The organism is Brevibacillus choshinensis (assembly GCF_001420695.1).
GTDB classification, from domain to species: domain Bacteria; phylum Bacillota; class Bacilli; order Brevibacillales; family Brevibacillaceae; genus Brevibacillus; species Brevibacillus choshinensis.
Genome location: NZ_LJJB01000013.1, coordinates 920500 through 978170 on the forward strand (window position 1 = coordinate 920500; position 57671 = coordinate 978170).

Annotated in this window: 49 protein-coding genes, 3 tRNA genes and 5 pseudogenes (2 of these 57 only partly in view); 43 read left to right on the forward strand and 14 right to left on the reverse strand. The window is 43.7% G+C overall.

Annotated elements, in window-relative coordinates; genetic code table 11:
- From AN963_RS24620 to AN963_RS24655, 9 genes are all read left to right on the forward strand, one after another.
- Positions 1–172, forward strand: partial view of a cytochrome c biogenesis CcdA family protein gene (locus tag AN963_RS24620; RefSeq protein ID WP_055747170.1) — the final stretch only. 539 nt of this gene lie to the left of the window's left edge; the window shows 172 of its 711 coding nt (coding positions 540–711); its start codon lies off the left edge, out of view; its stop codon occupies positions 170–172.
- Positions 173–195: 23 nt separating this feature from the next.
- Positions 196–723, forward strand: a complete 528-nt coding sequence (locus AN963_RS24625) for a TlpA family protein disulfide reductase (protein ID WP_055747171.1) — start codon at positions 196–198, stop codon at positions 721–723.
- 267 nt (positions 724–990) lie between these two features.
- The gene (locus AN963_RS24630; RefSeq protein WP_055747172.1) at positions 991–1188 is read left to right on the forward strand and encodes a hypothetical protein; all 198 of its coding nucleotides are present in this window, start codon (positions 991–993) and stop codon (positions 1186–1188) included.
- 163 nt (positions 1189–1351) lie between these two features.
- Entirely contained in the window at positions 1352–1507 is a 156-nt protein-coding gene (locus AN963_RS30575) for a YycC family protein (RefSeq protein WP_083497047.1), read from the forward strand.
- 145 nt (positions 1508–1652) lie between these two features.
- The gene (locus AN963_RS24635) at positions 1653–2219 is read left to right on the forward strand and encodes a thioredoxin family protein (RefSeq protein ID WP_055747173.1); all 567 of its coding nucleotides are present in this window, start codon (positions 1653–1655) and stop codon (positions 2217–2219) included.
- 109 nt (positions 2220–2328) lie between these two features.
- Positions 2329–2640: a hypothetical protein gene (locus AN963_RS24640; RefSeq protein ID WP_055747863.1), complete on the forward strand. Its 312-nt coding sequence runs from the start codon at positions 2329–2331 to the stop codon at positions 2638–2640.
- Between the two features lie 94 nt (positions 2641–2734).
- Positions 2735–2819 (forward strand) — tRNA-Tyr (locus AN963_RS24645).
- A gap of 48 nt (positions 2820–2867) precedes the next feature.
- Positions 2868–2949 (forward strand) — tRNA-Leu (locus AN963_RS24650).
- 34 nt (positions 2950–2983) lie between these two features.
- Positions 2984–3057: transfer RNA gene (locus AN963_RS24655), tRNA-Gly, on the forward strand.
- A 116-nt stretch (positions 3058–3173) separates the two neighbouring features.
- Here the strand turns inward: AN963_RS24655 and AN963_RS24660 are convergent.
- The gene (locus AN963_RS24660; RefSeq protein ID WP_055747174.1) at positions 3174–4367 is read right to left on the reverse strand and encodes a tyrosine-type recombinase/integrase; all 1194 of its coding nucleotides are present in this window, start codon (positions 4365–4367) and stop codon (positions 3174–3176) included.
- A gap of 1155 nt (positions 4368–5522) precedes the next feature.
- On the opposite strand from AN963_RS24660, the gene AN963_RS24670 reads away from it, so the two are divergent.
- The 7 genes from AN963_RS24670 (at position 5523) to AN963_RS24700 (ending at position 14079) form a co-directional block, all read left to right on the forward strand.
- Complete coding sequence (locus AN963_RS24670; protein WP_055747176.1) at positions 5523–6518, forward strand: spore germination protein; 996 nt, start codon at positions 5523–5525, stop codon at positions 6516–6518.
- An 811-nt stretch (positions 6519–7329) separates the two neighbouring features.
- Positions 7330–8022, forward strand: a complete 693-nt coding sequence (locus AN963_RS24675) for an ABC transporter ATP-binding protein (RefSeq protein ID WP_055747177.1) — start codon at positions 7330–7332, stop codon at positions 8020–8022.
- Positions 8000–9163, forward strand: a complete 1164-nt coding sequence (locus AN963_RS24680; RefSeq protein ID WP_236708079.1) for an efflux RND transporter periplasmic adaptor subunit — start codon at positions 8000–8002, stop codon at positions 9161–9163. Before AN963_RS24675 ends, AN963_RS24680 begins: the two co-directional genes overlap by 23 nt.
- A gap of 18 nt (positions 9164–9181) precedes the next feature.
- Positions 9182–12067 (forward strand): ABC transporter permease, encoded by a 2886-nt coding sequence (locus AN963_RS24685; RefSeq protein ID WP_236708129.1) that lies wholly within the window; start codon positions 9182–9184, stop codon positions 12065–12067.
- A 4-nt stretch (positions 12068–12071) separates the two neighbouring features.
- Positions 12072–12965, forward strand: coding sequence for an ABC transporter ATP-binding protein (locus AN963_RS24690; RefSeq protein WP_055747180.1), 894 nt, complete (start codon positions 12072–12074; stop codon positions 12963–12965).
- 614 nt (positions 12966–13579) lie between these two features.
- Positions 13580–13894, forward strand: a complete 315-nt coding sequence (locus tag AN963_RS24695; RefSeq protein WP_055747864.1) for a YolD-like family protein — start codon at positions 13580–13582, stop codon at positions 13892–13894.
- 38 nt (positions 13895–13932) lie between these two features.
- The gene (locus AN963_RS24700) at positions 13933–14079 is read left to right on the forward strand and encodes a hypothetical protein (protein ID WP_407922564.1); all 147 of its coding nucleotides are present in this window, start codon (positions 13933–13935) and stop codon (positions 14077–14079) included.
- A gap of 289 nt (positions 14080–14368) precedes the next feature.
- On the opposite strand, the gene AN963_RS24705 is transcribed toward AN963_RS24700, so the two are convergent.
- The 3 genes from AN963_RS24705 to AN963_RS24715 all read right to left on the reverse strand — a co-directional run bounded on the left by AN963_RS24705 (position 14369) and on the right by AN963_RS24715 (position 16085).
- The gene (locus AN963_RS24705; RefSeq protein ID WP_055747865.1) at positions 14369–15088 is read right to left on the reverse strand and encodes an oxygen-binding di-iron domain-containing protein; all 720 of its coding nucleotides are present in this window, start codon (positions 15086–15088) and stop codon (positions 14369–14371) included.
- Positions 15089–15285: 197 nt separating this feature from the next.
- Positions 15286–15729 (reverse strand): DUF2269 family protein, encoded by a 444-nt coding sequence (locus tag AN963_RS24710; RefSeq protein WP_152985725.1) that lies wholly within the window; start codon positions 15727–15729, stop codon positions 15286–15288.
- 2 nt (positions 15730–15731) lie between these two features.
- The gene (locus AN963_RS24715) at positions 15732–16085 is read right to left on the reverse strand and encodes an ASCH domain-containing protein (RefSeq protein ID WP_055747181.1); all 354 of its coding nucleotides are present in this window, start codon (positions 16083–16085) and stop codon (positions 15732–15734) included.
- 589 nt (positions 16086–16674) lie between these two features.
- Here AN963_RS24715 and AN963_RS24720 point away from each other — a divergent pair.
- Together AN963_RS24720 and AN963_RS32600 are read left to right on the forward strand one after the other, a co-directional pair.
- Positions 16675–17241: a hypothetical protein gene (locus AN963_RS24720; protein ID WP_055747182.1), complete on the forward strand. Its 567-nt coding sequence runs from the start codon at positions 16675–16677 to the stop codon at positions 17239–17241.
- Between the two features lie 612 nt (positions 17242–17853).
- A pseudogene (locus AN963_RS32600) lies at positions 17854–18030 on the forward strand (DUF6710 family protein); the annotation flags it as partial.
- 477 nt (positions 18031–18507) lie between these two features.
- Here the strand turns inward: AN963_RS32600 and AN963_RS24730 are convergent.
- Positions 18508–18942 (reverse strand): annotated as a pseudogene (locus AN963_RS24730) (IS110 family transposase); the annotation flags it as partial.
- A gap of 391 nt (positions 18943–19333) precedes the next feature.
- Complete coding sequence (locus tag AN963_RS24735; protein WP_055747185.1) at positions 19334–20728, reverse strand: D-serine ammonia-lyase; 1395 nt, start codon at positions 20726–20728, stop codon at positions 19334–19336.
- A 156-nt stretch (positions 20729–20884) separates the two neighbouring features.
- Here AN963_RS24735 and AN963_RS24740 point away from each other — a divergent pair, with 156 nt between their 5' ends.
- The 15 genes from AN963_RS24740 to AN963_RS24815 all read left to right on the forward strand — a co-directional run bounded on the left by AN963_RS24740 (position 20885) and on the right by AN963_RS24815 (position 36978).
- Positions 20885–21439: a cupin domain-containing protein gene (locus AN963_RS24740; RefSeq protein WP_055747186.1), complete on the forward strand. Its 555-nt coding sequence runs from the start codon at positions 20885–20887 to the stop codon at positions 21437–21439.
- 337 nt (positions 21440–21776) lie between these two features.
- Positions 21777–22634, forward strand: a complete 858-nt coding sequence (locus AN963_RS24745; protein ID WP_055747187.1) for a MurR/RpiR family transcriptional regulator — start codon at positions 21777–21779, stop codon at positions 22632–22634.
- A gap of 27 nt (positions 22635–22661) precedes the next feature.
- Positions 22662–23771, forward strand: coding sequence for an o-succinylbenzoate synthase (menC, locus tag AN963_RS24750; RefSeq protein WP_055747188.1), 1110 nt, complete (start codon positions 22662–22664; stop codon positions 23769–23771).
- A 51-nt stretch (positions 23772–23822) separates the two neighbouring features.
- The gene (locus AN963_RS24755; RefSeq protein WP_055747867.1) at positions 23823–25415 is read left to right on the forward strand and encodes an ABC transporter substrate-binding protein; all 1593 of its coding nucleotides are present in this window, start codon (positions 23823–23825) and stop codon (positions 25413–25415) included.
- Positions 25416–25498: 83 nt separating this feature from the next.
- Complete coding sequence (locus AN963_RS24760; RefSeq protein ID WP_055747189.1) at positions 25499–26419, forward strand: ABC transporter permease; 921 nt, start codon at positions 25499–25501, stop codon at positions 26417–26419.
- A gap of 17 nt (positions 26420–26436) precedes the next feature.
- Complete coding sequence (locus AN963_RS24765; RefSeq protein WP_152985726.1) at positions 26437–27330, forward strand: ABC transporter permease; 894 nt, start codon at positions 26437–26439, stop codon at positions 27328–27330.
- 24 nt (positions 27331–27354) lie between these two features.
- Positions 27355–28242 (forward strand): serine hydrolase, encoded by an 888-nt coding sequence (locus AN963_RS24770; protein WP_055747190.1) that lies wholly within the window; start codon positions 27355–27357, stop codon positions 28240–28242.
- 32 nt (positions 28243–28274) lie between these two features.
- The gene (locus AN963_RS24775; protein ID WP_055747191.1) at positions 28275–29255 is read left to right on the forward strand and encodes an ABC transporter ATP-binding protein; all 981 of its coding nucleotides are present in this window, start codon (positions 28275–28277) and stop codon (positions 29253–29255) included.
- Positions 29252–30223 (forward strand): ABC transporter ATP-binding protein, encoded by a 972-nt coding sequence (locus tag AN963_RS24780; protein ID WP_055747192.1) that lies wholly within the window; start codon positions 29252–29254, stop codon positions 30221–30223. Before AN963_RS24775 ends, AN963_RS24780 begins: the two co-directional genes overlap by 4 nt.
- A gap of 15 nt (positions 30224–30238) precedes the next feature.
- Positions 30239–31408 (forward strand): M20 family metallopeptidase, encoded by a 1170-nt coding sequence (locus tag AN963_RS24785; protein ID WP_236708080.1) that lies wholly within the window; start codon positions 30239–30241, stop codon positions 31406–31408.
- A gap of 18 nt (positions 31409–31426) precedes the next feature.
- Positions 31427–33190: a M3 family oligoendopeptidase gene (locus AN963_RS24790; protein ID WP_236708081.1), complete on the forward strand. Its 1764-nt coding sequence runs from the start codon at positions 31427–31429 to the stop codon at positions 33188–33190.
- Between the two features lie 462 nt (positions 33191–33652).
- Positions 33653–34228, forward strand: a complete 576-nt coding sequence (locus tag AN963_RS24795) for a hypothetical protein (RefSeq protein WP_055747194.1) — start codon at positions 33653–33655, stop codon at positions 34226–34228.
- Between the two features lie 89 nt (positions 34229–34317).
- Positions 34318–34524, forward strand: coding sequence for a hypothetical protein (locus tag AN963_RS24800; protein ID WP_055747195.1), 207 nt, complete (start codon positions 34318–34320; stop codon positions 34522–34524).
- Between the two features lie 169 nt (positions 34525–34693).
- Positions 34694–35850, forward strand: a protein-coding gene (locus AN963_RS24810; RefSeq protein WP_201783780.1) for an IS3 family transposase whose coding sequence is annotated in 2 segments (ribosomal slippage) — positions 34694–34949 and positions 34949–35850 — 1158 coding nt in all. Because the reading frame shifts where the segments join, the coding sequence is not laid out codon by codon here.
- Positions 35851–35910: 60 nt separating this feature from the next.
- Positions 35911–36978 (forward strand): NAD(P)/FAD-dependent oxidoreductase, encoded by a 1068-nt coding sequence (locus AN963_RS24815; RefSeq protein WP_236708082.1) that lies wholly within the window; start codon positions 35911–35913, stop codon positions 36976–36978.
- A 415-nt stretch (positions 36979–37393) separates the two neighbouring features.
- Here AN963_RS24815 and rplD read toward each other — a convergent pair whose 3' ends face one another.
- Positions 37394–37594: a 50S ribosomal protein L4 gene (gene rplD / locus AN963_RS32605; RefSeq protein ID WP_152985743.1), complete on the reverse strand. Its 201-nt coding sequence runs from the start codon at positions 37592–37594 to the stop codon at positions 37394–37396.
- Positions 37595–39092: 1498 nt separating this feature from the next.
- On the opposite strand from rplD, the gene AN963_RS24820 reads away from it, so the two are divergent.
- Entirely contained in the window at positions 39093–40571 is a 1479-nt protein-coding gene (locus AN963_RS24820) for an Lsa family ABC-F type ribosomal protection protein (protein WP_055747198.1), read from the forward strand.
- 635 nt (positions 40572–41206) lie between these two features.
- Positions 41207–43462, forward strand: a complete 2256-nt coding sequence (locus AN963_RS24825) for an ATP-binding cassette domain-containing protein (RefSeq protein ID WP_055747199.1) — start codon at positions 41207–41209, stop codon at positions 43460–43462.
- Positions 43463–43785: 323 nt separating this feature from the next.
- On the opposite strand, the pseudogene AN963_RS32150 reads toward AN963_RS24825, so the two are convergent.
- Positions 43786–44191 (reverse strand): annotated as a pseudogene (locus tag AN963_RS32150) (IS110 family transposase); the annotation flags it as partial.
- 656 nt (positions 44192–44847) lie between these two features.
- Here AN963_RS32150 and AN963_RS24835 point away from each other — a divergent pair.
- Both AN963_RS24835 and AN963_RS24840 read left to right on the forward strand, forming a co-directional pair.
- Complete coding sequence (locus tag AN963_RS24835; protein WP_055747201.1) at positions 44848–45495, forward strand: DUF998 domain-containing protein; 648 nt, start codon at positions 44848–44850, stop codon at positions 45493–45495.
- Positions 45496–45990: 495 nt separating this feature from the next.
- Positions 45991–46236 carry a YolD-like family protein gene (locus AN963_RS24840; protein WP_055747202.1) on the forward strand — a complete coding sequence of 82 codons (246 nt, stop codon included), beginning with the start codon at positions 45991–45993 and terminating at the stop codon, positions 46234–46236.
- Positions 46237–46574: 338 nt separating this feature from the next.
- On the opposite strand, the gene AN963_RS24845 is transcribed toward AN963_RS24840, so the two are convergent.
- Complete coding sequence (locus tag AN963_RS24845) at positions 46575–47231, reverse strand: TetR/AcrR family transcriptional regulator (protein ID WP_055747203.1); 657 nt, start codon at positions 47229–47231, stop codon at positions 46575–46577.
- A 293-nt stretch (positions 47232–47524) separates the two neighbouring features.
- On the opposite strand from AN963_RS24845, the pseudogene AN963_RS24850 reads away from it, so the two are divergent.
- The 4 genes and pseudogenes from AN963_RS24850 (at position 47525) to AN963_RS24865 (ending at position 51389) form a co-directional block, all read left to right on the forward strand.
- Positions 47525–48371 (forward strand): annotated as a pseudogene (locus tag AN963_RS24850) (SDR family NAD(P)-dependent oxidoreductase).
- Positions 48368–49381 carry a zinc-dependent alcohol dehydrogenase family protein gene (locus tag AN963_RS24855; RefSeq protein WP_055747204.1) on the forward strand — a complete coding sequence of 338 codons (1014 nt, stop codon included), beginning with the start codon at positions 48368–48370 and terminating at the stop codon, positions 49379–49381. Before AN963_RS24850 ends, AN963_RS24855 begins: the two are co-directional and overlap by 4 nt.
- Positions 49382–49413: 32 nt before the next feature.
- Entirely contained in the window at positions 49414–50577 is a 1164-nt protein-coding gene (locus tag AN963_RS24860) for an SMP-30/gluconolactonase/LRE family protein (RefSeq protein WP_055747205.1), read from the forward strand.
- A gap of 80 nt (positions 50578–50657) precedes the next feature.
- Positions 50658–51389: an SDR family oxidoreductase gene (locus tag AN963_RS24865; RefSeq protein ID WP_236708083.1), complete on the forward strand. Its 732-nt coding sequence runs from the start codon at positions 50658–50660 to the stop codon at positions 51387–51389.
- A 218-nt stretch (positions 51390–51607) separates the two neighbouring features.
- Here AN963_RS24865 and AN963_RS32155 read toward each other — a convergent pair.
- Positions 51608–51767 (reverse strand): annotated as a pseudogene (locus AN963_RS32155) (IS110 family transposase); the annotation flags it as partial.
- Positions 51768–51981: 214 nt separating this feature from the next.
- Between AN963_RS32155 and AN963_RS24870 the strand changes: the two are divergent.
- Together AN963_RS24870 and AN963_RS24875 are read left to right on the forward strand one after the other, a co-directional pair.
- Positions 51982–52299 carry a hypothetical protein gene (locus tag AN963_RS24870; protein ID WP_055747206.1) on the forward strand — a complete coding sequence of 106 codons (318 nt, stop codon included), beginning with the start codon at positions 51982–51984 and terminating at the stop codon, positions 52297–52299.
- A 434-nt stretch (positions 52300–52733) separates the two neighbouring features.
- Complete coding sequence (locus tag AN963_RS24875; RefSeq protein WP_236708084.1) at positions 52734–53102, forward strand: hypothetical protein; 369 nt, start codon at positions 52734–52736, stop codon at positions 53100–53102.
- 374 nt (positions 53103–53476) lie between these two features.
- Here the strand turns inward: AN963_RS24875 and AN963_RS24880 are convergent, their stop codons facing one another.
- The 4 genes from AN963_RS24880 to AN963_RS24895 form a co-directional block, all read right to left on the reverse strand.
- Complete coding sequence (locus tag AN963_RS24880) at positions 53477–54673, reverse strand: MFS transporter (RefSeq protein ID WP_055747208.1); 1197 nt, start codon at positions 54671–54673, stop codon at positions 53477–53479.
- Between the two features lie 11 nt (positions 54674–54684).
- Positions 54685–55575, reverse strand: coding sequence for a GNAT family N-acetyltransferase (locus AN963_RS24885; RefSeq protein WP_055747209.1), 891 nt, complete (start codon positions 55573–55575; stop codon positions 54685–54687).
- Between the two features lie 513 nt (positions 55576–56088).
- Positions 56089–56466 carry an Asd/ArgC dimerization domain-containing protein gene (locus AN963_RS24890; RefSeq protein ID WP_083497051.1) on the reverse strand — a complete coding sequence of 126 codons (378 nt, stop codon included), beginning with the start codon at positions 56464–56466 and terminating at the stop codon, positions 56089–56091.
- Between the two features lie 28 nt (positions 56467–56494).
- On the reverse strand, positions 56495–57671 hold the 3' portion of the coding sequence (locus AN963_RS24895) for a multicopper oxidase family protein (RefSeq protein WP_055747211.1). The gene runs 302 nt beyond the window's last position; only the last 1177 of its 1479 coding nucleotides appear in the window; the start codon falls outside the window, past its right edge; its stop codon occupies positions 56495–56497.

The following is a 57671-nucleotide window of genomic DNA, read 5'->3' on the forward strand; positions in this document are numbered from 1 at the left end:
TGTGATGACGTTCTTTATCAGCAAAGTAAGTGCGATCGTCAAATACTCCGACCAATTTATGAAAGTAGGCGGGGGCATCATGATTTTGTTCGGGGTGCTCTTGTATACAGATAAATTGACGGATATTACTCGTGTCCTGATTCAACTGTTCGGTGGCTTTACGGGCTTCTGATTGAGTGAAACAGAGGTGAAGACATGAACAAACTGGTGTTGGCGATGCTAGTGACTGTAGGTGTCGGCTATGCCGTTTGGCAGCAACCGCAGGAATCGGCCGCAGTCGTAGCAGAGATACAAAAGCCGGAGGTAGGTTATCTGGCTCCCCATTTCACCTTGACTGGCTTAGATAACCAGGTATATAAGGTCGAAGGAAAGCGAACCAAGCCCGTCATTCTCAACTTCTGGGCTTCCTGGTGTGGACCATGCCGTATGGAAGCGCCAGATCTGCAAAAGCTCCATGAGAAGTACAAGAGTCAAGTCGATTTTTACGGTGTCAACGTGACGAATAACGACAGCCCAGAAGCCGCGGCAGCTTTTGTCCAAGCTTACAAGCTATCCTTTCCGATCCCCATGGATGTCGCAGGTACGGTGTCCAATCGCTATTTGATCCAAGCCTTTCCGACGACCTATTTGGTGGATAAGGAAGGGGTCGTACGTAAGAAAATTATTGGAATGATCGACGCCGCTACACTTGAACTGGAATTGCGCAAGCTTATCAATGAATAATCGTCAGAATGGTACCTGAACGCTGTGTGAATGCACAGCGTTTTTTTGTATCGCTTGTCCGGAGAACCATCACGGAGGTGGGGCAATGACAGACAGATCCTGTTTTAAGAGCCCTGTTTTTCTCCTCGATAGAGCGATGAAGTAGCAGCAACGGTTGAGGGAGTTGCCTATTTTCATGTCAAAAGTCTAGTTTTGTGCACTTGCCTAAAGAAAAGGGTTGTTCTCCCTCATAGACTGGAGTGATCTAGGGCTAAGGGAGGAAAACAGATGGCCAAGGCAAAGAAAGTAAAGAAGAAAAATTCACGGCAGCATCCCAATCAGGTAAATTTGAAAATTGTGACTTCTGCCACCTGTCAGGCGTGCAAGCAACAGTGTGCCCGGGGGTTGGCATATCTCGAAGAAATGTCCCAGCCCGGTGCGATCGGATATGGAGTTCCATGTATTTTAACCAAACGTCAGTCTTGACGTTCGGACAGGTCTGGATTGGTAGTTGCGTAATCCCTCTTTCAAGTCAAAAGAGGGATTATTTTTTATGGGTTCCATGCATCGGCGCATTCTATGGCAAGATCGTCTGGCATGTACTATACTGAAGAGACTTCCATTTTGCCGACGAAAGGAGGGTGATTTTGTGCGTCCGTTGCAAATATCGCCCGAAACAGCCATTAAGCTGGCTGAAAAACTCAATGTTCCACTCGAGCAGCTCATGCATATGCCGCAACACATTTTAATTCAAAAAATGATGGAGCTGGCCAAACAGGAAGAAGACGAAGGAACAAAAGAGTAGGACCAGAAAGTCTAAGAGTGTCCTGCTTAGAATCAGTTGGGCAACTCCCGCAAGTTACGTCCCAAACTAAAGTCGAAGACAGGATTTATGACAAATGATGTGGAAAAGGTAAGCAACATACATAGAGATCAAGGGAGGAAACAGAATGTCGACCAATGTGTCCCATAAGTTTCGGACGGGGATTAAACCACAGGCGTTTGTGGATGGCATGACCAAAAATCAAGAGGCGTTCCAAGGCTGGAAGGAATCGTTTTCTTGGCCGAGTGAAGAAGATCGTGCGTTTTTTGCATCCCTCGCAAATCGGGATGACCTGCGTTGCTTGATACTGGCTGCAGATTGGTGCGGTGACGTAGTTCGCAACGTACCCGTGGTTCTGGAAGCACTAAAAGACACGGAGATCCCGACCGAAATCTTGATCATGGAAGACCATCTGGAATTCATGGATGAGAATCTCACGATGGGCGGTCGCTCCATCCCAGTCGTCATTTTTGCGGATACAGGTGGGCATGTACTGGCGAAGTGGGGCCCGCGTCCGAAGCATGTGCAAGATGTCATGATCGCATTCAAACAAAAGAATCCAGACCGCACTGCTCCTGACTATGATGAAAACATTAAAGCGGCTCGTGCGGAAATGCTTCAGCAATACGGAGATGGACCTGGTTACCAGGCGGTAATCGTAAAAGAGCTGAGAGAGCTGCTTTCTTCTATTTAATGGCGGAACAGATCACAACGATTGACGGCGGGCGGAGGGATCTCTCCGCCTGTTGTTGTGTGAATTAGCGAGTGTATAACAAGATGGAGTCATAGAAAGGTTGAACGAAATGCATTACTACGGAAACGAAACGATCATGTCATTGGAGCAAGTGCTGCGTTTGAAACCATCTGAGGTCCGCATCCTGGAGTGGGTCCGCACCTATGAATTTTTGGAGAACAGCTATGGGATCGATGAGTCAGTCCCTTATTTCCTGGATATTTTGTGCGAGACAGAAGGGGTGCGTATTCGGAAAAACCGGATCGTTGATTTTCCTGAGTATGTCTGTGAGGAAGAGCAGCGCTTTGCGGATGTAGAACAAGCATTGGCAGTTTTCCATCAGTGGGCAGAGGAAATCCTGAAGAAAATAGCGAAGGACTAGTCCGAAATCTGTTGACTCATTAGGCTGTTCATGATAGATTAAATCTTGTCGCTTCTGAATGAAAGATTTTCTTTCAGGCGAATAGAGCACATACGGGGAGATAGCGAAGTGGCTAAACGCGGCAGACTGTAAATCTGCTCCCTCTGGGTTCGGCGGTTCGAATCCGTCTCTCCCCACCATTGATTTTCTATCAGTGATGTGCTATCATAGATTTACAGATTGAACATGCCGGTGTGGCGGAATGGCAGACGCGCGCGACTCAAAATCGTGAGGGAAACCGTGGGGGTTCAAGTCCCTTCACCGGCACCACTACTTACATAACGAAAAGCAGAGTTCCCGTTTTGCGGGTGTAGTTCAATGGTAGAACTCTAGCTTCCCAAGCTAGCGGCGTGGGTTCGATTCCCATCACCCGCTCCATACAGAATGTCAAAAAACCTTGAGAAATCAAGGTTTTTTTGTTTTTAAACGATTATATTCAATTAGTTTCTAAGTGGATCTTAAGGCACTTGTTGACGTATTGTTGACGGGTACTATTATTCTGCCCCTGGTCCCCGCGGATCAAATTTGTCTAATTTCTCAGCTGCTTCCCGACTAACCTTTTTGGTTACATGAGCGTATAAGTCAGCAGTAGTTTGATGCTTTGTATGACCCAATCTTTCCTGGATAGCTTTTAGTCCCACTCCAGCATCAATAAGTAAGGTAGCAGCAGTGTGGCGCAAATCATGTAACCTAATATGTTTCAACCCGTGACGCTTTATAAATGTATGCCATGTTGCGGTAGGAGTAGTGTGATAGTAAGGTTTTCCTATTCCATTGTGAAAGACGTATTGTCGATTCCCGGCCGTCCATTGATCCCCACATTGCTGTTGCACCTTTTTCCATTCGTTGTAATAATCTTTTAATTCCCGTATGTACCAATCTGGCATGACAACGATGCGCTCAGATTCTTCGGTCTTCGGTTTTTTTACGACTGCTTTGCCATCTTCAGTAAGAGAAATACTTTTCTGAAGTGAGAAAGTGTTTTCAATGAAATTAACATCATCCCACTCGAGTGCCAGAAGCTCACCTCGTCTATACCCACCGAGCATGGCTCCAAGAAAATACAGCCTCCAGTGGGTTGGTTCTTCGTATAGAGCAGCAATAACATCTCGTACCTCGTTTTCTTCATAAAACTTCATCTTGCGCCTTTCAATCTTAGGCTGCTTTGTATCATCCATTGGGTTCCTATTTATAAGGCGCCAATCAGTAGCTCTATCTAAGACGGATTTTAATACCTTATAAATATACAAGACAGTAGAAGCGGATAAAGTATCTCCTTTGCCATCCTTGCGGGACTTTTCTAATTCATTGATAAAGCTTACAACATGAATGGTTTTTATCTGGCTCAACTGTAGATGGCCAAACACAGGATTGATATGAGTTTTTAAATGGACCAAGTAAGTTATTAAAGTAAGAGGACTGAGTTCTTTTTCGGCAAACTTTTTAGTCCATTCTTTCTCTACGAATTCGGAGAACAGCATTTTTTCAGGCGAGATATATTCACCGGATTCAACATCAATCTTAAATTTTGTTAATTCGAGTTCGAGATGTTCTTTCAGTTTCTTGGGTGTAAGTTTTTCAGTAATACGAATTGTTTTTGTACGCTTAAGGCGCTTTCCATTAGCAGAATAGCCAGATTCAACAACGAGTAAATAAGAGTTGTCACCACGTTTTTGAATACTTGCCACACACTGTCACCTCCAAAAAATAAAAAATATATTCTAATTATGTCCAAATTGATATTGTCGGATACTTCTGACGTTTATTGGAGATCCATATTTCTACTAGGACACGTGGTTTGGAATACAATAAAAAACCTCCTCTCAATTTATCCTAGAGGGGAGATTTTGGTTTGCAGGTCAAATCGCAGCGAGTCAATCGCTTGTTTCTTTTGTTCCAGGTCGGCAGGGGTGTAAATGAATGTAGTCACTAAGCTTTTATGGCTAAGAAGTTCCTGTAACGTACGGATATCCTCATAGTAAGGATTATCACGTGAATGTTACAGCCTCGTCGGAAAGGTGTGTCGAAAATAATGGAGCGTCCACGATGCGTTTTCGAATGGGACCGAAACTTTTCCGGATGTACCTGATGATTATCAGGAACTTTTGCAAAACAGCTTCCTGATAATGTAGATCATCGGAACCAAGACCCATCAGTTATTGGTACGTATGTTTTTTTGTTGTTTACATAATACATATTCTGGAATGGGAAAACGAGAGTTATAGAGTCGGTCCGATAATTATTGGTGCGTCCGGGGGAGTTATGGGTTCCGTCCTTGGTAGTTATGTTTGACATCTAATGCTATATATAAACCGCTCATATTGAGTGCCATACAATTTAATTTATTCAATTCACTACTTCTCTACAATGGAAAGCCCCTCCGAATTAGCATTGTCGTCTTCCACATCACCAGTGATAAAAAAAGTAAAACGAAGCAGATTAAACTAATCATGAAGTACATAGTGATCCGGTCAAACATTAGCCAAGTGACATTCACAGTACCAATCGTGATGAAAAACGGGGATTGAAACTGGGAAGCTGTGTTTTGTCCGAATGTTAAAAGCGGGACAGAAGTGGAGATCAGAAATAAGGGGAGAAGGAAACGCTTTAACCATAATCTTAGCAACAAGTAGGAATACGAAGTTCCGAAATAACTTGTCCAGTTATGTATGAAACCCTCAATATAATTTAGCTTTGGTCTCAAACCTTGTCGTCCAACACAAAGTAACTAGATCTTGTCTAGCTGAGAGTTCCGTCAAATATGAAGAGGAAGGGATTTTATGGATAATGATCATTTTATTGGTTACATTAATGGAAATTAGGTTGAACCAAGGTGAAGGAAAATGAACGATCTTTTAGGGAAATGGAAATCGAAAAACCGTGCAGTAAAAGGACAGCCCATGCTAATAGACCTGTTTCCTTCCTTGCAGAAAAATAAGGAATACATTCAAAGTCAGCTGTTTCATTCAAGTGATTTGAAGTGGCGGAGCATTAAGTTTAATCAAATGGAAGGACTCTTAGTATTTTTAGAATCTCTTACTGATCAACAAAGAATCCAAAAAGAGATTATTCAACCTATAGAAGAAAAGAAAGAAGGAATCGTGGAAGAAATCATATCTTCTATGGAGTTTGAGAGGAAATCTGATCTCAGCGAGTTGCCCGAGGCTTTAGTTCAAGGAAAAGGAATATTGTTATTTGATGGCTCAGCAGAAGCTTTTGTAATCGGAGTCGCGGCAAGTTATAAACGGAGTATCACGGAGCCGGTGAACGAAGCAGTTGTTCGCGGCGCTCATGAAGGCTTTATTGAGCACCTCATCACGAATCTGTATCTGGTACGAAAGCGTATTGAAAATCCGAACCTGGTCACTCGCTATTACCAGGTCGGAAAGGAAGCAAAAGCAAAATTGGCCCTTCTATATATGCAGGATCTGGCCAATCCGGATCTGGTTAAAGAGGTAGATTCGAGACTTGGTTCCATTGCGATGGACACCATCTTCTCACCTGGATTTATTGCCGAACTGATAGAAGACAACCCATTTTCTCTTTTTCCGCAAATCTTATTTACGGAAAGACCGGATCGGGCAGTAGCTCATCTCATGGAAGGCCGTGTTGTTATCTTATCTAACGAAGATCCGTCTGCGTTGATTTTGCCTGTGACTTTCTTTGCTTTTTATCAAAGCCCAGATGATTATCAAATCAGGTGGGTTGTCGGGTCGTTCGTCCGATTGATTCGCTTGATTAGCTTTATCACCTCTTTTCTAGTACCTGCTCTTTATATTGCCGTTGTCGGCTTTCATCCCGAAATTCTTCCTTCCAATTTGATCTTATTTTCAGTCTAATCACCCATGATCTGATCGATCACAACCATAGATTAAAATGAATTCTCGTAGCCTTAAACTAAAGATACGTAGGTGTGAGGTCGAAGGTTTTTTGGTGGTTATTCAGGATTTGTTTATATGAGGCGCGGCCCTGATGCCAAACCGGAGGATCGATACATCAATGGACGAATCAAATCATTTGGACTTGTATAGCACGCTAAACTCGATGAATTGCCGTTTAACCGCCCAGTCTACAACTTATTTTTCCGGAACATACGTACGTATGAGAGTCAGAAAACTGATGTCGATCGGAATTGGAGTTATTGGATTAATAAAGACACTACATTGGCTTTTTACCTTATTAGTTTAATATTTTGTATTTTTGAGATGGCGGGAGAGATCCTGCCTTTTTGATTTCCCCATGCCCTCAATTCCTTAAGCTAAGTCTTCTGGTCGAGCTACTCGTATCCACTGCTGGAAAACAATCGAATTCACTACGTCCATTCAGAACTTGAATGCTCCTACCTTTCATTCTTGTATGGTCGGATATTGTTACTGATATACGTGAGCAGTTCCCCCTCCTCCGCATCGAAGAAACTCTCTCTATAGCTGAGGAGCTGAATATTAAACATCCTACAGGTCCTAAATCCAACCATCCTAGGATTTGCAGACATGTGGAAAAACTGAACTGTCACTGACTATCTCGGAATTCATGACGAGCGATTTATTTTCGTTTATATTAGTTTATTCCAATTTTATGAAACAATGGATGTATTTTCAGTTACTATTAATAAAACTCATACTTTTCAGACATATTTTCGGGGGTGTCATTTTGTCGTTCATTGCAGAGACAAAAAGCGTAGAACGCACGTTTGGTCGAGGGGCAGCTGCCGTCAGAGCGCTACAGGGCGTAGAAATGCGCGTGGAGTCAGGGCGATTGCTCGTATTAAAGGGCAGATCAGGATCAGGAAAAACGACTCTTTTAAACCTTTTGGGCGGTCTCGATCGTCCGACGGCTGGAAGCGTGTACTTTCAGGGACGAGAAATCGGCCAGCTATCGGATCGTGAGCGAACGAGGATCAGGCAAAAGAACATGGGATTTATCTTTCAGTCGTTTGGCTTGATTCCGCTGATGTCAGCCGCTGAAAACGTCGTGTTTGGACTGCGTCTGTCAGGAGTGCCTGCTGCAGAATGGAGGGAGCGTGTTCGCGAATCGCTTGATTGCGTAGGGCTATCTAAACGGGCGCATCATCGTCCATTTGAGATGTCCGGTGGAGAACAGCAGCGCTGTGCGATTGCCAGAGCCGTTGCGAGCAGGCCGACACTACTTTTGGCGGATGAGCCGACAGCTGAGTTGGATAGTAAAACGGGTCTGCAAATTAGCCGTCTGTTTCGCCATCTGGTGGATGAAGGTGAAATGAGTATTGTCATGACGACGCATGATCCTGGTGTAATGGAGGTGGCGGACGATGTCTATGAATTGGAGGACGGTCGTATCAAGGATGAACGCTATACGGCGCCATAGGAAAATAAAATGGGCGTACTTGACCGTTTCCCTTATGTTGACGGGCTGTTCCCTATTTCCTAAGGAAGAGGTGGTTCTGGCACCGCCATTAGTGGAGCCGTCACCCATCAAATACGAGGTGGCAGAAGTTTTGCAAGGGACGATTGTGAAAAGCGTGAAGGGAAACGGCTCCTTCACGACCGTGAATACGGCGGAGCTTTCTTTCCCGGAGACGAAGGAACTTCGTCTGAAGTCGTTCTCTGTCCAAAGCGGCGATCAGGTGAAAAAAGGACAATTACTCGCTGAATTGGATGCGGCTGACCTGGAGAGGGAGATCGAGTCGGCCCGGTATGAAGTGGAGAAGGCAAAGCTGGAGCTGCTTGATGCCCAGCGGGATAATTACTACGAAGTCGAATCTGCCAAGCTGGACGTTTCGAAGGCAGAGATGAATGCCAAGGCAAACGAGACCAAGCTGGCCAAGATCGAATGGGACAAGGCTCTGCTGGACTTGGCGAAATTGCAGGATCCCAAGCAGCGCCAGTACGTGGTTGAGCGTGCCAGGCTGAACGTGAAGCAAAAACAGATGGACCTGGACAACCTGCAAAATCGTTGGACCCAGACCAAGCTGATCTCGCCTTTTGACGGAATCGTGCTTTTCGTCAGCAACGAGCAGGTGGGGGATGAGGTGGACGCGCATCAAACGCTGATAACCATAGGCGATCCGAACAAGCTGTTCGTGATGTATATCGCTCCCGAGAAAGAGGCTCTGCAAGACGTTAAGGAAGGGATGAAAGTCATTCTCTCGGGCAATGGCGGCGAAAATGGCGAGGGGACGGTGGTTCAGACACCGCTGCATGTCCCATCCAATTTACCCGAGGATTTGACTAAGCTGTATCAGAGAAGTCTGCTCATCTCACCGAAAATCCCCCCGAAGGGCTTGGAAATCGGGACAGGGGTCAGCATCGAAGTGGTTTTGGACAAGCAGGATCAGGCGCTGATTATACCGCGAAAAGCGCTTCATGAAATATCGGGCAGGAAGTACGTTCGGGTGCTCGACGGGAATAGCAAGAAGGAAGTGGACGTGGAGACCGGTATCATGAACCAGACGGAGGTTGAGATTCGCAAAGGCCTTTCGGCAGGCCAACTGGTTATTTTGGAATAGGAGGACAATGTCGTGGCGATGCTGCAAATGATCCTGCGGAAAATGATGAATAACCGCTGGCTGGTCGGCAGCTTGCTGTTCGGGCTGATCGTTGCTGTCGGACTGGTATCGAGCATACCCGCGTTCACGTCAGGGGTACTCCAACGCTTGTTGACAAAGGATCTGGAGGAATACCAAAAGAATGTGAAGCACTTCCCCGGCGGTTTGCTGATCTCGGTCAATCAGAACAAGCTAGGGAAGAATAGTGCGGTTCTTGTTGACGAAATGGCCGCTCACCTGCAAAACGAAGTGATTGCTCCGCTGGGTGTACCTGTGTATGAAAAAGTGACCATTTTGCGGACAATCCCGTTTGACGTCATCCAGCAAAACTTACTGACGAAGAGCCCGGCCGGTTCCGAGAGTACGCCGCTCTATTCCCTGAGCGCTCTGGAGCAGCACATGACGCTTGTCGACGGCCGCATACCTGCTGCAACCTCCGTCGATGGCGTATACGAAGCGTTGGTGACGGAAAAAGCGCTAAAGGATCGGCGGATGGTACTGGGCAGCCTTTATGAGCTGACCACGGACAAAGCAGAAGGACTCAAGGTGCGAATCAAGCCGGTCGGCGTTTTCAAGGAAAAAGAGGGGAACGATCCTTATTGGTTTGTTACGAACAGTGAATACTCAAAAGGCTTCGTATTGGACGAACGGCTTTTTCGGAGCGCGTTTTTGGAAGAGAAAAATCTGGTCATTTCAGCCCAGATGTATACGGCCTTTCACTACCAATCGTTTCGGATAAGCGATACAGAGAGGCTAATTTCAGTCGTGGCCGGGATCGAAGGGCAGCTGCAACATCACGGATTGAAAAAAGCGGAGTTCAACGTTCAGTTTCCGGCGGCCAGTCTCATAGGCAAGTACAATGAGCAAGCGAAGCAATTTAAAATCATTCTCTGGTCGCTCTACATCCCCATTTTCATTATGCTGAGCCTTTATCTCGTGATGGTTTCGGGATTAATTGTGGAAAGGCAGCGAACGGAAATCGCAGTGCTGGGCAGCAGGGGAGCCAGCAGAATGCAGATTTTTTTCATTTATTTCATGGAGATCGCCATTCTGGGTTTGTGCGCCTTTCTGATCGGTCCATTTGTGGGGATACAGCTTAGCAAGATACTTGGCATCTCGAATGGATTTCTCGAATTCGTCGATCGCAAAGGTCTGGATGTCACCATAAGCCGCGAAGTCTTCGTGTATGCTGCGTGGACGGTGCTCGCCTGTATCGCACTCCTTTTGATGTCTGTTTTTCTGGCAACCAAGCAAAATATCGTCACGTACAAACAAAACATGGCGAGAATGAGTGGACGACCCATTTGGCATCGGCTGTTTCTCGACGTGCTGCTGCTTGCGATCTCGTGGTATGGGTGGTATTCCTATCAAAATGCCGCTGAAAACGCAGCAAAAACGGGCGAAGGGGCTTCGGCCATGTCGATCGATTTCCTCCTCTTTTTTGTGCCAGTTCTGTTTTCGCTTGGTTTTGGCCTGCTTCTTCTCCGATTGTATCCGTGGATCCTGCGACTGGTGTCTTGGGCAGGACGCTCCTTCTTCCCGCTTTCTTTGCATACGACGCTGATTCAGGTAGGGAGGGCTCCACGGCAATATCATTTTCTCATGCTGTTTGTGACGATTACGATCGCCGTAGGGATGTTCAGCGCAAGCACGGCACGGACGATCAATCAAAATGCGGAGGAGAGAATCCGTTACCAAACTGGCGCGGATATTCGTTTGAAGGCGGAGTGGAAGAGCGACAAGCCGGAAGTAACGGTCTTTCGGCGAGGAAATAATGTTGCAGAAGAAGGGGAGGGGGTGGAAGTGGAAAAAGAGCCTGTAGCTCCTCCCGTTCAGTATGTAGAGCCGGATTTTGACTTGTACAGCGGCCTGCCCGAAGTTGAGCATGCAACGAAAGTCTATGTGAACGGGCTGACGGAGGCTTCTTTTCGAGGAGCTCCTGTGTCTGACATTTCCTTGATGGGGATCGATCCCAAAGAGTTCGCCGAGACCGCTTGGCTGAAGTCTGGCCTGCTGCCGCATCACTTTCATGAGTATTTGAATTTGCTGGCAAAAGAACCCCGTGCCATATTGCTGTCTCGTAGCCTCGCTGACAAGCTGCATGTGGTGGAGGGACAAACCATCTTGCTCGGATGGGGAGATTCACGCAGGGTTGAGATGATTGTGTATGCCATCGTGGACTACTGGCCGGGATGGAATCCTGCGCCTGTAAAATGCACATACGGAAGCAGCATGGAAGAACAGTACTTGGCTGTCGCCAATCTACCGTTCGTGCAAGACAAGATTCGCCTGGAGCCGTATGAGGTTTGGATCAAAATGAAAGAGGGATCGTCTTCTGAATCGCTTTACAAGGGTCTGACAAAAGGGGGAGTCAAGCTCGCCATGCTGGATAATGCCAGACAGCAAGTAATTCAGGTGAAAAACAGCGCATTTTATTTGGGGCTGAACGGCTCGCTGACGCTTGGGTTCCTGCTTTCTATGCTGGTCACCTTTATCGGCTACGTGATGTACTGGGTGCTTACGCTTGGAGCCAGAAAATTGCAATACGGCGTGTTCCGCGCAATGGGAATGCCGTTCGGACAGCTTCTTGCCATACTCGCCTGGGAACAGCTCTTGACGTTTGGCGTCGCTTTTGCGATTGGAATGACAGCGGGCAAGCTAGCAAATAGCCTGTTTTTACCTGCACTCAGTCTCTATTTGCATGCCGATAAGCAAGTGCCTCCCTTTGCCGTCATTTCCATGCCGCAAGATGAACAAATCATTTATAATTTCATTGCTGTGACACTGGTTATCGGAATCGGGATCGTCGGTATCCTGCTGTCACGGATGCAGATCCATCAAGCCGTAAAGCTGGGGGAGGACTAATCAGATGATCGTATGCGAAAATTTGGTCAAAATCTACAAGGCAAATGATCTGGAAGTGGTGGCGCTGCAAGGGTTGGATCTGCGTGTAGAGACCGGAGAGCTGATGGGGATCATCGGGAATAGTGGCAGCGGCAAATCAACGCTTTTGAACATGCTAGGAGGTCTGGACCGTCCCTCGGCAGGAAAACTTTCCGTCGCGGGAGCTGATTTGTTTCGATTGACGACTTCAGAGCTGGTTCAGTATCGCTTGCAGACGGTAGGCTTTGTCTGGCAGAACAACGCCCGCAATCTGATCCCCTATCTATCAGCGCTGCAAAATGTGGAGATGCCGATGCTTTTGCGGGGCAAGCGAAAAAGGGAGCGCGCCCACGAGTTGTTGGAACTGGTGGGTCTGGGCCACCGAAAAAAGAACAAGCTGAGCGAACTGTCCGGCGGGGAGCAGCAGCGGGTAGCCATCGCGATCGCTTTGGCGAACGAGCCCAAGCTGCTTTTGGCAGATGAGCCGACTGGCAGTGTAGACACTCGAACGGCAGCCATGATCCTTGATTTGTTTCAAGAGCTGAACCGTTCGTTCGGGCTAACCGTCGTCATCGTGACTCACGACTTGGAGCTGGCGCGCAAAGTGGATCGCGTCGTAGCGATTCGGGACGGGAAAACGTCCAGCGAGCTGTTGCGGCGAAAAGGAACGGAAGAAGACTCTTCCGATTCTTGGGATGAGGAAGCTAACGCGGACACTCATGAGGAATTGGCGGTGCTCGATCATGCGGGGAGGCTGCAGATCCCAATGGAGTACCTCCAGGCGATCCAGGCGGACGGCAAGCTGCGAATAGAGCTGGAAGAAGATCGAATCATCCTGATGGCGCCTGTATCCTCAATAAAAACAGACACGCGAATGTGATATTATCCCTTCTGAGTAGACAGTTAAAAGGACTCCCTTTACTGTTTACTTGGGAGGGATTTTATTATGGGGAATATACGTAGAACTTTTACAGTTGAAGAAAAACTTAGAGCCGTAAATAAAGACCCCCTAGATTTCCTTAAGGGTTTGTTGATGAAGACCCGAATTAGTTCAGTCGTTTAACGGTGTTTTTGGATTCATCCGTTACAAAAATCAAAACTATTGATTAACATTTCGCCTACCTCCGTTGGTGTTTCATTAGACTGCAATCTAAAGTTTCACTCATGCGTGAGGTACTATTTATTTGCGTGTAAGTACGTTGATGGGATATGATGCAGAACAAATGTTCTTATTTATTTAGTGGATTTTCAACTGGCGGTGGTTCACTTGTTGTCTGATATCGAACGAAAAGTCCTGAGGGTGATCGCTAACTACTCAGCTGGGAGGCGTAGGACTCCAACGGTGGAAGAATTATGCATCAAGACTGGTCGTAACAGAGGTGGCATGATGACAGTGTTAGAGGTACTTGCTAATGAAGAGTACATTGAATGGCAGCGATCACAACCAGATGTCATGACAGTCCTGGAAGCGTGGGAAAGGAAGGGAGCGGGAGCATGGCGAGCAAGATAGCGAACGTTTTTGCAGCAAGCCGTTTCGTATTGCCTGAGCAACGCGAGTTATACCTCCAGATTAAAGAGGACGAGAAGCTGATCCAGCAGCCGGTGCCTGAGCAAGATGAGATGGAATCGATGCAATACCTGATCCGAGATTCTGCTCGAGAGGATTATGCCATTACCGTAACATGGTGGCAGTCTGTAAAAGGGGAGTTGGGCAAGTCCTGCAGCATGTGGGGTACGGTGAAATGGATCGACCAAAATGGCCGGCGAATCAAATTGGTAAACGACGAGGAGTGGCAGTGGATTCTTTAGAAAAAATCTCTGCAGTTTCAAGCTAAGGGGAAATGAACGTGGCAAAAGCATCTGTACCAAAAAGGCCAACTAGGGATGAGTTTGAACTTGAGAAACTTGGAAATCAACTGCTTGAGGCTAAGGAAGATGGAGACGAAAGGGCTCTGTCGGTCTGGGTGAAGGCGAGAAGGTTCGGGGACGGATAACAGTTCTGGACTCGCGTACGAGACTGGTTTATGTAGTAAACGACGAGGAAGGTTAGCTACGGGTAAAAGCTTACGTATTAAACACAATGAGCGGCAGCAAGAAAAAGAACGCAGTCTTTCCTTGCTGCCGAAGTTGGATATTCAACTAACGAACCCGTTAGCCTAATCAACCTTCTACGCTTTACCATATATGTGAAATGGTTCACTGCGCGGTCTGTAACGCAATTTTTAATGGACTTAAAAATACCCCGCTCATTTCAGGAAACGGGCGGGGTATTTCAAATACAACTCAACTAAGCACTTCTTTCCATACTCCGGCAAGCTCGTGTATTGCCTTCTTGCCATTGCCAGAATAGGAAGATCCATGCATGACTGCTAGCGTCTTTGGTTCATAGTCGGCTAATTCACATAAAATACTGTCTACATGACGGGTATAAGGAATATACTCCGAAAACGGACTCTGTTGCATCCCTTTTAGAAGTTCGCTGCAACGGTCTGACAGGCTGGTTTGAGTAATAGCCTCTACGTCGCCATTCTGATGGAACAAATCCGAAGTAAACAATGTCTTGTCGGTCTCTTCAAAAAATAATCCGGCATCCCAACCATGAGGCACGTGAGGGGTCCGTAAATACCGAAGACTTTTCTTTCCTGTACATAGAATTTCTTTGTCCTGTAATATTCTAGCGGGGCGAATGGCAAAATCGTTTACATTTACCATAGCGCCAACAATTCCAGTAACTGCTTGAGCCTGCTGTGCAATGGAAAGCCATTCATTAAGAGCTCCGCATTCGTCCGATTCGAAGTGACTAAAACCCACCCATTTCAATTGAGCTGGGTCAATCAGTTTACTAATAGCTTCCTTCAGAATGGGAAACATTGCTTTGTACCCAGCGTGATATAACAGCGGCTCCTCATCCCTAATCAAAAAGTGATTGAACTGCATTCCAGCTTCGGCATTAAACAAGGAAATACGGTAAATGTCCGGGGCAATCTCATCAATTCGCGCCACTTCATCTCCATCCCTTATCTTCCTTATTTTACAAGAAGGGCAATCACATAGGATGGCAGCCTGCTGCTCTCGTCGGTCTGCCCCCATGAAAAAATCTATTCACTTATGAGGGTAAACTTTCCTCTTTTCTACGCTCGATAAATCGCCCGATAAGCACAGTTAGGAGGCCATCTCGTCGAAGTGAAGGGCGATCATCTCTACCATACCTCAGGCTTCACCACCATGAACCATAACATGGCCAGCAAAAGGAACAAATAGATCCAGATCGAACGAGTAAGCGACTGCACCAATTTATCCTTGTCCTGGCCAGTTTCATTAAACTTCCGTATCTTCGGCGAAAATGCGCGTGCCAGGAAATACAAGGAGCTTACCAGGATCAATACGGTCATCACGATCCAGGACGACTTCCATGACCAATACCCACCCATGACAAGCAATACCCCGGATATGACCAAAACATGACCGGCATGCTTCGCCAAACGTGTGGTAGACCTGAATGTATCCAGATAGGCTTGTTGTTTGGTGAGGTCAGCCTCTCGCAATCTTTTCATCATGGGTAGCAGAACAAAAAACGGGCCAATGGACATCATGGCACTGAGAATATGTAGATAAAGAATCGCCTTATATAATAAAATGCCCACCGTTATTTTTTCTTGTCCGGGCTAAATTCATGGACCCACACTCGCATTTGCGGCAGCCAAGGCATCCCTGGATGATATGATAGAATGGATTGCTTATATTCCTCTACATTTGAATATCCCTCTTGCTTGGCATTATCATCCGTTAATTCCCCGAGCGACTGTGAATAGACCTTGTCTATTACAAATTCGTGGCCTTCGAGCGTCATGATTTCACCAACATCTGCGTAGCGTCCATTGCGCCGAGTCGCGGTTTTTTGTCCCGACAATACTTTCTCGATATCCGGCTTCACGGTAATTAAACGATCGATTGTACAGGTTTTTGGCGGCAAAGCGTCAGAACCCATTTGATTTTGCATACATGCCATCCTCCTTTTTTCTTCAAAACCACTTTATCATAAGTCGAGCCATGAATGCACAAGCACACGACTGTATGGTTGGACGGGTGAGTCAGTCTTTAACGGTCATGATGACGCCTTCCCGACGATTGTCGCCTGATATTTCATAGTGGCGATTTGTTGGCACTTGAATCGAATCGGTTGCAGGGAATGGGGGATACGGGGGCAGAGAACTTCAGACTGGGTCGCATTTAACATAAGAGAAATTAAGTAAAGGTACTCAAGGTGCGAAGCCGTAAAACATCAGAATAAAAACAAACATCAAAACGTATCCAACCATTGTAGCAAAGCTAATATACAATACACTCAATAAGAATGGGATCATCCCATCAAACGAAACGTTCTCACGTACCAGATTACTTCCTTAGGGATCGACTTATATCCAGATGAATTGCAAAAGACAATAGATAAGCTGCGCGAGACATCTCAATTCATGAAGAATCTATCTTTATATTTAGAATCACGATGATCAAAACTGGCTGTCATTTCTTTCGAACGCTTTCATGAGCATGGTAGAATACTAGTAGAATATAATAAGGGGTTGAATAGTTTGTCCAGGGTTAGCGGCCAATACATAATCGATCCTAAAGTGGATGAAGACGATACAGACATTGAGCTTGTAGATTTCCAAGTCGTCGAAGGTGATTTGCCCCTATACTTGTCATTAACCAGTTCAGAGTATGAATTGGAAAAAGCTCATGTAAAGAATGTACGAGAGAAACTTGCGCTATATATGGAGCTAATCGATGGTGATACGATTACAGACTATCATTACCCACGTAGAACGAAGTTTGAGGTTAATGGAGCCTATAAGATCGCCAAACGCCGACAAAAACGGCATATTCATATTGTTCGTGACGTTAAAGTCTTTAACTTGTTCTTTCGTTTTAAGAATAGTAGGACCAATGCTCTCCGGACTTCTGCTATGATGTACAGGCCAACTGGGAAGAGGGAAGAGTGGGTTCTTCTATTACCCAATGATACGGCTGCCCTTTTAACAGATGAAATAGATAGGTCCCTTTTTTATGCCTACAGCATTCAATTGGTGGAGACCGGTGCATATAGATGTCGCACTTTCTTGTCTAATTCACTTTGGGAGAAAACAGATATGGCGTGATTCAATTGACAGAGGAATAGGAACAATTTTTCGTGTTCAAATGATTTATGAGAATAAAGTAAAGAAACATAGAAAAATTGAAATTAAAACTAATTGAAAGAATCCGTTGCTACAGTATTGATAAAATCCGACCGCAATTGTAATTGGTGGTATCTGTAATCGATAAGCCATCCCCATTAATAGTGACGAGACACCAGCTACATCAGCGTGAGTCCATTGATTAAGGCCTTCCCATCCCCTGATAGATTTATCAGGGGGTTTTACTTTTCCTTTTTTGAAGCAAAGAATCCCATGACATGGCCACATGCTGGGCAAATCTCCGTTCTTGTATTATTTAGGGTGTTCGCATTGTCAATTGCACTTTCAAACGTCACGGCTCCCATAATGAAGACAGCAAACGAATTAGAACAGTTCTGGTTGTAGCAGCTCATCGTAATTTCATAACCCATTTCTCAAACCTCGTTTCCGTTGAGTGCTTACCTTAACCATACCAAGATCCACATGAATATGCCCACGATATTTATCTCCTGAATCAAAAAATTTATCTACAAGACCTCTGAAAATCCTCCAATCACAGGAATTTCCTGGTCATAGACCGCCGTAAACGGAGAAGGGAAAATAATTGTCAGGGATGTATATGATCTTAGTGAAATCTATCAGTCAGACGGCATTCACTATATAAGACAGGAAGATCATAATATCATTTCGGATGTTATTAATGTGGAATTTGCTGTTATTTTCGAAGTCGGAAGACTGATGAATAATCATGGTGTTCCAGATAAATATTGAACGATTGTCAGAGAAATGCTCATCAAAAACCGAAGAGTAGACCTATTAACTTACGGTTTCAGGGGCGTCTCATGTACCGTGAAAACAAGCGAATTAAAGAATAAAGCATTGATATAGTTCTTCAGGGTTAAAAACCGAAACGATTTGTGGGCATAATTGATCCGCTTATTAGTATACGAGAAAACAAGCTAAAGAATCAAAAACCACAGGCTTCAGATTAATTATCTGAAGCCCCTTGGTCAATCCCCAGTTAACTTTAACTTTCTGCTGCGCAGGCCACACTTGTTACGGATATCTTCCACATCCTGGTTTGTTATACCTTTCCACTGTGAGACTGAGAAAGCCCGCTCGTGAACGCTACACGGTTCTGCTAGAATGGAGGAATCCACAGCATAATAAGAATTACCCCATCGGATTTGGCAAGTGGAAAAATCAATGGCTACGAAAGGAAAGTTTTTACTGATAGGGCTTCTTGCACGTCAGGGATCCAAACTGCCTCGTGAGATGGCGAAGATTCAAGAAATGTACGCCTCTCTGTTTATATGCCTCAAACTCCTCCTTGTAATACAGCTCGCAGAGCTGATAGGCATCTACTGCATCAGTCTTAATCTTACGTAAAGAAGAAGCCTTTTTCGCTTGGTTTGAGATAAGCGGATTCACCACAATGAAGATAATAGAGTGTTCCTCCAGAAACTGAACAACAGCAGCCTGGTAATGCCCAGTAGACTCTAAGATGACAGTGGGTGAATGAGCTGTTTGTTTAGTGACATCGTTAATCAAGTTTAAAAGGTAATGAAGTCCTTCTTGGGTATGAAGGAATGAGAAACTCTTACCGTAAGGTTGACCTTTATCTAAAAACACTTGCCCTTGACTTTGCCCTTTTGATACATCCAGACCAATGACTGGATTCATAGATCGCTCCCTCTCCAAAGATTAATTGCCGGCAACCCCTAATGACTGCTTGCAGTTCCACAGCATCGCTAGTGATGCGAGATCTTCTTTTGTCCCAACCAGCCTAAACATGGTTCCTACAAGTAGGGGGTGAACAGTTTTAGCGACGGGATGAGAACTCCCACGGGTTCGACCGTTCTAACCCGGCTACCGTAATGGTACGACTTCTTAAATGAAAGAGGTCAACCAGTAAAAACTGGCTGACCTCATAATAGGAAGGGTTTGAGAGTAAAATAGTGACAGCAAAACACCGGCAGTCTTGGACTTTATTTTCCCGTCTGCTAAGATAGGAGTAACAACAAAAGCGGTCAAGACTGTATTGTTCATGGTCTTTGGCCGCTTCTTCTTATATTCAACTATCGAATTTCGCAAGTGAAAGTGAATCTTTCTTTGTTGATAAATGTAAGCCTTTGTTATAATAACCTTCCATTATTTTTCTTGGAACCAAGCTTCCTCCAGTCGCCCAAACAATATGTGTACCATTTTCCAACCTTTCTTCTAATGCATTTGCAGATAAATACTCCTGACCGACTATTGTATTATGCAGTTTAACGGTTCCTAGCATTCCAGCTAATGCAGAAGGTTCAAGGTCAATATTTTCGCTGTTACTTAGAGCATGTAGTAAAATATATAATTCTTCATCATCAATTGTAAAAATTCCACTCAATAAGCTTTCAATTACTTTACCTACAAATCGAGAAGGCCTCCCTACTGCAAGACCGTCTGCGTCAGTCTTGTTATCTATCCCAAAATCTTGAACAGATACTTGATCATGTAATTCTGTTAACAACCCAAGCAGCATGCATGGAGAGTGGGTTGGTTCAGCAAAGAAGCAGTGCACATGTTCCTTATAAATCAATTTTAAGCCAAAAGCAACGCCTCCCGGACCACCACCAACACCGCACGGAAGATATACAAATAAAGGATGGTCATTATCTACAATAACGCCTGCTGCATCTAACTGATTTTTTAAACGAATAGCTGCTACAGCGTACCCTAAAAATAGGTGCTTTGAATTTTCGTCATCAATAAAGTAGCAGTCTGGATCTGTTTCTGCTTGTTTTCTTCCTTCCTCAACTGCTTTACTATAATCTGAACTATGCTCAATTACAGTAACGCCTTTTTTTCTGAGCAAGTCCTTTTTCCAATGTTTTGCGTCTTCTGACATATGAACAGTCACATTAAAACCCATTTTTGCACTAATTACTCCAATACTCAGTCCTAGGTTACCGGTAGATCCTACTGCGATCGAATATTGCGAAAAAAAATCTTTGAACTTCTTAGAATCTAAAATAGAGTAATCATCCTGAGCTGTTAACAGTTTATGCTTAAACAAAAGATCCTCTGCATGCTTGAGAACCTCATATATCCCACCTCTTGCTTTAATCGATCCCGAAATAGGGAGGTGGCTATCGCATTTTAACCATAGTTTCCCAGGAAGTGCTTGCTGATACTTTTTTTCAAGATAACGATGCATATGGGGAATAGGTACGAAAGGAGATTCGATTATGCCGTTCGTACTTCGGGTTTCTTCAAACACCTCAGCAAGATAAGGTGCAAATCGTTTCCATCTGTTCTCAGCATCCATTACATCTTTTTCACAAATGGTAAGAGTATCAATGCTTGATGCCTTATACTTGGCATTTGTCCAAAAAACTTCTTTTAATGACACTACATCTTGTAATATCGGGTATTCTAGTTGCCATTGCAAAATCGATTTCCCTGCTACTGTCTGATCCGTTGGCATCGATAACTTCCTCTCTTCTTTGAATGTTTCCTGGAGTACGCTTATATATAAAAAGGTATTACATGATTCTCTTTATGTTAAAATGTATTTACTTAAAGTCAATACAATTTATTTTATTTGCAACTGAAATTTAACTCGAGGAGCAGCGTATTTATTATGAATGACATTAATGTAGGGCAAAAAATACAAGAATACAGGAAAAAGAAGGGATTAAACATTCGCCAACTAGCAGATCTGGTAGTAGTGACACCTTCGTTGCTAAGCCAAATTGAACGAGGGATAGCAAACCCTTCTATTCATACACTAAAGTTAATTGCTAAAGTATTAGAGGTTCCGGTTTTTAATTTTTTTCTGGAGCAGGAAAACACAAAAAATTTAATTGTGCGATCTAATCATCGAAAGAAAATGATTCTTCCAGAATCTGAACATCTTTCATATGAGCTTTTATCCCCTGATTTAAACGGGGCTATCGAGTATGCTTTAATGAAATTGACACCCGGAACACAATCTTCTGAGGCATTGATGGAACACCTAGGAGAGGAAGCAGCTTTTATTCTAGAAGGGGAGGTACAGCTGTATCTAAATGATGAGATTCATATTTTGAGTAAGGGAGATAGTGTAAGAATTCCACCTCATATAAAACACAAATGGAAAAATACGTTTGATCAGAACGTAGTTGTTATATTTGCAGTTACACCACCCTCATTCTAACTAAATATAAACTGGAAAAGGTGCTTGGATTTTAGAAGCACCTTTTTGTTTTTTTGAATGAGCTCGATCATATCAACGAGAGTATGGTTACTGGTCTAAATTGCATGAGAAGATGCCAGAACTCTTTATTTCTGTAATTAGTACGTAAGTCTAAAGAAGAAAGGGTTGGTTATTCTATGAAGAATCAAGATGGTTGGCATAATGTTAGAATCTATAAAAAATGAAAGAAAAACACTTGATCTTTTATCATGCTTTATTTAGAATAGCGAAAAGAAGCAAAACTTCAGAACGTAATAAAAAAAGAACCAAAACTTCTTCAGGGGGATTTAGACGAAAAATGGTTACGATACGAGAAAAAATTCGAACACATTATGCTCAGTTAACCAAGCAACAAAAAAAGGTGGCAGAACATCTTCTGGAAAACCCAGAACTGTTTGTTAATAATACTGCATCGAGTGTAGGGGAACGAATCGGTGTTAGTGAGACAACTATTATACGGTTTTGCTACGCAATGGAGTACAGCGGTTTCAGCCAATTACAAAAAGAAGTGTTTGCCGAGCAGCTACGAAATGAAAAGAATGCGCTTACGCATCATCAGGAAACCGCCAAACGTTTTAAAAATAATCAGCATATTTTAAGCGAGGTGGTAAAAGAAAGTTTGGACCGAATCGAGGGGATGCTTGGAACTATTTCAGAAACTGCATTCGAGAAAGTTTTGCAAAGCATTAGTAAATCAAAAAAAGTCCTTACAGTAGGCTTGCGGTCATCATATGCACCTGCACATTGGCTGGCATTCAGCTTAAGTATGCTCTGTGAAGATGCACAGGTGTATAACCAAAATACGGATGATATTGTCCAATTATCATCAAAAATGGATAAACACTGGTTACTGATTGCCTTTTCTTTCAAAAGATACAGCAAAGAGACCCTGGATATTGTAAGGGTAGCTAAAACTAAGGGAGTTTATATAGTTGCTATTACAGATGATGTTCTAGCACCAGTAAGTCAAAACGCTGATATTGTGCTGCAGGTTCCAAGTACCGATTCCTCTACACTCGATGTTACTCCGCCACTATTTGTGTTGCTTCATGCAATTGTTGCTGGAATGTCCGTGATTGACTCAGAGCAAGTTAGGCAAAGGATATTGGAGTATGAACATAATTTCGAGAGTTACAGAACGATAATTGAAGAATAGATTTCTGGAATAAAGGAGCTATTAGTGATGCAAATAAAGAGAGTAGTCTTACACTACATGAAATTGCAATTGAAACAACCTTTTACAGCAAGCTTTGGAACGGTAAAAGATAAGGAATTTATTTTAGTCAAAATAATGGACGAGAATGGTGTGATAGGGTGGGGGGAATCGGTGGCGATGGTCCTCCCTTGGTACAGTGAAGAGACAGTAAAAGGAAACTGGCAAATGCTTAAAGAACACCTCATTCCCATGCTGATAGGGAAACACCTAGAAGACCCATCCGATGTGTCCACTATTTTCCAAAAAGTACGGCGGAATAACATGGCAAAATCCGCATTGGAAGGGGCTGTTTGGGACTTGTTTGCCAAGCGCAAAGGAGTCAGTTTGGCACAAGCCCTTGGAGGGACGAAGACGGAAGTAGAGGTGGGGGTAAGTATTGGGATCGAAGCTTCCATTCCAAAACTTTTGGATGTCATTCACAAAAACCTCGATTTGGGCTACAAGAGGATAAAAGTGAAGATAAAACCTGGATGGGATATTGCAGTAATGGAGGCTATCCGAAATAAATTTCCTAATATTCAGCTAATGGCAGATGCAAACTCCGCATATACACTGGCACATAGCGACCTACTGCAAGAATTGGATCAATTTGACTTGACGATGATTGAGCAACCACTCGCACATGATGATATCATCGATCATTCTGCTCTTCAAAAAAGACTAAAAACACCTATTTGTCTCGACGAAAGTATTCATTCTGTAGAAGATGCCAGAAAAGCGATTGAGTTGGGAAGTTGCAAGATCATCAACATTAAAATCGGACGTGTTGGAGGATTGACCGAAGCTAAGAGAATTCACGACCTTTGCAAGCAACAGAATGTTCCAGTCTGGTGTGGCGGTATGATGGAGTCGGGAATTGGACGAGCACATAACATTGCCATTACTACTTTGGACAATTTTATCTTCCCTGGTGATACTGCTGGATCAAAAAACTATTGGGAGGAAGACATTATAGACCCGGAGGTAACACCTCACAATGGAGTTATTACATTACTTGAAAAACCGGGGATTGGATACGAGCCTAACTATGAAAAAATCGAGAAGAATTCTCTCTATTCAGAGGTTTTTCGCCCATAACAAAGCTTCCCAGCCATAAAACAGACTGAGAGGATGAGACAAGTGAAAGACATGTTAGAAAATCATAAAATATGGATCATATTTCTGTTTCTACTTGTACTCACAGGTTGCTCAACGGAAGATACTACTCCGAAAAGTCATGATGCATCAAAAGCCACTAATGGAGGGGAGCTTGTCATCTCATCTGTTAGGGAACCAGATACACTAGATGTGCAAAAAACAACCTGGGTAGATAATGCGAATGTACATTTGTTCGACTATCTAATTGGCCGCGATATGGATGGGAGCATCATTCCAGGTCTAGTCAAAGATTACACGATAGCAGACGATGGGAAATCATGGACCTTCCATCTACGTGAAAATGTAAAATTTCATTCTGGTGAAGAGTTAACAGCTGAGTCAGTTAAGGCATCTATGGAACGGTTCATCAAGCAGTCTCCTGTTAATTTTCTTGCTGGCCCTATTACAGGAGTCGAGGCTAGTGATAAGTCAACGCTAATCGTGAATTTTAGTGAACCGTATGCACCTTTCATTGCTGGCTTGACATCGATATATTTATCTCCATTAGATCCAGCGGCACTTAAAAGTGAAGGCGACAAATTCGGGAATAAACCTTCAGGCACGGGACCTCTACTCTTCGAGAAATGGATACGAGGTGATTCTATTACTTTCGTAAAAAATGAGCAATACAACTGGGGACCAGATGATGCTGAAAACAAAGGTGGAACAAACGTAGACAAGGTAGTTTTCCGATTCATCAAGGATGAAAACACAAGAATGCTTGAATTTAATCAAGGAAATATTCAAATCATGCTGGATGTGCCACCAAGCTCAGTCAAAACGTTAGAGAATACGTCTGGTGTACAGCTTCACAAACTTCTTGACAATGGTCTTACCTATTTAGCAATCAATAACGACAAACCACTCTTTCAAGATCCAAAGGTAAGGAAGGCAATTAATTTAGCTATTGATCGTAACCAGATCGTCCAATATGCGATGGAAGGCTATGCAAAGCCTATGTATGGACCACTATCTCCTACTATACCTGGCTACAGTGAAAAAGTCGAGAAAATGGCAGAACAAATGTACACAAGAAATGTTGAACAAGCAAAACAATTGTTACATGGCGCTGGTTGGAGCAATGTGAATGGCAATGGGGTTCTGGTTAAAGAGGGTAAGCAGTTATCTATTGAACTACTTTTAACGGATGAGCCTGTTATGCAGAGGATTGCTCAGATCTTACAAAATCAGTTAAAAGAAGTCGGAATTGACTTGAGAATTACTGTTCAGGATGATTCGACGATTCGTACCAATGAATCTAAAAAAATGCATGATCTTATTCTTTGGCAATACGGTTGGTCTGATCCGGATATCCTTTACATCTTGTTTGGCAAAGACATTCCAACCCGTCTTTTCAGTACGCCGGAATTGGAAGAACTGCTTATCAAAGGAAGGCAGACAATGGATGAAAAGGCAAGAATGGCGGTATATGAGAAAGTACAAGAATTATTGGTTACAGAATCTCCTTGGGTACCATTGTTTGCAAGAGAGAGGATTACTGCGTATCGCGATATAGAGGGGTTTAAAGTAAACCCTTATAAAAAAATTGTTATTCAAGACATCAAGTTGAAAAAGCAGCAATAAGGACAGCAGCTTCACTAAGGGGAGGAGGTTCCTCCCCTCACAAAAAAGGGGTTCCAGTGTGTTAATACAGAGGGGGAAGTACATTGTTAAGGTATCTGTTCAAGCGTTTTTGCACGATGATCTTGACTTTGTTTGGAGTGTCAATTTTGGTGTTTTTCATGGTACATCTAATTCCGGGAGATCCAGTAACGTACATCCTGGGTGACTTTGCTACAAATGAAGCGATAGCCAAATTGAGATCGGAAATGGGATTGGATCAACCTATGGCAAGCCAATACCTCTCATTCGTCAGTGGAGTTATGCAGGGAAACCTTGGCACCTCATATATTACTGGACAATCTGTTTGGGAAGAAATTGCTCAACGTTTTCCGATCACGCTTAAATTGGGTATAATCAGTTTGCTTATTGGGAGCTGTATCGGTATTTTGTTGGGAGTAATATCCGCAGTAAATCAAAACACATGGGCTGACTATCTAGTTTCCATAGTCTCCTTACTTGGAGTCTCTGCTCCGGGTTTTTGGATCGCCCTATTTTTTATATACGTATTTTCCTTTCAACTAGCTATTTTCCCAATCTCCGGATATGCTGGCTGGCATTCGCTCATCCTACCTTCGCTGACACTGGGATTGGGCTCTGTTGGAAATATAGCGAGGATGACACGTTCTAACATGTTGGAAGTGCTTAAACAAGACTACATGCGGACAGCATTAGCGAAGGGGACTCGATACTGGAAAGTGATATTTGGGCATGGATTAAAAAATGCATTTATCCCTGTCATTACGTTAATAGGCATAACTTTTGGAAATTTGCTTGCTGGTGCGATCGTGACTGAGACAGTTTTTGGGTTACCTGGCATGGGTAGCTTTACGGTGGAGTCCATTGTGAAACGAGACATCTATACAGTACAAGGATTAGTGATGTTCTTAGGTATGATGTTTATTCTCACAAATCTATTAGTGGATCTTATTTACAAGTGGATAGATCCAAGAATTACACTTGAATAAGGGAGGGGATGATACCTATGAAAGGGGAAAATATCATGCTAGTTTCCGTTGGAATCGCTAAAAAAATTCCCTCTCGATCTTACTGGCGTTTGATTTGGGGTAGTCTTTTGAAAAATAAAGGCGCCGTAGCAGGACTTATATTTCTCGTACTTATTATTGGAATGACGGTGTTTGCCCCCGTTCTAGCAACACACCCAGTAGAAACCATGATTTTTGAAAACCGCTTTGAGAAACCAAGCAGTGTGCATTTTTTGGGGACTGACGAGTTTGGAAGGGACATCTTTTCCAGATTGTTAATAGGTGGGCAAATCTCGCTAATGACGGGTCTGCTCTCAGTTGCGATCGCAGGAAGTATTGGAACTGTTCTGGGACTGATAGCAGGTTACTTTCGACGGCTTGATTTGATCATAACGCAGTTTGTTGATATTTTACTGGCGTTTCCTGCACTCCTTTTGGCCATTGCCATAATTGCTGTGTTGGGTGTCGGTTTATCTAATGCAATGATAGCGGTTGCTATCGCGATTATCCCATCTTACGTGAGGGTGGTTCGAGGTGCAGTGCTTTCAATAAAAGAAAAAGAATACATTGAAGCAGCGCGTGCCTTGGGTGTGAGAGATGCAAAAATCATTTCCAAACACATTTTTCCAAATATTCTTTCACCAGTAATCGTACTATCGACACTGCAAATCGGTAACAGTATTCTAATTGCTGCCGAATTAAGCTTTCTTGGTTTAGGGGCACAGCCTCCGTCGCCTGAGTGGGGGGCAATGATTTTTGTTGGTCGATCTTTTCTAGCCAATGCATGGTGGATGTCTTTGTTTCCCGGATTGGCCATCATCATAACGGTCTTGGCTTTTAATTTGTTAGGTGATGGATTGCGTGACGCACTTGATCCACGAGTGAAAAAATAATAACTGGTAGAGGATGAGTCAAAGATGGACTTGCAAAAAAAAATCGAAGAATTAGTTGGACAAGCAACAGCAACTTTTGGGATTGTCATCAAACATTTGGAGACAAATGAAGAGGTGAAGATTAATGAAGGGCATCTCTTTCAGATGGCAAGCTGTTATAAAGTACCGATTCTAGCGACTTTATTTCGTGAAGTGGAAGCAGGGACAATCGATTTAAATACGAGAGTCCGTCTTTCATTGACAGATCGAGTCCCGGGCTCAGGAGTATTAAAAGAATTCGATCCCGGATCTGAGGTTTCGCTTAAGGATTTGGCAACTCTGATGATTATTGTTAGCGATAACGTCGGAACAGACAAAATTCTTGAGCTGGTAGGTGTGAACCATACTGACCAATATATGAAGAGTATCGGCTTACAGGATACCTATGTGAATCTGACATGCTGGCAGTTATTAAGTTTGGTTGTAAACCTAGACCCCGAATTGCATAGCAACGAGCAGTATGAAGAAGTGTCGCTTCGTCTGTTCCAGGCAAAGCATGATAAAAGAAGCATCGTATTTACCAAGAGTATAGAGAATAATGTGTCAACCCCAGCTGATATGGCATTATTGTTGGAAAAAATAGCCAGAAAAGAGTTGATTTCAAAGAAAGCGTGCGAGCAGATGATTGACATTATGAAAAGACAGCATTTCCGAGATCGGATTCCAAATTTGTTGCCTGCCGGAACCCCAGTAGCTTGTAAATCGGGTTCAGTAGGTGGTGTTCATAATGATATTGGCATCATTTATTTACCTGAAGAAAAAGGTACCGTCATTGTTTCGGCCTTCTCTGAAAATAACAGCTCACAACTGGAAGCAGCACAAATGATCGCGAAAGTAGCACAATCCGCTTACGACTATTTTGTTACCAGGTAATCAGAGACAACGAAAAGGGGGTAATGTACCAAATGCATCCAGAATTGCTACGTGTTGAAAATCTTACCATCGCGTTTCGCACGGACAATGCTTTGCTACCAGCCGTTCATAATATTCAATTTTCTATACGTGAACAGGAAACACTTGCGATTGTGGGTGAGTCAGGATGCGGCAAAAGTATCACTTCTTTCTCTATTATGAGTTTACTTCCCCCAGCTATTGCGAAAGTAACCGGAAGTGTTTTTTACCGTGGGAAACAAATTAACACATTGCAGGAGAATGAAATGTCAAATATTCGGGGAAAAGATATTTCAATGATTTTTCAAGAACCAATGACATCATTAAATCCTGTTCAAACGATTGGAAAACAAATTGGTGAAGTGTTGAAAAATCATACTAAGCTGCAACCTACTGAAAGAAAAGCAAAGACAATAGAGGTGCTAAAAAAAGTCGGAATTCCCAGAGCCGAAAAAATCATACATGAATATCCTCACCAGTTGTCAGGAGGTATGAGGCAGCGCGTGATGATTGCAATGGCTATCGCTTGCCAGCCAGACTTGCTGATTGCGGATGAACCGACTACTGCTCTTGATGTGACCATTCAGGCACAAATTCTCTACCTGATGAATGAATTAAAACAGCAAATGGGAACTTCCATATTATTGATAACGCACGACCTTGGGGTTGTTGCAGAAATGGCAGATCGGGTCCTTGTTATGTATTACGGGCAGATAGTTGAGGAAGCAGCAGTGGAATCTATCTTTGCCGAGCCGAAGCATCCCTATACGCAAGGATTACTTAACTCAAAACCCAGTTTAGAAACGAAGCGACAAAGGCTTGAACCAATCGTTGGAAGTGTCCCGGTTTTGGGCGAAGTCAAGATTGGATGCCCTTTTCTCCAAAGGTGTCAAAAGGCTTTTGATAAGTGCCAAACAGAAAATCCTCCTTTGATCAATACAGGTAACCAGTTAGTACGTTGCTGGCTATATACCGATGAGGAGGTGGCGATTTGAACAGACACATATTGGAAGTAAAACATCTAAAAACGTATTTTCCAGTCAAGAATGGATTGTTCGCAAAAAAAACAGAATATGTCAAAGCTGTTGACGATGTCTCTTTTTGCCTCGGCAAAGGAAAAACGTTAGGGATTGTTGGGGAAAGTGGATGCGGAAAAACTACCATGGGACGAAGCTTATTACGGTTGATTGAGCCTACATCAGGATCAGTAAAGTTTTTGGGGGAAGAAATTACAGCTTTGAGTCGATCCAAAATGCGTGAATTCCGGGGAGAGATGCAGATTATCTTTCAAGATCCATTCTCCTCACTCAATCCAAGGATAACCGTGTTTGACACACTCGAGGAAGCACTTTCGATTCATTTACCTGGAGAAAGTAGAGTAGAAAGAACAGAACATATACATCAACTTTTAGACATGGTTGGCCTTAACATTTCTCATGCTCATCGTTACCCTCATGAGTTTAGTGGGGGTCAGCGTCAACGGATTGGAATCGCCCGTGCCATTTCAGTCAATCCTTCGCTTATTATTGCGGACGAACCGATTTCAGCTTTAGATGTTTCAATACAAGCACAAATTTTGAACCTGCTTCAAGACCTCCAAGGACAGCTTGGGCTAACGTGTATTTTTGTTACTCATGATCTCAGTGCTGTTAAACATATTAGTGATCGGATTGGAGTTATGTATCTTGGTAGCATGGTCGAACAGGCCGACACCGATGATCTTTTCTCTAATCCGCTTCATCCCTATACAAAACTGTTGATGTCAGCAGTTCCTATACCGGATCCGACTCGAAAAAAAGAAAAGATTTATTTGCATGGTGATGTTCCCAATCCCGCTGATCCACCAACAGGATGTTCGTTTCATACGAGATGTAATCAATGCATGGATATCTGCTCATCCATAAAGCCGCAAGAGGTTGAGGTAGAACCAAATCACATGGTAGCTTGTCATCTATATTTGTAAGAATGAGAGTGATTGATGAAAGGAGAAAACATGGGCGACTTATTGGAATATTTGAAGAGTCAGCAAAATGAAATGCTAAAAATGTTACAAACACTGGTAGAAATAGAATCTCCTTCCCTCGAAAAAGAAATGAATGATTTATTAGGTAAAAAGATAACGGAGATTTTTCTTTCTTTCACAGGTGGAACGATGGAGATTATTCCTAATCAAACGTATGGGAACCACCTTCGTGGAAGATGGGGACAGGGAGATCATCAGATTCTTTTACTCGCACATCGAGACACTGTATGGCAAAGCGGCGATTTGCAAAGAAACCCTTTTCGTATTGAAGGTGATAAAGCCTATGGACCGGGAATTTTCGATATGAAGGGCGGAATCGTTCAAGGAATATATGCGTTACACACATTACGGAACTTCCAAATAAATCCAAATTGTCAAGTTGTTTTTTTAATCACTTCAGATGAAGAAATAGGAAGTCCATCATCTCGGCAAATCATTGAGGAAGAAGCTAAGAAAAGTGATTACGTCCTCGTCCTTGAGCCCCCCATGTACGATTACGGTGCTTTAAAAACGGCTCGTAAAGGAGTTGGGATGTACAAACTAAAAGTAACAGGGCAAGCTGCACATTCAGGAATTGATCATCAAAAAGGGAAAAGCGCCATTGAAGAATTAGCCCATCAAACCCTATACCTTCATAAACTGACTGATTACACAATCGGTACAACTGTAAATGTCGGAACTGTTAAAGGAGGAACGCGGGGGAATGTAGTAGCTGCGGAAGCAAAGGCGGAAGTGGATATACGAGTGAGGACACAAGCTGAATTTGATCGGACTATTCCCCTAATTGAAAATATCGTTCCTGCAATTGAAGGAACTAGGATAGAGGTAGAAGGTGGAATAAATCGTCCGCCACTGGAACGTACCAAGGAAGTTGGCAAAATGTTTGAACTGGCCAGGAATATTGGGAAGGAAAAATTGGGGATTGACTTGGTCGAAGTTGAGACTGGAGGGGCTAGTGATGGAAATTTTACAGCTCCTCTAGCGCCTACGCTTGATGGACTTGGTCCTGTTGGAGATGGAGCTCACGCAGTGCACGAGCATGTTTTGATTCAGGACATCCCCGTAAGAAGTGCGTTGCTTGGGTACCTGATTGGGGAGTTGGCAAGACAAAAAAGACATTCGTAAGGGGCGATGATTTTAATCATGAGGTGGAAGCTGGATGTTTTATATACCTCCTTTGACTCACACGAATTCCGTGTTGACATGAAAAAATGTGAGGAAGAGCTGAAGTCCATAGAAAAGTGGGTAAAAACAAATGCGAACAGTGATTTTGACGCCAGTAACAAGATAGAGACTTATCTTAATATGTTAAATAGTTTTTACGATCGGTTTAATCGGTTATACCAATTCGCTGAATTGACTTTCTATGAAGACAATGAAAACCAAAAATCTTTGGAAGCAATTGCTGATTTACAGCGCATTAAAGCTCGAAGTGTGAAACCACTTGTAACTTTTCAAAAGTGGATCAGTACTTTGGAAAATCTAAATGAACTGATTCAGTCATCTGCATTCTTAACCGAGCATGAGTTTTATCTAACAGAATTAGTAGAAAATAATGAATATGTATTAACTGAGAAAAGCGAAGAATTTATTGCTGAAATGGAAAATATGGGTTCAAACATTTGGACGAGAATGCATAACGAATTAACCTCTAACCTTATGGTAAATGTGACAATAAATGATGAACAAAAGTTAATCCCTTTATCAATGGCAAGGAATATGGCCTATGATAAAAATTTTACAGTAAGAAAAAATGCTTATGAAGCTGAAATGAAGGCTTATTCAGAAATAGAAAATGCATGCGCCGCTTGTTTAAACGGAATTAAAGGAGAAGTGATTACTTTATCTGAGATGAGAGGCTACTCATCTCCTCTAAAAAAAACATTATTGGATCAGAAAATGAGCGAAGCGGCTTTAGATACTATGATTAGTGCCATTCAAGAGAAATTACCATCCTTTCACGCTTTTTATAGGAGAAAAGCAGAAGTACTAGACGCAAAGAATGGTTTGCCTTTTTTTGAACTATTCGCCCCCTTGGAGACCGACTCTTTCACCTTCACTTTTGAGCAAGCGAAAGATCTAATTATAGAAAATTTCGGAGCTTTTAGTGATTCTATGGGGTGCTTTGCTAAAAAGGCATTTCAAGAGTCCTGGATTGATGCTGAGCCACGGAAAGGAAAGCGGGGAGGGGCTCTTTGCGTTAACCTCTACAGCGTGAGAGAAAGTAGGATATTGTGTAATTTCACTGGGAGTTTAAGTGATGTAGTAACTCTATCGCATGAGTTAGGTCATGGTTATCATAATGAACGCCTTAGAAATCAAAGTTATGTAAATAGTAAACCTCCATTACCAATCGCAGAAACAGCTTCAATTTTCAGTGAAATAATCGTAAAACAGGCAGAGCTCCAGAAGAGAGAGGGAAGGGAAAAATACATTATTCTTGAAAATGATGTTTCCCAATCAAGTAAAGCAATAGTTGATGTTTATAGTCGTTTCTTATTTGAAACTGAAGTGTTTAAGAGAAGACGAAACAACGTTTTATCCCCGATCGATTTGAAAAATATGATGGAGAAAAGCCAAATGGACTCATACGGCACTAGCCTCGATCATGATTTTTTACATCCATATATGTGGATATGTAAAGCTCAATACTATTATGCTGATAATAATTTTTATAATTTTCCGTATACATTCGGCTTGTTATTTTCAAAAGTGCTTTATGAAAAATACGTTGAGAATAAATCTTCGTTTGTCAAATTGTATGATCAGTTTCTTTCCGTGAGTGGACAAATGAGTATTAGAACATTGGCAAAGAAACTAGACATAGATGTTGAGTCAATGAATTTCTGGAAAAGTTCTCTACGTTTAGTTGAGGAAGATATCAATCGCTTTCTACTCTATAAATAGAAAATTACGTATAAAAACGAAAAGGAGATACACCAGACAAAAACTCTTGAAATGTTAGCCATGACAGCGGCTACCATCATGATTGGCACGGCTTGCTTTACCCGTAATTCTTAATTGGATTATGGGTTTTTTCATATTTTTATTAGATGCTTGATTATGAGAACTCAAGGTACTTGTACTGCATGGAATGAGGCCTACTCTCAGCCCTCTATTTCTCATACGATCGAGGGACACGCATTATTGCTAGAAATGTAGGCTTGGTAGCTAAGGACATTTAGCTCTAAATCTTATTCGCAGCAGGAGGAAGCTTACGATTAGCATATGCGCTAACTAGGATTAGAGATAAGCTCAGGTGGTCGTTTTGATAAAAGACGTGTTTAATTAGGAAATAAGTACTATAAAAAGTGTGAAGTTCTGCCGATATTTAAATACATCTTTTGTACTTACTAGGAGGCAGACTTTATGAGTAAAAGCAGCACAGGTAATATTATTGGGCCATTTATTACACTAATCGTCCTCATGTTACTATTCGGAATTGTAAAGGGTTGTAATGCGGTAGTTCAGTACTTCAGTGAAGGCTCGACTGAAGAGCAAGGACAGATCGTGCTAGAGTTTGAAAGAGAAATGAACTCAATTGAGGGAAGTGTCGAGGGACTGGGAGATCAGGTTGCTGAAGAAGTAAGAAAGATCGCTGATCATAAAGTACCAGATCTTGATAAGCTTAAAGATGCAGAAAATAAGTTCCATAGTGTTTCAGAGAGGATTAAATCACTTGAAATTCCAAGCGGATTAACGGAAGAAAGAGAGCAAAAACTGAAGGATATCCAAACAGATATGGAGCAAGTTTACGCTTTTAAGTCTTATGCAATGATGGACGCACGTCATTTTATCATTAATAGTGACCCAAAATCATTACAGGATTTTGTGACGAACACTAGTCTCGCACAAGACAATTTAACAAATGTCGTAACGGATATGGTGATGTTGAAGAAAGAATTAGGTGTTCTTGATGTTGATGTTACACAACAGAAGAAGTGAGAAGGCTTAGGCCAAGGCCTCCTCTCATCCTGAGTGAAAAATCGAAAGAGCTGCTGTCTATCTTCCAAGAGGTAGGCCGGGAACTAGGTGTGGAAATCACGGACACGAAAAGCGGACATTCCCATGGCAATTTGACTGCTGCCCATGGCAATTTGACTGCTGCTGTAGGGATAGCCACGATTGAAGGCCTGGGTCCGATTGGCGGCAACGCACATAGCGCGGAAGAATACCTGGAAATCGATAGAACTTTGTTAATCGCGTCCATTATCAAACGTCTTTCAGAAACACTCCAATAATGAACTGCACCCAATTTGTTAGACCTTACTAACATGTGGAGGTGCGGTTTTTTCTTTCTCCTGGCTTACATGCAGGGAGTGCGCGGGTAGTCACTGTTGCTAGACTAGAAAGTGGACATGAAGAACCGAGAATAGGAGAATAAAATCAAATCCATTCGAGGTGTCTAAAATGAAGAAAATATATGACAAAGAGTTCAAAATACAAACGATTCAGATGATTAAAAATGAAGGTAAGACGGTGACTCAGGTAGCCCGTGAACTTGGAATCAGTGGCAATACGCTTTACCGTTGGATGGCAGAGTTTCAACAGGACGGCAAACAAGCTTTCCCTGGTAGCGGACAATTAAAACCAGAAGACCAAGCATCTCGCGATCTGCAAAAGCGGATTCGAGATCTGGAAGAGGAAAATGAAATCTTAAAAAAGGCGATGCACTACTTCGCAAAAGACCGGCGCTGATCTATTCCTTCATTCATGATCATCGCTTCAAGCTCCGTGTCGCGAAGATGTGCTCTGTTTTTGAAGTTTCAAGAAGCGGCTATTATGCATGGCGAGAACACAGAGGCAAGCAAACCAAACGCAGCAAAAACCGGAAAAAGCTTGAGCAACGTATACGCCGAATTTTTCTAGATTCTCGCCGTCTATATGGTAGCCGGAAAATCAAAGAAATCCTAGGACAGCAAGGCTTTCATGTATCGGGGAAAACTGTCGCACGTATGATGAAGGAACTGGGCCTGAGATCCCGTACGGTTAAGAAGTATAAGGCAACAACCAACTCTAAGCATAACTTTCCTGTCTATGACAATGTACTAGATCGTGGTTTCACTGCAGAAGCTCCAAACCGCAAGTGGGTTGCTGATATCACCTATGTCTGGACAAGTGAAGGCTGGTTGTATCTAGCTAGCATCATGGATCTGTACAGCCGTAAAATCGTTGGTTTTCATATGGACGAACGGATGACCAAAGACCTGGTAATAGCCGCTCTAGACCGCGCCTTCAGCCAGCAGCGACCGCGCGGAGAGGTTCTGCATCACTCGGATCGCGGCAGTCAGTATGCTTCCCATGACTACCAGGCAAGACTGCGCACATACAAGATGAAAGGCAGTATGAGTCGAAAAGGGAACTGTTACGATAATGCGTGCATCGAATCGTTCCACAGTGTGCTCAAGAAAGAACTTGTATACTTGGAAAAATTCAAAACACGCAAGCAAGCTAAGAAACGCATTTTTGAATACATCACTTGCTTCTACAATGGAAAACGAATCCATTCTGCCATTGGATACTTTACGCCCAATGAGTACAAACGTATGTACCGTTTTGCCGCATAATTCTCTCGATTCTTTGTGTCTACTCTATTAACAGAGGTACAATGCTTTTGTTACAATAGGATGAAAAAGGGGGAGTCACTGCTGGAAAAACAAAAAGTAGTAATTATAGGAGCAGGAATTGTCGGAGCCTGTATGGCCTATCAACTAGCAAAACGAAATCAGGATGTAACAGTTATTGAACGACACCCTACCGCAGCGCGTGAAGTTACAGAAAAATCATTTGCCTGGATTCATACAACACATAGGGTGGCTCCCCAGTACAGACATTTGTATGACAACGCTTCAGAAGAATACCTTGCACTGCAGCAAGAGCTATCCGAATTACAAATTCAATGGCACGGAGCATTAACGTGGGACGATTCGAACCTAAATGAGCAAATCCACCTTCAAAAATTAAACCGAGAGCAGATTGAGGCATTGGAACCGAATTTGAAGGAGTATCCGAATGATGCGATGTTTGCCAATGAAGAAGGAGCAGTAGATCCGATAGAATTAACGGAACTATTGTTAAGAAAAGCACAGGAATACGGAGTAAAGGTACAGTTTGATACCAACGTTACACAACTGCAGCAAGAAAATTCCCGCTTAATAGGCGTACATACATCCAAGGGGTTTATGGAGTCGGATGTTGTGGTATTGGCCGCGGGTACAGGCGTATCCGAACTTTGCAATTCGTTTGGTTGCTCCGTACCAGTAACGCCGTCACCTTCCATTCTGATTCGGATGAAGACCTCGAGTAGACTAATACACACTTTAATCTCGAATGCGCAGTTTGAAGCGCGTCAGCTAACTGATCATTCATTGCTAGCTGCGGAAGATTATATGGATGATTCGGAGGAAAATGGACCAGAGGCAGTGGGCACACGTGCCTTCGAGACGCTGCGTCGCAGCCTGAAGGGTGGAGAACAATTGGAGCTGGAAAGCATCAAAGTTGGGTTGAGACCAATGCCAGAGGACGGCTATCCGATTGTAGGCTTTCATAATCAGATGAAGGGACTTTATGTGACGGTGATGCATTCCGCCATTACTCTGGCTCCGCTAATTGCGCGTCTAGCTGCAACTGAAATAATCAATCGAGAATCAAGATGCGAACTAGAGTCTTGTCGTCTCTCCCGATTTAAGCAGTAGGGTTGTAAAATTGCCAACTTAGTAGTAATCAGATTGCATTTATAGTTCATGTAACTGTAACCACAAATTTTGAGGTCATCCTCATTGGATGGCACTTAACTCACTACTACTTCTTACATAAGCTTAATGTAAATACTTTTTACAGCTTGCCATCAGACATTATTGCGCGAACGAAACTCCATGATAAATTCCTCTAGACAATCTTCTGAAAAATCAAGGGCACCACATTGATTTATGAATTCAACATTAAGACTCATTACCCAAAATCGACGAGCTATCATAAATAATTCTATCGCTGATTCATCATGTTCAGTGAAGGCTCTGACTGATCGATATCCTGAAATCAATGCATTCCATAACAAAGACTTTTTATCCTCTGGTAGACGCTTTGGCAAGTTGATGCATTAGCAAACCGTCAAATGCCATGAATATTCCTCCTCTCATCAGAGATATTTGCAACGGTTTGGAAATTAAGATCTTGTATACATTTCTGAATTATTGTGACAGCATCTTTTGCGATAATGAGCTTGTCATAGCGCAGAATATCATACACATTCAGAGTAATTGAAATTGCGGTTTCAACACAGTGAATATTGCTTGCGCTTTTATAAACAATTTATCTGCTGCAGGTGTGACAATAAGCGCCTTCCTATCGGCAACTTTAAATGTTCTTCCTAATACTCATTAAAAATGAGCGCAAAAAAAACGCCTGTACCGGCGCTTTACATGTGTGATTTCATTTCCTGAATATCAAATGAAATGTATTACATAAACAAATCCTACACATTGAAAGCCAAAGTACTGTAGCAGATTATTCACATTTATTTGAACAGCAAAACTTAAATATGACTTATTTACAATAGCATCCATTACTTTGACCTCCTTTGCACATTGTAGTTACAATATTTTCGGCCTGTCATACATTCCGTACACTTAGAATATCAAATAACTTCGTAACTCACTATACACAAAATGTCTCTGTATCGTTTTGTATAAACAAAATAATCCGAGGGAACGACTCTATGTTGTTCCCTTGGATTATTCATCATAGGAAAGGACCGGATTCCGGTCCTTTTTTTCATATGCGGGCATGGATAGAACCGCGGAACGGTTCTTCTGATTTGAAACTGTTTTTTCGCCTTTTCGGGACCCCTAGCCATGCGGAACCCAACGTTTATTTAACGTCAGGTTCTGATAGCTCCTCTTATATAACCTGAACGCACCGGCTCATTATAGGTTATGGTGTCTTTTCGTGTTACTTGTATAAACTCACCCAATACACAAATCTCATTCCTGAGACTCCAATCGAAGAAGCCCCGCTAAGAACAACACTTAACACCATATTCACGCATCGGGCCATCCGGCTCTCGGTCCGGGCTGAGGAATTTTGGGGGAAGCAGGAGCAGCCGGACAACCCTGCACTGGCTAAGTCCGTCGGACCCGGCGTGTAATGACGATTGATCTATCGGGGAATTATAACTCAATAAACAACATAGAACGACGTTGCCGGCATGAATCGGTAGGTGCGATTAGCTATTCCAGCTAATAGCATGTCAATATTTAAATATTACTAGCAGATTCACGGAGTGGTATACTAAAAAAAGTACATGGGGAGAAAGGACGTCGATAGACGGTTTTCTCATTTGATGTCGTCACCCGTCAAATAGTTGTGGAACGGACGGTCAACCCAGAACTTGTACGTGCTGACGCTGACATTCGGGTCGATTTGTTTGAAGCCGGCGACGATGTCGTCCGACTTGTCGTTCAGCGAGAACGATTGCGCATAATAAGGAGCGTCTGCAGTGATTTAATTATTCGTAATCATATCGTAATCGGAGTAATAGAGCGGCTGCCACCAGGAACCGGCGGTCAGGCCGGCCGTATCTGCGCTGTTTTTTTTTGGCGTTCATGCGGTCAACTATACGGACATAACAAGTAAAATATATAATTTTATGATGGAGGGATAAGATGAGTACAGACACGGTTGTTACACATGACTTACTCCGTATAAGTCGTTGATATCCATTAAACTTATACGGAGTTAAATGTGAATAGATGGATATGTACCGACTTTTTATAAAGAAGTAATGTGTTATAAAAAGGAGGAACTTCACATGTCAATGATTCAAGTACAAAACCTGACTTTTTCTTATCCAAGCAGCTTTGATAATATTTTTGAAGATGTTAGCTTTCAAATAGATACGGATTGGAAGCTTGGATTTATTGGTCGAAACGGACGAGGCAAGACAACTTTTTTTAATCTATTATTGGGAAAATATGAATACGGCGGAAAAATTATTTCTTCGGTAGAATATAATTATTTTCCATATCCAGTCTCGGATAAAAGCAAATTCACACATGAAATATTAGAAGAGATATGTCCCCAGGCAGAAGATTGGGAGTTTCTTCGTGAAATATCTTATTTAGATGTCGATGATGAAGTGATGTACCGGCCATTTGAAACATTATCGAATGGGGAACAAACGAAGGTTCTACTTGCTGCACTGTTTTTGAATGAAGGGCAATTTTTATTAATTGATGAGCCGACCAATCACCTAGATACCCATGCACGAAAGATGGTTTCAAAATATTTAAAAAGAAAAAAAGGATTCATTTTAATATCACATGATAGAAACTTTTTGGATGGCTGTGTTGATCATATCTTGTCAATAAACAGAGCAAATATAGAAGTTCAAAGTGGTAATTATTCTTCTTGGAAGCTGAATTTTGATAGACAGCAGGAACATGAGGAAGCAACAAATGAGCGTTTGCAAAAAGATATTGGGAGGCTGCAACAATCTTCAAAGCGTTCAGCCAATTGGTCTGATCAAGTAGAAGCTTCCAAAAATGGTACAACAAATTCTGGTTCTAAATTGGACAAGGGCTATGTAGGACATAAAGCTGCGAAAATGATGAAACGTGCAAAGAACCTGGAGTCAAGGCAACAGAAAGCTATTGAAGAAAAGTCAACGTTGCTAAAAAATGTGGAAAAAACGGAGTCATTACAGTTAGAGCCATTGGAATACAAATCTAAAGAACTAATTCAGTTAACGAATGTGTCTGTTATGTATGATGGTGAATTAGTTAATACGCCAATAAGTTTTCATGTTGAACCAGGAGACCGAGTTGTGCTTGATGGAAAGAATGGTAGTGGAAAAAGTAGTATTTTAAAACTAATCCTAAGGAAGCCACTCCAGCATACAGGTGCTTTGAACGTTGGTTCAGGCCTTGTCATTTCTTATGTACAACAAGATACCTCTCATTTAAAGGGAAAGTTATCTGATTTTATTGAAGAAAATCAGATTGATGAACAGTTATTTAAATCTATTCTACGAAAACTGGATTTTGACCGTATCCAGTTTGAAAAAGATATATCCCACTATTCTGGTGGACAAAAGAAAAAGTTGCTTATAGCTAAAAGTTTATGTGAAAATGCACATTTATATATTTGGGATGAGCCACTAAATTTTATTGATGTTTATTCACGTATGCAAATTGAAGAGCTTATTCAAAGTTTTAATCCAACAATGGTTTTTGTTGAGCATGATCAGACATTTCAAGAAAAAGTGGCTACGAAAACGGTAGCCTTATAGTTATACTTGGAGCATTGCATATTGTAATCATTTAGATACTGAAAAGTAAACCCGCATTCCAGTGCTCTGGAGCGGGTTTTTTAATATTTACATTGAATAATCTCGATATACTAAATTGGGCTTTTGCCGATATACCTACCTATGTAGACCTGCGAGATCGTTTTACAACGAGATCATTGTTGACGGATTGTTGACCAAATCCCTCGTAAACAATCCAAGAGTACCAGATTACGGAATGGAGTAAGTTCAGTAAACCGTAGAAACAACAATGATTGTCATAAGTCATCAGAAGCGATCCTAGCACCTACATCAGCTTCCCAAGCTAGCGGCGTGGGTTCGATTCCCATCACCCGCTCCATACAGAATGTCAAAAAACCTTGAGAAATCAAGGTTTTTTTGTTGTTTATGTTTCTATTTAGTTTGCTTCTAAGTGACCCTTCATGAGGGGGTAGCCATCTCTAATCATCAAATTGTAATTTACGTACACACTCTGAATATTCGAGAAAGAGCTATCGTATCACCTCCCTGGGTTAGAACAATAACAGGTGCAAGTTCGGGCTGCCCGACTTTCTATGCACGATGAATGGTACAATATGAATATAGCAGAAATTAACACGATCGGAAGGATGGTAAGAATGAGTGATTCTAATCAGGAGTATATCGTAATCTCGGGTGCGAGGGAAAACAATCTCAAGAACGTATCCTTGCGCATTCCCAAGCGGATGATCACGATCTTCACCGGAGTATCCGGATCCGGCAAGTCATCGATCGTTTTCGATACCATCGCCGCAGAATCCCAGCGTCTGCTGAACGAAAACTTCAGCATGTTCGTCCGCAACTTTCTGCCGCGTTTTCCGCAACCGGATGCAGACGCGATCGAGAACCTGAGCATGGCTGTTATTGTGGATCAGAAGCGGCTGGGCGGCGGCTCCCATTCCACGATGGGCACGATTACCGATATCTCTCCCATTCTCCGTCTTCTCTTCTCCCGAGTGGGTCAGCCCTATGTTGGACAAGCGCACATGTTCTCGTTTAACGATCCGCAAGGCATGTGTCCTGAGTGCAACGGGATCGGTCGCAAGCTGGGCGTCGACATAAGCAAGGCGCTGGACAAGTCAAAGTCGTTGAATGAAGGGGCAATCATGCTGCCGGATTATAAGGTAGAAAGCTGGGACTGGACGATGATCGTGCAGTCGGGGTCCTTCGATCCCGACAAGAAGCTGAGCGATTATTCGGATGAGGAGATGGAGCAACTGCTGTACGGCAAGGCGAGGAAAGTGAAGATGGATTTCGCCGGGAAGGCAACGAATATTACAGTGGAAGGTATTATCGAGAAGTTCACCAACAAATACATCAAGCAGGATGTGAAGACAAAGTCTGAGCGCACACAAAAAGCTGTTGCACCGTACATCTCCGAGGGCCCCTGCTCCAGCTGCCGCGGCGCGAGACTCAGCCAAGCCGCGCTCAGCTGCCGGATAAATGGTCTCAACATTGCCGAGATGTCCTCCATGGAGGTCGGACCGCTCATCCGCGTCATACGGGAGATTGACGATCCTGTCGCCGCGCCGGTCGTCAAGTCGCTGACGGAGCGGTTGCAGCATCTGGTGGATATCGGACTCGACTACTTGACGCTAGACCGTGAAACGGATACATTGTCCGGCGGAGAGTCGCAGCGCGTAAAGATGGTGAAGCACCTAAGCGGCAGTCTGGTGGATGTTACTTACATCTTCGATGAGCCCAGCGTTGGCTTGCACCCCCGTGATGTACATCGGTTAAATGGATTGCTTCAGAAGCTGCGCGACAAGGGCAATACCGTGATTGTCGTCGAGCATGATCCCGATGTGATCAAGTTGGCGGATCATATCATCGACGTCGGGCCTCACGCCGGCAGCCGAGGCGGTACCATCGTGTATGAAGGAAGCTTCCAAGGCCTGCTGGGGGCAGGTACACTGACAGGCACCCATATGAAGCGGCCGCTCCAGCTGAAGCACGATTGCAGGCAGCCATCCGGCAAGCTGTCCATCAAGGATGCCACATTGCACAACCTGCAGAACGTGAGTGTAGATATTCCAACCGGAGTGCTGACAGTAGTTACGGGTGTCGCCGGCTCGGGCAAGAGTACGCTGATTAACGAAGTATTCCTCGGCCAGCATCCGGATGCAATCGTCATCGACCAATCGGCGGTAGGAGTGTCAACACGCTCGAATCCCGCGACCTACACGGGCATTATGGATGATGTGCGCAAGGCGTTTGCTTCCGCGAACAAGGTCAACCAAGGCTTGTTCAGCTTCAACTCCAAGGGGGCTTGCGAGAACTGCCAAGGGCTGGGTGTTGTGTATACAGACCTTGCATTCCTCGACAGCGTCAAGCTGCCATGCGAAGAGTGCGGAGGTAGACGGTTCAAGGAAGAGGTGCTCGCGTACAAGCTTAACGGAAAGTCAATTGCAGAAGTTCTGGAGATGACTGTGGAGCAGGCGTTGGATTTTTTTCAGCTAAAAGAGGTTGTGCGCAAGCTCCAGGCGATGAGCGATGTGGGGTTGAACTATATTACACTCGGCCAGCCGCTCAGCACGCTCTCGGGCGGGGAATGCCAGCGCATCAAGCTGGCAAGCGAGCTGCATAAGAAGGGCAGCATCTACGTGATGGACGAGCCGACGACCGGCCTACATATGTCAGATATCGGTCACCTTCTGGGGATCATGAACCGCCTCGTGGATGCCGGCAATACGGTGATCGTCATCGAGCATAACCTCGATGTGATCAGCCAAGCGGATTGGATCATCGATATGGGACCGGACGGAGGCAGCAAGGGCGGCCAGGTGGTGTTCGAGGGCACACCTCCGCAGATCATCCATGCGGAGCAGTCGATCACGGGAAGATACTTGATGTAATGCATCAAATCGACTTTCATAATGCATGGGATTCGTAATTTCTTAGCATGACAAGGAGAACATAGTAAAGGTTAAACTTACGTATGCTCAACCAGGGCTGCCAGCAGAATCGGCAGCCTTTCGCTTAATTAACGGGCAGTATTCCTATCATGAAGAATTTGAGGTTTGAGTAACAAAAAAGCTCCTTGGTATGATGGTCAAGGGTCCCAATTGCCAGCAAGCGATCGGACCCTCAACCAAACCAAGGAGCCACTGACGTTCGAGAATAGCAAAGAGGAACTGTATGAGACGAAGGCGTACTCGTTGCAAGTCTTCTTTGGTGTCATGACGAGCACGAACTAAATCTCTCAACGCTTCATGGTCTTCGTCTGGAGTCCAAACAGGCGTAAGCTCTCCAGCTCGAAGAAGCTGCGCCAGTCTTAGAGCATCACTTCGGTCTGTTTTGATACGATCACCTGCGCGCCGAGGAATGAGTGTTGGTGCAACAACGACACAATCAATTCCGAGGGACAAAAGAAATCTGAAAAGACCATACCCTGTAGGACCGGCTTCAGAACATACATGTAAATGTTCAGGTGAACCTATTTTTTTCATGAGTTTACGGATTGCTTCAGGCGTGTGGGGAAGGTTACCGAGAAAACGAGGCTCTCCACGTCCATCATCTGCGACAGCAACCGAGATTGTATCTTTTGATACGTCTAAACCAACAAATTTTGTGACATCCTTCATAATATAGCGGCTCCTTTCGTTTGTAGCTCTGCATTTGGTCTTTGGTAGATTCCACTACGCATTGTTGCCAAATGTAACCTACGATAAGCGAAATGGGGCCGCCTCGTTCATTATGACTAACGGGTTCGATAGTTCAATAAAAATAGCGGCGAGTCTAAGACTTTATTTTTAGGTCTTAAGTCGCCGCTGTTTCATGTATTAGGTTAAGTCTAAAACAAATTTTCGGAAGGCTGGAGATTTTTTATCCGTGAACTGTGTAGGATCAAAAACTCCAGTCTAAAACTTAATTTTCAACGAAGACCTAGACGAGGGCTTGTTTCAAACTGTCTACTTGACAGGGGTAAGACCATAGAACCGGGGAGGGCTTTTCTATTTTCTGGAACAACTGTATGATTGATGGAGAGAAAAAGAATAGTGGAAACATGAATAATCCCATCCTGAAAATCGGTGGTCTGGGTTGGGGAAATGATCATACTGGACCACGATGTGTTTTCGAGTAATAGTTGTCATGCGAAACCGTATTGGCTGTATGCTCGTTATAATAGCAGAGGCCTTGCTCCGATGAGGACGAACAAGGAGCAGGTAGGAAAACTTAAGGAAGCCAAAGGCGATACAAATGAAAAGCGAGAAAACATTGTTGAAGGAGGTAAGATGGAATGAAAGAAAAAGTCACAGCGGCTTTGCTCAGAATGGGAATAGCGGTCCCGATCGTTTATTTTGGCATTCCGATAGTTGCCGCACCCTATTACGCCGGCTATAGTTTTGTGAAGCACACAGCAAGTGAACTCGGTTCAAATCGTGCGGTTCATCCAGACCCGGTTAATGCGGCGATTATCATTTTGGGGATTGTGACGCTAATTGCGGCTTTTGGTTTTTTGCTCGCGTTGTACCGCCTTGACACCAATCCATTGTTGGCGTGGCTCACAATGATCGTTGTTGTTTCAAACGGCCTTGGTACCCTACTATCCGGAATATTTCCCATTCCCGATCCGAGACACGGTGGAGGAGCCCTGTCAGCTGGTATGTTCCTGGTGCCGTTTATTTTTGCTTTTGTGTTATGGAAACGAAGCGATACACGACTCCTGAAAGGTTATCTTATAGCGAATATCATCCTATTTGTCGCTATGGTGCCAATCATGAGCGGAATCTTTGAAATTGACAGATCAATGATAGCGGGACTTCTCCAGCGAATCCTTGCATTTACTGCTTTTACCCCAATTGGAGTAGGTGCATACGTTCTCATGAAATGCTTGAAAAACTTCCAAAAACCAAATCATGAAATGTCAGATGAGTTTATTCGATGATTATAGATGCTAAATTAAGCGGATCAAGGAGGCGGCGGTCAATTTAAGCTTTCTCAACATGATTGAGAAAAGTCACCAGAGGAAAAGATACTTGAGAGACCGAACGCAAAGAACAAGTGAAAAGACTGAACTGAAGCTGTGGATGGTAAAGCCCTCTCTTGGAAAAAAAATCCTGGGAGGGCTTTTTTTATTTGAACAACTTCTTTATTAACGAGAGAATATCAAACGTTGTGCGCTGGTAAACCTTGTTGTAAACATACTTCTTTGGGCTTCGCAGCCATCCCCACCCACGCGGCATTTTCAGACCGGATCGGTGGACAATTTGCCGTTTCAGGCGAACCTTGCGCCCATTGGTGGTTAATGGGGATCGCCTGAAAGCATATTGCCTCACACGTAAGGCACCAAGGGTTTTTGTCATCGATAACATTCTTGTTGTTGAGCCGGTGGTGAGTGGCCATGCTGGATAACCGATGTTAAAGGCTAGGAGGTATTATAATGGCAAAGGCGAATACACCAAAACGCCCTACTCGGGACGAATTTGAATTAGAGGAATTGGGAAACCAACTGGTTGAGGCCAAAGAAGACGGAGACAAACGGGCATTTACGGTATGGGGCGAGGCAGAAAAAGTATACGGGCGGATCACAGTGCTGGATTCGCGTACTCGCTTGGTTCATGTAGAAAATGACGGAGTAACAAGGAAGATTCCTTTCCTCGGTATCATGAAGGTAAGGTATGGATAAAGTTCAACCCTTGAGAAATTCAGAACGTTACCCAAATCAACACAGCCTTGGCTTATTCGAACAGTACAAGAAGTAGTCGCAGACCCATGAATTTCAGTGATAAATCCGTCTCTCATTAAATAGTGACGGATTTATTTGTTCCATAAAAATAAAGTTGTAGACTGTAAAATAAAGTATTAGACCGAAGAACGGGAGATTTGTTTTTAGATCAAGCGCGGGGAAGCGTATCACAAATAGTGGTAAAGCAAAGAATTGAAGTAGAGATTAGCATTGAAGGTATCCTTGCAGTGTGAAAAAAGACAAGCTCTTCCCCTAAACCGGGAAGAGCTTGCCGTCTTTTAAGCTTTATCCGGCAATAACGAGCTGACAATTAAAGACAACGTTTGCCTGTATACCGCATGCGCCGATTGTACATCTCCTAAGTGTCCTCCCATGTAAAGATGAATGACGCCATGGAGCGAAGCCCAGAATACGCGGATAACTATTTCAGTGTCATACTGGCTAGGGATGAGACCTTGCTTTTGCGCATTGCTGATCACCGTCAATAATTGCCGCATGGCCGTTACGGTACCATTTAGGCTTTCCTCGTCCGGTTTGAAATCCGCGAATGCGCCTCCGAACATCAGTTTATAATAACTGGAGTAACGCTGCCCGAATTGCCAAAAGGCTTCGCCTAAATTCTGCAAATGCTGCGCCGGATCAGCAGCTTGTGGCGTCCCCTCGAATTCGTTAGCGAGAAGCTTACAACCGTCCAGATACAGCTGCTGAGCCAAGCCCTCTTTATTGACAAACAAGTTATAAATGATTTTTGTCGAGCAACCCATTTTTTGCGATACTTTACGCACCGTAACGGCTTCCGGACCCTCTTCTTGCAAGAGCGTTGCCGCAGCGTCAACAACGAGCTTGCGGAGATTTTCAATATTTTGCAAGCGGGCTTCTTGGTAGGTTTTCAACACTCGTGAGTTCGCATTGGAGGAGATATCTTGATCGCTCATAATCATCACCTTCGGATATCAAGTTTTCGTCAGGAAACAAAGTTTCTGAAGCTCTTGCAAGGAATTTTATACAGTTGTTAAGCGGTTGTCAATGAGACGTTAGATGTTCAAGGATATTCAAAGATCATATTGACTTTCTAGAAAAGCCGGGATACAATGAACCCGTTCGGAAACACTGTTACCAAATGGTATGATGAATATCATATTCCTTGAGAATCGGGAATAATTACTTTTGTTCATTAGGTAACGCTGTTTCTAAATTATTACATAGTATCTAGAAGGGGAGTAGCGATATGACGATTCAAGGTAAATGGGCGCTCATCACGGGAGCTTCTTCCGGTATTGGAGAGCAATTCGCGAGACAACTGGCCAAACAAGGCAGCCATTTAGTACTCGTAGCCCGATCGAAGGGCAAGCTTGAGAGTCTGGCATCAGAGCTCAGAAAGATGTATAGCATCAAAGCCGAGGTTATCGCTATGGATCTTGCGAAAGAGGGCGCACCCAGCGAGTTATATCAGCAATGTCGACTTTTGAAAGTGGATATCGAACTGCTGGTCAACAATGCAGGCTTTGCTACGCATGGTTTGTTTGAACAAGTGTCAGGCGAGCGTCAACATGAAGAAGTTATGCTCAATGTCGCCGCTGTCGTAGATATGACCCACTTGTTTTTGCCGGACATGTTGCGCAAAAGCTCAGGTACAGTTATCAATGTTGCTTCAACCGCCGGATTTCAACCACTTCCCTATATGGCCGTATATGGGGCAACGAAAGCTTTCGTCCTGTCGTTTACTCAAGCGTTATGGTTTGAAAACCGCAACCGCGGCATTAAATTCTTCGCACTTTGTCCCGGTGCGACGGACACGAGTTTCTTTAATGTCGTAGGAGCGGAAGAAGCCTCCGTCGGAAAGAAAGACACTCCGGAAAGAAGTCGTAGAGGTTGCACTTCGTTCGTTGAAGGAAGGGAAAGTGTACGTCGTTCCGGGTGTGCAGAATTATCTCGGGGCGCAGTTATCGCGATTCATTACACGAAAACAAAGTCTTCGGCTTGTTGGAAGCATGATTCGTCCGCGTGAAGGATCCAGCAGCAATAATAAGAATCCGGGTGATCAATCTGATCTTGCAGGGAGGACAATTCGATGAAAGCTATACAGCTGAAAAACGGCTTCGGCTTCGAGGAATTAACCATAACGGAACTAGACATACCAACGCCAGGTCCTAAGGAGGTACTGATCCGCATGAGAGCAGCTTCTCTCAATTACCGTGATCTAGTGGTCCTCAGCGGATTAATGCCGATCGAAGTCAAATTTCCCTTCATTCCATTATCAGACGGAGCGGGAGAAATTGTAGCCGTTGGCCAAGGAGTAACAAGGTTCCAGGTCGGACACCGAGTAGCGGGTAATTTTCAACAGCGATTCATTGCCGGCAGCCCAAGACCTGGGGTGTTAGAAGAAAGCCTGGGGGGGCCGTTGAACGGAATAGCGGCCGAGTATGTCGTTCTACATGAAGACGGAGTCGTCCCTATTCCCGATCACCTCACTTATGAGGAGGCCTCAACCTTACCGATCGCGGCATTAACCGCATGGAGCATGCTAATCGAATATGGCGGTTTGCAAGCGGGTGATACCGTGCTGCTGCAAGGAACGGGCGGGGTATCCATCTTCGGGCTTCAATTCTCGCTTATGGCCGGAGCACGAGCCATCATCACGTCGAGCAGCAACGCCAAGCTGGAACGAGCAAAAGCTCTTGGCGCATGGCAAACGATCAATTATTCGGAAGCTCCCGATTGGGATAAGGCGGCGTTAGAGTTGACTGGCTGCGGTGTCGATCATGTTCTGGATGTTGGAGGAGCGGCAACGATGGGGAAATCCATAAATGCACTTCGCACTGGAGGGACCTTGAGTATGGTCGGGTTCTTATCGGGCTTGACCATTCCGGAATACGATGTCTCCAGCATTTTGCAGAAAGCCGCAACTGTTCGCGGCAGTCAAGTCGGCAACCGAGATCACTTCGAAAAGATGAATCGGGCGATTGCCCATCATCGTTTATATCCCGTCATCGACCATGTATTCCCGCTGGCCCGAATTGGTGAAGCATTCTCGCTCTTGGCTGAAGGAAAGCAATATTTCGGTAAAATCGTAGTCCAAATCTAAAATCTCGCTTATATGAAAAAGGAGACACACTAATGCCTAATACACAAGTTCGATCCGTTAAATCTACTGAAGGCGTGAATCGTCCTAAACGTTCACTACGTGCTAGGATATGCAGATGGGGGCTATCGCTACTCGCGGTGCTCGTTCTAGGAATACTCGTTTTCTTGCTTGTACCTTCACCGATCAAACCGGCAAAATGGTCAGCACCGACGGCCCCCTCTTTTGAGGAAGCGGGTCCGTGGAAACAAAACAATAAACTCAGCTCGGCTCAGTTTGTGACTGATGCCCCTCAATTCCCTGAATTCATTACATTCGATAAAGAAGGTCAGCTATATACAGGAGATTCAGATGGGAAGATTTACAAGGTTCCTTTCGATGCAGAGGGAAATCCGCAAAAAGCCCAACTGTTTGCAGACACCAAAGGAACTCCTAATGGGCTTATATTCGATGCCAAAGGCGATTTGATCGTTACTGATGTCAAGAGGGGACTGCTGTCTATTAACCCATCCGGGAGCGTAGAGGTATTGGCTGATCAAGTGGACGGTAAGCCGATCTATCTAGCTAACGAGCTTGATATTGCCAAGGACGGCTCCATATATTTTTCTGATACTTCGAATTATGGTAGTGTGACCTTCAAAGAAATTGCCGAGAACAAGCCGCATGGACGTTTGCTGAAGTACGATCCAAAGACCAAGCAAACGACCGTCCTGTTAGAAGGCCTTTATTTTGCAAACGGAGTTGCCTTGTCTGCGGATGAAGATTTTGTGCTTGTGGCGGAATCGTATCATTATCAATTGACCAGATACTGGCTTAAAGGACCGAAGAAGGGTACATCTGATATTTTCGTAGACAATCTCGCAGGTTTTCCAGACAACATTACGCGTGATGATCAAGGTCATTTCTGGATCGGTATCTTCACGACTCGCATTTCTTTTGTAGATCAGATGCATAGCAACCCTTGGTTAGCCAGTACCATGGCCAAATTGCCGGAGTCGCTGCTTAGCGGCGCAAGCGCACCGGCGAAGCGTGGGCTTGCTATGGAGCTCAGCCCGCAGGGAGAGCTTATCGGAAGCTGGCATGATCCGGAAGGCAAACTGTATGGCGTAACAACGGCTGTAAGCCATAACGGATATTTATATATAGGAACGGCACCGGGAGGCAGCAAGGGTGTTCATCGCGTGTTTTTAACAAAATAATGTTGGAATTTGGGAGGGTGCGAAATGAATCTGGATGATTTGGAGTAATTTGGAATGAGAAGGAGAGTCTGATCGACAAAGTGGCCTTGGTGACAGGCGCTAGCAGTGGCATCGGGGCATCGATCGCCAGGAAACTGGCAAAGCGCGGCGCTCATGTGACAGTCGTGGCACGTCGACGGGATCGATTGGATGAGCTGGTTCAGGAATTGCATAAAGAGGGATTGTACGAGGTTATGGCAGTACCTGCTGATATTCAAAAGGCTGAAGAAGTACAGCATGTGGTCAATAAAACGATTAACCGCTGGGGCCGTCTTGATATTATAGTCGCCAATGCCGGATTCGGGTATCGAAGTCCTTTGGTAGAAGTGGATCTGGAAAGATGGGAGGAGCTGTACAGGACGAATGTACACGGTCTTATGTTGACGCTGCACTACGGGCTTCCGCCGATGCTAGGTCATGGCAAGGGAGATGTCATCATCATCTCCTCCATTGCCGGCAAGGAAGTGATTGCCGGAGGAGGTCCATACAGCGCTACCAAATACGGTGTTAACGCCATAGCGTCTGCGTTACGTTTGGAGATAATCGATCAGGGGATTCGCGTTACGACGATTCAACCCGGGGCGGTGGCAACGGAATTTTCTCAGGTGGCCGGGTATTCCGAGGATGAAATTCGCGCGTTTTCTTCGAAAGTCCTGCCGTTACATCCCGATGACGTTGCAGAGGCGGCGCTCTATGCACTGGAGCAACCTGAGCATGTCAACATTCCAGAACTGACCATTATGCCTTCAAAGCAAACCAAGCGGTTCAAATAATTAACCAAGAAAGTAACGCACTGATGACAAAGCATTGCGGGCTTTCGAGGTAGGATTCGTAGCTGACCATCTTCTAAGAATCTTACCTTCAGCTCGTTCAACGACATTGCGGACCAAAGTTTGTTGCCCAAATGAGTGCCCTTAATTTTTTCGCCGATAGACCCGTTAAGCTGAACCGTATCACAAGCGGCATTAGATACTTCGGATAAAATTGCCGCATCGTCATTAGAAAAGGACAGAGGGTTTCCGATTACGATACCGCGAAAGTTTACAGCGCGTGCGACATGCGTCTGTTGGGCAATGTCGATCCCGACAACCAGATGCGGCAGTAATTTTTTCAATGAGTTGATTTTGCCTGTCTTGCGATTGAAACTTCATAATAGAGCGTCCTCCTGGATGCTGGGATTTTAAGGGCTATGACCCGTTGCCGGAACTAACATAAATAAAGGTTGCAGGTGTTAATACCTGTAGCCTTTGCTTACCTAACGGAGCAGGATAAATTAATTTATTTCACGAACCTTATTATGGAAATTTCGGTGCGTAAATAAGACGTTAATTGATACTGCGGAGAACCAGATTAGGAGATCACCACATGAAGAAGTCGGTAATAACTTTCTTTTTAGCCTTGATTCCTAGTATAGCTACCATACTTTTATTAATCGAATACTTCCCTTATACAGGTCTTGGAAGAGTTATAAGTATTCCAATAACATTATTATTTAATATTACTATTTTGTTAGTTTCTCTGTTTATCACTCAAAAATTAAAATCGAGAGTATTCAAAAGTTTGATTTGGATTGCAGCCATACCAATAAGCGTGTTGGTGGCGATTTTTTTGCATCCACAAGAATACTTACCTAGCGTTTTAACGCAACTTCAAGAACTGATATTTTCTCATACTACTAAATGAAAAGCTCCGAGTATTCATGCATGTGGCCGTTCGGTCCCTAGTTCCGTCTGAGGCAATTCAATGAAGCAATGTAGGTGGAAACCTTGATCGGATCGTAATAAAATTTTGCGCTAACGGGTTCAATAGCTTAATACACACGAAGAACGACAGCCTGCGTAAATGGCTGCCGTTTTCTCAACTAACGGGCAGTTTAATGGAATATTTCTAAATTTCAACTTGTCATTACTTTCCTTAGTGGCAGTTTCCTGAACTGTAGATCGAGCAATATATCCGTCTCGGGGTGGTTAATAACATATCTTATTCGAAGTAAGATGAGATATATAAATAATTAACTGGAAAGGATTGGTTTTATGAGTAATAAAAGGAAGGTTCCGCAAGAGGTAAAAAAGTCGTTTCTATTTTGGCTCGTTGCAATTGCTGCAGGAGTGTTTGAAATGATCATCGCAGTTAGTGAAATATTATCTAAAGACTCAGGGCCAGGAAACAGTATTTTCATCGCAGTTGGGATCAGAACGATAATCTTTACCGTACTTGTTTACATTATTATGAAGATGTACCGTGGAAGAAACTGGGCACGTATAGCTTTAGCAATACTTCTTGGCGGGATTGGTACTCTCTCCTTAATTATTGATCCAGTTAAGTGGATCTTGGAAGGGAATTCACTTGATAAAGCCCTTGCTGGTATGACCTTCTATTCTATTCTGTTCGGATTAAGTCGAATTGTACATCTTGCCTCGGTAATTGTTGCATTTATTCTAATGTTTCGACCGGCTGCTAATCATTATTTTCGAGCAGTGGCTTAATCGGTAAGGCGAATAGTCACTAAAGTAACGGGTTCGATAGTTCAATATAAAGAGCGGTTAGTCTAAGTCCTCAAGGTCTTAAACCACCGCTTCGTCCCTGCGGACAGGAGATAAATCCATCGTATACGCTCAGGGAAGCAGTGTAGCAGAACGTTCGCATCAGCGGGACGTCTATGTGTGGGGTGGGGATGGAAGAGTACGTGCTTCCATTCACCTGTTCAACAACAGCACGGATGTGGAGAAATTTATTGAACTACTCCCGGATCGTCCATCTCAGATGTAGAAGAAAATGGCTATCCATGCAGGTCAGTTTTTTTACCAGCCGCGGCATCGGATAGCCATTTTTTGTGGGGCTCTTCAAAGGTATGCTCAGATCATAGCGTAGCCGTATCCTTTTCTTTGCGTAAGAAAACTAAAGGTAGAACGATTAGAACGACAGAGATCAGTATACATAGAATAGGATAGCCAACATCTTCTGCGAGCTTTCCGAAAAAAGGAACCAGAACCGCCAAGATGATCGTCTTAATCATAGATGAATAAGAAAGTAGCGTACTGCGTGAATTCCCCGAGATTCGCTGATTCGTCATATTGATCAAGACAGGCTCGATGATGGAGTAAAAGAAGCTGATGAGAATCATACAGATGATCCCGGATAGTTCAGGCAACAACGGAAGCATGAAAATACTCAAAGCCATGATGACGGTGAACAAGATAACCGTTGCTGTCTCTCCCAATCGTTTCTCCATGTGATAGGAGACGATGGAACCAAGAATACTTGTGCTTTGTATGAAAATAAATACAATGCCAAGCCATTCGATAGTCATTCCTTTCTCATGTAGGAAAGGTGAAACAAATAAAAACGTAAAGCAAAAAGCGGGAACAGCCAGAATAGCAGAATAGAGCAGTACATTGCGCAAGCTCTTACTCTTCCATACCTTTCTTGAGGTACTGAAAACGAAGTGGATGAGTGGTTCGTGCTCTTTGTTTGTTCTCACCCCCGATTGTTTCGGTTCTTTGATGAAAGAGGCAACACACCCGGCAACAAAGGAGAGAATCCCACAAATAATAAACGGTAAACCAAGCGAGTAGGTAGCTAACCACCCGCCAATGATTCCGGCAAATGCAGTGGCAATACGCATCATTGCCAATTGATAGCTCACCACTTTGGAAAATAGATTTTCTTTACCTTTCACGTGTAGATAATCGTAGAGGAGTGCCTGGTCAGCTCCAGAAATAAAGCTCCCTCCCACGCTCCATACGATTTGCAGCAAGCAAAGAATCGGGAACCAGCCTGTGTATGCGTAGAGGATCATGGCAGGAGCCATTAATAAGGCTCCCATCACAAGAGAACGGGTGCGACCGAAACGATCTGCAACGATTCCAGCCGGTACCTCAGCCAAAGCGGCAGCTACCCAACCAAATCCCTCTACAATTCCGATTGTGGCCAGACTTAGGCCTCGTACCTGCTGTAAATACAGCACATAGATGGGAAGCCACAAATGAAACTTCGTAAAAAAGGAATAGATGAAAATCATAAGCATATTGGAATCTAGCAAAGCATGATTTTTCATTCAGTCAAGCCTCACCCGACATAATAGTCGTAGACTGAGACGACTTCAAATCCTGTAGATTGATAGAGTGACAAGGCATTTTGATTATCGACAGCCACTTCTAGGCTAATTCCTCCTATGTGTTCTCTTTGATTCAAGATTTCCACTGTCTGAGAGAGGATTTTTCTACCCAGCCCTTTTCCTTGGAGCCCTTTTTTTACGCAAAATCCTGAGATGAAAAACTCGTTATCCTCTTCGCTTACGGTAATCATCCCGACTGGTTCAGACTCGTACTGAGCCAGATACGTTTGAAAGGATGGCTCTGACAAATTGCGTGTAACTAGCGCAGTCATGAGCTCAGCTGTATCCTCAAAACCGCTTACGCCAATCTCTACCAAAGTCTGAAAATCATTCGTGGTGGCTGGGCAAAGCTGTAGACGGTTATCCGATTCCACAGCAGTTACGTGCGCTGTAGCGGAGTAATCCAGCTTGTATTCAGAGAATTGATAAGTGGCCGCTACGCATTCTGCAAAAGAACTGGCTTCCTTGGACTTGCGATTGCTGACGAGTAAAATTTGCGTTACCTCACGCTTTTCACATTCCGCTTTTGCTTGTTCATACAGAGCGCGGAAGATTCCTTTGCGTCGATAGTCTGGATGAACCATTCCGCTGATCTCCACTTCTTTCGGACTGACGATCGCATACATACCGAGGAATCCAACCAGTTGCCCATCTTGGACGTACAGAAAATCATTCGTTTGTTCAGGTTGGCGGTTTTGGAGCATCGATACGTTCAGGTTGACGGATAAATCAAATTCATCGTATGCCTCGCATATTTTTGCCAAATGGACAATCTGTTTCAACCACTCTTCCGAAAGCCCTTTTGCTACTACAAGTCCTGCACCGTTGTTAATTGTACTCATCGTCTCAACCTCCAATTAATATGTGAGTAGAAAAAAGCCGTGGAGCTTTCAATCCCCACGGCAGTAGATAGCAAAAAAAAACGTGGGGATATTCGATCCCCACGGCGGCAAACATAAACAAACTTGGCTACACCAAGCCTTTGACGCGTACATCGTTGCCATACAAAAAAACACGGGTAATCCCCGTGTTTTAGGCACAGCTAAGAGAACCTGCTAGATAAACTAGTAGGATTTCACGTACGCCAGATGGGGAAATGGAATATGATTGCATACTGAAATAAAGCTCATGTATGTCATTGTCATGTTCCCCACCTCCATTATTGTTGCAAGATCCATAACTACCTTCAACTATACGTGAAGTACCGAAGTCTTACAATTGTTTTTTTTCAACGTGTAAGAAAGTTTAAGTCCTTCACCGTGTTAAGGCAATCTTGCTTGAACTTTTGGAGCGCACAAACCCATGGGGATACCTTATTAAACTGACAGGCTCGTTAGTTGAATGATCTCTACGTGCTACTCATGTAGTAACCCCTGTGCTAACATCGATTCAGCAAGCAGAACTGCACCTTTTCCTGCACCCATTTTCGTATTGTGGGAGACTAACACATATTTCACACCGCCGAGTACCGGTTCCTCTTCAAGTCTTCCCATACTAGTTGTCATCCCGCCACCGAGCTCGCGATCAAGGCGAGGTTGAGGGCGAATTGGGTCATTAAAGATGTTAATCATACGCTCAGGAGCTGAATGTAAATTACAACTTTTGAACGGATTATAACCATTGATTGCTTCTTTCATTTCAGATAAATTTGCTTGTTTTTTCAGTCCAACAAACACAGATTCAGTGTGTCCATCCAGAACATTCGCTCTCGTACATATACAATTGATATTGATCTTCGCTGATTCTCATCCGGGAAATTGATTATTGATCATCAGGTTTTCTTATGGTTAATGGTCGCATCATGTCATGGTCTTCATGCTCTAATTTATGACAATGCCATACGTATTTTCCGGCATATGGTTTAAATCCTATGATGATTCGAACCGTTTCTAGCGCGTTGACTGTCACTGTGTCTTTTAAGCCAAAATCAGTCGGGAGACGTTGCTTGAGTTTTCCATTACTTTCACGTCGGTCGAGGACGAGAAAATTCACTAAGTGGATATGAATGGGATGGCCACTTTCGGTTTTATTTTCCAGTTCCCATATTTCAACCGAATCAAGTAATGGTGTTTCTGTCACTGGATCGTCCCACTCTTTTCCATCTAACAAAAGCATAGGACGTCCATATTCATCCTGTGTCTCGTCTAGAGTTAAATGTCTTACCTTTTTGACTACTGTGAGTGGTATAAGATCAATCTTACTTAAAATCGGCGGAACTTGACTGTGGTCTTTTTCCTTTAACGGCTTTGTCACCTTGAACGCCATCACATCACCTATAGGATTACCTAATTCAAACTGGTTTTGTAAGATGATGGTTTCGCCCTGCAGTTTAGAGAAATCCACTACGATGTCAACCCGCTCAGCCGAACCAACTTGCAGACTTTGTACCTCAATCGGCCGTTCAAGAAGCCCACCATCTGTTCCGATTAAGAAAAAAGACTGAGAATTACTAAATTGAAACAGGTATGCGCGAGAGTTGGACGCGTTTAGTAGACGGAATCTGTATTTGCGAGGCTCCACTTCTAAAAAAGGCCAAACTTTCCCATTCACTACCATTATATCTCCAAAAAAACCATCAACAATCGATGGAAATGGTAAATCTGGTGGAGGATTGCTGGGCTGGGATGGATAAAACAGAGAACCATCGGTATTAAATGACTTATCCTGAACGATGAGCGGCACTTCATATTCCCCCTTCGGAAGTGGAAGCGCCTTCTCTTCTTCATCGCGTATCAAATAAAGACCTGCAAGACCTGCATACACATTTAACCGGGTGATACCGAGGGTATGGTCATGGTACCAAAGAGCGGTCGCTTTTTCACGATTGGTGTATTCATAGGTCTTTGTTACAAATTCTGCTCCTGTTTGCCTGAAATTTCTGGTAAACCACGCCTCTGGGTGTCCATCACTTGCTGGTCTACTCGAACTTCCGTGTAAA

Excerpts from the sequence above, each read along its gene's own strand:
- AN963_RS24860 (WP_055747205.1), top strand. The coding sequence starts at position 49,414 with ATGCCTAATACACAAGTTCGATCCGTTAAATCTACTGAAGGCGTGAAT.
- AN963_RS24825 (WP_055747199.1), top strand. The coding sequence starts at position 41,207 with ATGAGTGATTCTAATCAGGAGTATATCGTAATCTCGGGTGCGAGGGAA.
- AN963_RS24640 (WP_055747863.1), top strand. The coding sequence starts at position 2,329 with ATGCATTACTACGGAAACGAAACGATCATGTCATTGGAGCAAGTGCTG.
- menC (WP_055747188.1), top strand. The coding sequence starts at position 22,662 with ATGCAAATAAAGAGAGTAGTCTTACACTACATGAAATTGCAATTGAAA.
- AN963_RS24820 (WP_055747198.1), top strand. The coding sequence starts at position 39,093 with ATGTCAATGATTCAAGTACAAAACCTGACTTTTTCTTATCCAAGCAGC.
- AN963_RS24840 (WP_055747202.1), top strand. The coding sequence starts at position 45,991 with ATGGCAAAGGCGAATACACCAAAACGCCCTACTCGGGACGAATTTGAA.
- AN963_RS24625 (WP_055747171.1), top strand. The coding sequence starts at position 196 with ATGAACAAACTGGTGTTGGCGATGCTAGTGACTGTAGGTGTCGGCTAT.
- AN963_RS24855 (WP_055747204.1), top strand. The coding sequence starts at position 48,368 with ATGAAAGCTATACAGCTGAAAAACGGCTTCGGCTTCGAGGAATTAACC.
- AN963_RS24770 (WP_055747190.1), top strand. The coding sequence starts at position 27,355 with ATGGACTTGCAAAAAAAAATCGAAGAATTAGTTGGACAAGCAACAGCA.
- AN963_RS24765 (WP_152985726.1), top strand. The coding sequence starts at position 26,437 with ATGAAAGGGGAAAATATCATGCTAGTTTCCGTTGGAATCGCTAAAAAA.
- AN963_RS24630 (WP_055747172.1), top strand. The coding sequence starts at position 991 with ATGGCCAAGGCAAAGAAAGTAAAGAAGAAAAATTCACGGCAGCATCCC.
- AN963_RS24875 (WP_236708084.1), top strand. The coding sequence starts at position 52,734 with ATGATCATCGCAGTTAGTGAAATATTATCTAAAGACTCAGGGCCAGGA.
- AN963_RS24735 (WP_055747185.1), bottom strand. The coding sequence starts at position 20,728 with ATGCCAACGGATCAGACAGTAGCAGGGAAATCGATTTTGCAATGGCAA.
- AN963_RS24740 (WP_055747186.1), top strand. The coding sequence starts at position 20,885 with ATGAATGACATTAATGTAGGGCAAAAAATACAAGAATACAGGAAAAAG.
- AN963_RS24845 (WP_055747203.1), bottom strand. The coding sequence starts at position 47,231 with ATGAGCGATCAAGATATCTCCTCCAATGCGAACTCACGAGTGTTGAAA.
- AN963_RS24715 (WP_055747181.1), bottom strand. The coding sequence starts at position 16,085 with ATGCAAAATCAAATGGGTTCTGACGCTTTGCCGCCAAAAACCTGTACA.
- AN963_RS24835 (WP_055747201.1), top strand. The coding sequence starts at position 44,848 with ATGAAAGAAAAAGTCACAGCGGCTTTGCTCAGAATGGGAATAGCGGTC.
- AN963_RS24695 (WP_055747864.1), top strand. The coding sequence starts at position 13,580 with ATGGCGAGCAAGATAGCGAACGTTTTTGCAGCAAGCCGTTTCGTATTG.
- AN963_RS24745 (WP_055747187.1), top strand. The coding sequence starts at position 21,777 with ATGGTTACGATACGAGAAAAAATTCGAACACATTATGCTCAGTTAACC.
- AN963_RS24880 (WP_055747208.1), bottom strand. The coding sequence starts at position 54,673 with ATGAAAAATCATGCTTTGCTAGATTCCAATATGCTTATGATTTTCATC.
- AN963_RS24755 (WP_055747867.1), top strand. The coding sequence starts at position 23,823 with ATGTTAGAAAATCATAAAATATGGATCATATTTCTGTTTCTACTTGTA.
- AN963_RS24680 (WP_236708079.1), top strand. The coding sequence starts at position 8,000 with ATGAACGCTATACGGCGCCATAGGAAAATAAAATGGGCGTACTTGACC.
- AN963_RS24815 (WP_236708082.1), top strand. The coding sequence starts at position 35,911 with ATGAAAAAGGGGGAGTCACTGCTGGAAAAACAAAAAGTAGTAATTATA.
- AN963_RS24775 (WP_055747191.1), top strand. The coding sequence starts at position 28,275 with ATGCATCCAGAATTGCTACGTGTTGAAAATCTTACCATCGCGTTTCGC.
- AN963_RS24690 (WP_055747180.1), top strand. The coding sequence starts at position 12,072 with ATGATCGTATGCGAAAATTTGGTCAAAATCTACAAGGCAAATGATCTG.
- AN963_RS24685 (WP_236708129.1), top strand. The coding sequence starts at position 9,182 with ATGCTGCAAATGATCCTGCGGAAAATGATGAATAACCGCTGGCTGGTC.
- AN963_RS24790 (WP_236708081.1), top strand. The coding sequence starts at position 31,427 with ATGAGGTGGAAGCTGGATGTTTTATATACCTCCTTTGACTCACACGAA.
- AN963_RS24670 (WP_055747176.1), top strand. The coding sequence starts at position 5,523 with ATGAACGATCTTTTAGGGAAATGGAAATCGAAAAACCGTGCAGTAAAA.
- AN963_RS24870 (WP_055747206.1), top strand. The coding sequence starts at position 51,982 with ATGAAGAAGTCGGTAATAACTTTCTTTTTAGCCTTGATTCCTAGTATA.
- AN963_RS24795 (WP_055747194.1), top strand. The coding sequence starts at position 33,653 with ATGAGTAAAAGCAGCACAGGTAATATTATTGGGCCATTTATTACACTA.
- AN963_RS24785 (WP_236708080.1), top strand. The coding sequence starts at position 30,239 with ATGAAAGGAGAAAACATGGGCGACTTATTGGAATATTTGAAGAGTCAG.
- AN963_RS24635 (WP_055747173.1), top strand. The coding sequence starts at position 1,653 with ATGTCGACCAATGTGTCCCATAAGTTTCGGACGGGGATTAAACCACAG.
- AN963_RS24885 (WP_055747209.1), bottom strand. The coding sequence starts at position 55,575 with ATGAGTACAATTAACAACGGTGCAGGACTTGTAGTAGCAAAAGGGCTT.